The 57,671-nt window shown below is 40.9% G+C and carries 57 protein-coding genes and 1 pseudogene (1 of these 58 only partly in view); 16 read left to right on the forward strand and 42 right to left on the reverse strand.

Going from position 1 to position 57,671, the window contains the following annotated elements; genetic code table 11:
- Positions 1 to 336: 336 nt before the first annotated feature.
- The 7 genes and pseudogenes from F975_RS08145 to F975_RS08175 form a co-directional block, all read right to left on the reverse strand.
- Entirely contained in the window at positions 337 to 1,353 is a 1,017-nt protein-coding gene (locus tag F975_RS08145) for a 3-deoxy-7-phosphoheptulonate synthase (protein ID WP_004752149.1), read from the reverse strand.
- Positions 1,354 to 1,751: 398 nt separating this feature from the next.
- Entirely contained in the window at positions 1,752 to 2,216 is a 465-nt protein-coding gene (locus F975_RS08150; RefSeq protein ID WP_034425889.1) for a hypothetical protein, read from the reverse strand.
- A 77-nt stretch (positions 2,217 to 2,293) separates the two neighbouring features.
- Positions 2,294 to 3,475: an MFS transporter gene (locus F975_RS08155; protein ID WP_004752154.1), complete on the reverse strand. Its 1,182-nt coding sequence runs from the start codon at positions 3,473 to 3,475 to the stop codon at positions 2,294 to 2,296.
- A 431-nt stretch (positions 3,476 to 3,906) separates the two neighbouring features.
- A pseudogene (locus F975_RS08160) lies at positions 3,907 to 4,419 on the reverse strand (hypothetical protein); the annotation flags it as partial.
- A gap of 97 nt (positions 4,420 to 4,516) precedes the next feature.
- Positions 4,517 to 5,749, reverse strand: coding sequence for a defense against restriction DarA-related protein (locus F975_RS08165; protein WP_004752159.1), 1,233 nt, complete (start codon positions 5,747 to 5,749; stop codon positions 4,517 to 4,519).
- A gap of 89 nt (positions 5,750 to 5,838) precedes the next feature.
- On the reverse strand, positions 5,839 to 6,810 hold the full coding sequence (locus F975_RS08170) for a threo-3-hydroxy-L-aspartate ammonia-lyase (RefSeq protein WP_004752162.1): 972 nt from the start codon (positions 6,808 to 6,810) through the stop codon (positions 5,839 to 5,841).
- Positions 6,811 to 6,844: 34 nt separating this feature from the next.
- A complete protein-coding gene (locus tag F975_RS08175) occupies positions 6,845 to 7,228 on the reverse strand; it encodes a RidA family protein (RefSeq protein WP_004752163.1) in 384 nt (127 codons plus the stop codon).
- A 228-nt stretch (positions 7,229 to 7,456) separates the two neighbouring features.
- Between F975_RS08175 and F975_RS08180 the strand changes: the two genes are divergently transcribed.
- Positions 7,457 to 8,083, forward strand: coding sequence for a helix-turn-helix transcriptional regulator (locus tag F975_RS08180; RefSeq protein WP_004752165.1), 627 nt, complete (start codon positions 7,457 to 7,459; stop codon positions 8,081 to 8,083).
- Positions 8,084 to 8,110: 27 nt separating this feature from the next.
- Here the strand turns inward: F975_RS08180 and F975_RS15275 are convergent, their stop codons facing one another.
- Complete coding sequence (locus F975_RS15275) at positions 8,111 to 8,365, reverse strand: hypothetical protein (protein WP_004752166.1); 255 nt, start codon at positions 8,363 to 8,365, stop codon at positions 8,111 to 8,113.
- 635 nt (positions 8,366 to 9,000) lie between these two features.
- Here F975_RS15275 and F975_RS08190 point away from each other — a divergent pair.
- Positions 9,001 to 9,633: a CatB-related O-acetyltransferase gene (locus F975_RS08190; protein WP_004752168.1), complete on the forward strand. Its 633-nt coding sequence runs from the start codon at positions 9,001 to 9,003 to the stop codon at positions 9,631 to 9,633.
- Between the two features lie 156 nt (positions 9,634 to 9,789).
- Here the strand turns inward: F975_RS08190 and F975_RS16085 are convergent, their stop codons facing one another.
- The 6 genes from F975_RS16085 to F975_RS08210 form a co-directional block, all read right to left on the reverse strand.
- Positions 9,790 to 9,924 (reverse strand): hypothetical protein, encoded by a 135-nt coding sequence (locus tag F975_RS16085; protein ID WP_265596616.1) that lies wholly within the window; start codon positions 9,922 to 9,924, stop codon positions 9,790 to 9,792.
- Between the two features lie 11 nt (positions 9,925 to 9,935).
- Entirely contained in the window at positions 9,936 to 10,823 is an 888-nt protein-coding gene (gene yddG, locus F975_RS08195; RefSeq protein WP_004752173.1) for an aromatic amino acid DMT transporter YddG, read from the reverse strand.
- Positions 10,824 to 11,140: 317 nt separating this feature from the next.
- Complete coding sequence (locus tag F975_RS08200; RefSeq protein WP_004752176.1) at positions 11,141 to 12,568, reverse strand: aminotransferase-like domain-containing protein; 1,428 nt, start codon at positions 12,566 to 12,568, stop codon at positions 11,141 to 11,143.
- 107 nt (positions 12,569 to 12,675) lie between these two features.
- Positions 12,676 to 12,807 carry a hypothetical protein gene (locus F975_RS16090; RefSeq protein WP_004752179.1) on the reverse strand — a complete coding sequence of 44 codons (132 nt, stop codon included), beginning with the start codon at positions 12,805 to 12,807 and terminating at the stop codon, positions 12,676 to 12,678.
- Positions 12,800 to 13,360, reverse strand: coding sequence for a cytochrome d ubiquinol oxidase subunit II (locus F975_RS08205; protein ID WP_004752180.1), 561 nt, complete (start codon positions 13,358 to 13,360; stop codon positions 12,800 to 12,802). Before F975_RS08205 ends, F975_RS16090 begins: the two co-directional genes overlap by 8 nt.
- Entirely contained in the window at positions 13,357 to 14,787 is a 1,431-nt protein-coding gene (locus F975_RS08210) for a cytochrome ubiquinol oxidase subunit I (RefSeq protein WP_004752182.1), read from the reverse strand. Before F975_RS08210 ends, F975_RS08205 begins: the two co-directional genes overlap by 4 nt.
- Positions 14,788 to 15,111: 324 nt before the next feature.
- Here F975_RS08210 and F975_RS15820 point away from each other — a divergent pair, with 324 nt between their 5' ends.
- The gene (locus F975_RS15820) at positions 15,112 to 15,267 is read left to right on the forward strand and encodes a hypothetical protein (protein WP_004752184.1); all 156 of its coding nucleotides are present in this window, start codon (positions 15,112 to 15,114) and stop codon (positions 15,265 to 15,267) included.
- Positions 15,268 to 15,293: 26 nt separating this feature from the next.
- The gene (locus tag F975_RS08215; protein WP_004752186.1) at positions 15,294 to 16,097 is read left to right on the forward strand and encodes a hypothetical protein; all 804 of its coding nucleotides are present in this window, start codon (positions 15,294 to 15,296) and stop codon (positions 16,095 to 16,097) included.
- A 9-nt stretch (positions 16,098 to 16,106) separates the two neighbouring features.
- Here the strand turns inward: F975_RS08215 and F975_RS08220 are convergent, their stop codons facing one another.
- Positions 16,107 to 17,153 (reverse strand): DNA-binding protein, encoded by a 1,047-nt coding sequence (locus F975_RS08220; RefSeq protein ID WP_004752188.1) that lies wholly within the window; start codon positions 17,151 to 17,153, stop codon positions 16,107 to 16,109.
- 194 nt (positions 17,154 to 17,347) lie between these two features.
- On the opposite strand from F975_RS08220, the gene F975_RS08225 reads away from it, so the two are divergent.
- Positions 17,348 to 18,295 carry a site-specific integrase gene (locus tag F975_RS08225; protein WP_004752189.1) on the forward strand — a complete coding sequence of 316 codons (948 nt, stop codon included), beginning with the start codon at positions 17,348 to 17,350 and terminating at the stop codon, positions 18,293 to 18,295.
- A gap of 1 nt (position 18,296) precedes the next feature.
- Here the strand turns inward: F975_RS08225 and F975_RS08230 are convergent, their stop codons facing one another.
- The gene (locus tag F975_RS08230) at positions 18,297 to 19,103 is read right to left on the reverse strand and encodes a thioesterase family protein (protein WP_004752191.1); all 807 of its coding nucleotides are present in this window, start codon (positions 19,101 to 19,103) and stop codon (positions 18,297 to 18,299) included.
- Between the two features lie 225 nt (positions 19,104 to 19,328).
- On the opposite strand from F975_RS08230, the gene F975_RS08235 reads away from it, so the two are divergent.
- Positions 19,329 to 20,540, forward strand: a complete 1,212-nt coding sequence (locus F975_RS08235; RefSeq protein ID WP_004752193.1) for a DUF1615 family protein — start codon at positions 19,329 to 19,331, stop codon at positions 20,538 to 20,540.
- Positions 20,504 to 21,169: an HAD-IB family hydrolase gene (locus tag F975_RS08240; RefSeq protein ID WP_004752195.1), complete on the forward strand. Its 666-nt coding sequence runs from the start codon at positions 20,504 to 20,506 to the stop codon at positions 21,167 to 21,169. The genes F975_RS08235 and F975_RS08240 overlap by 37 nt, the downstream gene beginning before the upstream one ends.
- A 43-nt stretch (positions 21,170 to 21,212) precedes the next feature.
- Here the strand turns inward: F975_RS08240 and F975_RS08245 are convergent, their stop codons facing one another.
- From F975_RS08245 to F975_RS08325, 17 genes are all read right to left on the reverse strand, one after another.
- Complete coding sequence (locus tag F975_RS08245) at positions 21,213 to 21,560, reverse strand: hypothetical protein (RefSeq protein WP_004752199.1); 348 nt, start codon at positions 21,558 to 21,560, stop codon at positions 21,213 to 21,215.
- 361 nt (positions 21,561 to 21,921) lie between these two features.
- Positions 21,922 to 23,049, reverse strand: coding sequence for an NAD(P)-dependent alcohol dehydrogenase (locus F975_RS08250; RefSeq protein ID WP_004752201.1), 1,128 nt, complete (start codon positions 23,047 to 23,049; stop codon positions 21,922 to 21,924).
- A 48-nt stretch (positions 23,050 to 23,097) separates the two neighbouring features.
- A complete protein-coding gene (locus F975_RS08255) occupies positions 23,098 to 24,552 on the reverse strand; it encodes a benzaldehyde dehydrogenase (RefSeq protein ID WP_004752203.1) in 1,455 nt (484 codons plus the stop codon).
- Positions 24,553 to 24,588: 36 nt separating this feature from the next.
- The gene (locus tag F975_RS08260; RefSeq protein ID WP_004752204.1) at positions 24,589 to 25,473 is read right to left on the reverse strand and encodes a transporter; all 885 of its coding nucleotides are present in this window, start codon (positions 25,471 to 25,473) and stop codon (positions 24,589 to 24,591) included.
- A gap of 245 nt (positions 25,474 to 25,718) precedes the next feature.
- Positions 25,719 to 27,500, reverse strand: a complete 1,782-nt coding sequence (locus F975_RS08265) for a sigma-54-dependent Fis family transcriptional regulator (protein WP_004752206.1) — start codon at positions 27,498 to 27,500, stop codon at positions 25,719 to 25,721.
- 83 nt (positions 27,501 to 27,583) lie between these two features.
- Positions 27,584 to 28,363: a 3-oxoadipate enol-lactonase gene (pcaD, locus tag F975_RS08270; protein ID WP_004752209.1), complete on the reverse strand. Its 780-nt coding sequence runs from the start codon at positions 28,361 to 28,363 to the stop codon at positions 27,584 to 27,586.
- A 4-nt stretch (positions 28,364 to 28,367) separates the two neighbouring features.
- A complete protein-coding gene (pcaF, locus tag F975_RS08275; protein WP_004752212.1) occupies positions 28,368 to 29,576 on the reverse strand; it encodes a 3-oxoadipyl-CoA thiolase in 1,209 nt (402 codons plus the stop codon).
- A gap of 66 nt (positions 29,577 to 29,642) precedes the next feature.
- Positions 29,643 to 30,296: a 3-oxoacid CoA-transferase subunit B gene (locus F975_RS08280; protein ID WP_004750828.1), complete on the reverse strand. Its 654-nt coding sequence runs from the start codon at positions 30,294 to 30,296 to the stop codon at positions 29,643 to 29,645.
- 10 nt (positions 30,297 to 30,306) lie between these two features.
- On the reverse strand, positions 30,307 to 30,993 hold the full coding sequence (locus F975_RS08285; RefSeq protein ID WP_004752213.1) for a 3-oxoacid CoA-transferase subunit A: 687 nt from the start codon (positions 30,991 to 30,993) through the stop codon (positions 30,307 to 30,309).
- 12 nt (positions 30,994 to 31,005) lie between these two features.
- On the reverse strand, positions 31,006 to 32,217 hold the full coding sequence (locus F975_RS08290) for a benzoate/H(+) symporter BenE family transporter (RefSeq protein ID WP_004752216.1): 1,212 nt from the start codon (positions 32,215 to 32,217) through the stop codon (positions 31,006 to 31,008).
- A 38-nt stretch (positions 32,218 to 32,255) separates the two neighbouring features.
- Positions 32,256 to 33,038, reverse strand: a complete 783-nt coding sequence (locus F975_RS08295; RefSeq protein WP_004752217.1) for a 1,6-dihydroxycyclohexa-2,4-diene-1-carboxylate dehydrogenase — start codon at positions 33,036 to 33,038, stop codon at positions 32,256 to 32,258.
- Positions 33,039 to 33,078: 40 nt separating this feature from the next.
- The gene (gene benC, locus F975_RS08300; RefSeq protein ID WP_004752219.1) at positions 33,079 to 34,095 is read right to left on the reverse strand and encodes a benzoate 1,2-dioxygenase electron transfer component BenC; all 1,017 of its coding nucleotides are present in this window, start codon (positions 34,093 to 34,095) and stop codon (positions 33,079 to 33,081) included.
- 90 nt (positions 34,096 to 34,185) lie between these two features.
- Positions 34,186 to 34,677 (reverse strand): benzoate 1,2-dioxygenase small subunit, encoded by a 492-nt coding sequence (gene benB / locus F975_RS08305; RefSeq protein ID WP_004752221.1) that lies wholly within the window; start codon positions 34,675 to 34,677, stop codon positions 34,186 to 34,188.
- Entirely contained in the window at positions 34,674 to 36,059 is a 1,386-nt protein-coding gene (gene benA / locus F975_RS08310; protein WP_004752223.1) for a benzoate 1,2-dioxygenase large subunit, read from the reverse strand. Before benA ends, benB begins: the two co-directional genes overlap by 4 nt.
- A gap of 90 nt (positions 36,060 to 36,149) precedes the next feature.
- A complete protein-coding gene (catA, locus tag F975_RS08315; protein ID WP_004752225.1) occupies positions 36,150 to 37,070 on the reverse strand; it encodes a catechol 1,2-dioxygenase in 921 nt (306 codons plus the stop codon).
- Positions 37,071 to 37,189: 119 nt separating this feature from the next.
- On the reverse strand, positions 37,190 to 37,480 hold the full coding sequence (catC, locus tag F975_RS08320) for a muconolactone Delta-isomerase (RefSeq protein ID WP_004752227.1): 291 nt from the start codon (positions 37,478 to 37,480) through the stop codon (positions 37,190 to 37,192).
- A gap of 20 nt (positions 37,481 to 37,500) precedes the next feature.
- Positions 37,501 to 38,610, reverse strand: coding sequence for a muconate/chloromuconate family cycloisomerase (locus F975_RS08325; RefSeq protein ID WP_004752229.1), 1,110 nt, complete (start codon positions 38,608 to 38,610; stop codon positions 37,501 to 37,503).
- 111 nt (positions 38,611 to 38,721) lie between these two features.
- On the opposite strand from F975_RS08325, the gene F975_RS08330 reads away from it, so the two are divergent.
- A complete protein-coding gene (locus F975_RS08330) occupies positions 38,722 to 39,651 on the forward strand; it encodes a LysR family transcriptional regulator (protein WP_004752231.1) in 930 nt (309 codons plus the stop codon).
- 309 nt (positions 39,652 to 39,960) lie between these two features.
- Here F975_RS08330 and F975_RS08335 read toward each other — a convergent pair whose 3' ends face one another.
- The 7 genes from F975_RS08335 to rpiA all read right to left on the reverse strand — a co-directional run bounded on the left by F975_RS08335 (position 39,961) and on the right by rpiA (position 46,390).
- Positions 39,961 to 40,320: a YnfA family protein gene (locus F975_RS08335; RefSeq protein ID WP_004752233.1), complete on the reverse strand. Its 360-nt coding sequence runs from the start codon at positions 40,318 to 40,320 to the stop codon at positions 39,961 to 39,963.
- A gap of 6 nt (positions 40,321 to 40,326) precedes the next feature.
- Positions 40,327 to 42,600, reverse strand: a complete 2,274-nt coding sequence (gene clpA / locus F975_RS08340) for an ATP-dependent Clp protease ATP-binding subunit ClpA (protein WP_004752235.1) — start codon at positions 42,598 to 42,600, stop codon at positions 40,327 to 40,329.
- Positions 42,601 to 42,613: 13 nt separating this feature from the next.
- Positions 42,614 to 43,018: an ATP-dependent Clp protease adapter ClpS gene (gene clpS / locus F975_RS08345; protein WP_155757307.1), complete on the reverse strand. Its 405-nt coding sequence runs from the start codon at positions 43,016 to 43,018 to the stop codon at positions 42,614 to 42,616.
- A gap of 26 nt (positions 43,019 to 43,044) precedes the next feature.
- Positions 43,045 to 43,800, reverse strand: a complete 756-nt coding sequence (locus F975_RS08350) for a DUF6776 family protein (protein ID WP_004752239.1) — start codon at positions 43,798 to 43,800, stop codon at positions 43,045 to 43,047.
- 63 nt (positions 43,801 to 43,863) lie between these two features.
- Positions 43,864 to 44,913 (reverse strand): N-acetyl-gamma-glutamyl-phosphate reductase, encoded by a 1,050-nt coding sequence (gene argC / locus F975_RS08355; protein ID WP_004752241.1) that lies wholly within the window; start codon positions 44,911 to 44,913, stop codon positions 43,864 to 43,866.
- 120 nt (positions 44,914 to 45,033) lie between these two features.
- The gene (locus tag F975_RS08360) at positions 45,034 to 45,702 is read right to left on the reverse strand and encodes a M48 family metallopeptidase (RefSeq protein WP_004752243.1); all 669 of its coding nucleotides are present in this window, start codon (positions 45,700 to 45,702) and stop codon (positions 45,034 to 45,036) included.
- 1 nt (position 45,703) lies between these two features.
- Complete coding sequence (gene rpiA / locus F975_RS08365; protein WP_004752245.1) at positions 45,704 to 46,390, reverse strand: ribose-5-phosphate isomerase RpiA; 687 nt, start codon at positions 46,388 to 46,390, stop codon at positions 45,704 to 45,706.
- A gap of 110 nt (positions 46,391 to 46,500) precedes the next feature.
- Between rpiA and ilvA the strand changes: the two genes are divergently transcribed.
- Positions 46,501 to 48,045 carry a threonine ammonia-lyase, biosynthetic gene (gene ilvA, locus F975_RS08370; protein ID WP_171063146.1) on the forward strand — a complete coding sequence of 515 codons (1,545 nt, stop codon included), beginning with the start codon at positions 46,501 to 46,503 and terminating at the stop codon, positions 48,043 to 48,045.
- A 433-nt stretch (positions 48,046 to 48,478) separates the two neighbouring features.
- Here ilvA and F975_RS08375 read toward each other — a convergent pair whose 3' ends face one another.
- Positions 48,479 to 49,675 carry a phospholipase A gene (locus F975_RS08375; RefSeq protein ID WP_004752249.1) on the reverse strand — a complete coding sequence of 399 codons (1,197 nt, stop codon included), beginning with the start codon at positions 49,673 to 49,675 and terminating at the stop codon, positions 48,479 to 48,481.
- Positions 49,676 to 49,694: 19 nt separating this feature from the next.
- Positions 49,695 to 52,637, reverse strand: a complete 2,943-nt coding sequence (locus F975_RS08380) for an insulinase family protein (RefSeq protein WP_004752251.1) — start codon at positions 52,635 to 52,637, stop codon at positions 49,695 to 49,697.
- 298 nt (positions 52,638 to 52,935) lie between these two features.
- Here F975_RS08380 and F975_RS08385 point away from each other — a divergent pair, with 298 nt between their 5' ends.
- The 7 genes from F975_RS08385 to F975_RS08415 all read left to right on the forward strand — a co-directional run.
- Positions 52,936 to 53,298, forward strand: a complete 363-nt coding sequence (locus F975_RS08385) for a hypothetical protein (RefSeq protein ID WP_004752253.1) — start codon at positions 52,936 to 52,938, stop codon at positions 53,296 to 53,298.
- A 522-nt stretch (positions 53,299 to 53,820) separates the two neighbouring features.
- Positions 53,821 to 54,825: an adenosine kinase gene (locus F975_RS08390; protein WP_004752254.1), complete on the forward strand. Its 1,005-nt coding sequence runs from the start codon at positions 53,821 to 53,823 to the stop codon at positions 54,823 to 54,825.
- A 17-nt stretch (positions 54,826 to 54,842) separates the two neighbouring features.
- Entirely contained in the window at positions 54,843 to 55,148 is a 306-nt protein-coding gene (locus F975_RS08395; protein ID WP_171063172.1) for a Rieske (2Fe-2S) protein, read from the forward strand.
- A gap of 7 nt (positions 55,149 to 55,155) precedes the next feature.
- Positions 55,156 to 55,791: an OB-fold-containig protein gene (locus tag F975_RS08400; protein WP_034426237.1), complete on the forward strand. Its 636-nt coding sequence runs from the start codon at positions 55,156 to 55,158 to the stop codon at positions 55,789 to 55,791.
- Positions 55,792 to 55,900: 109 nt separating this feature from the next.
- Positions 55,901 to 56,464 carry a 1-acyl-sn-glycerol-3-phosphate acyltransferase gene (locus F975_RS08405; RefSeq protein WP_004752259.1) on the forward strand — a complete coding sequence of 188 codons (564 nt, stop codon included), beginning with the start codon at positions 55,901 to 55,903 and terminating at the stop codon, positions 56,462 to 56,464.
- Between the two features lie 108 nt (positions 56,465 to 56,572).
- A complete protein-coding gene (locus F975_RS08410; RefSeq protein WP_004752261.1) occupies positions 56,573 to 57,322 on the forward strand; it encodes a YebC/PmpR family DNA-binding transcriptional regulator in 750 nt (249 codons plus the stop codon).
- A gap of 204 nt (positions 57,323 to 57,526) precedes the next feature.
- Positions 57,527 to 57,671, forward strand: partial view of a COG4705 family protein gene (locus F975_RS08415; RefSeq protein WP_004752263.1) — the 5' end (the start) only. The gene runs 590 nt beyond the window's last position; 145 of the gene's 735 nt are visible here — the first part of the coding sequence; it begins with the start codon at positions 57,527 to 57,529; the stop codon falls past the right edge of the window.

The following is a 57,671-nucleotide window of genomic DNA, read 5'->3' on the forward strand; positions in this document are numbered from 1 at the left end:
ATGATTCCAATGATTCCAATGATTCCAATGATTCCAATGATTCCAATGATTCCAATGATTCCAATGAAAAATATTTATAAATAAATATAAAACAAATACTTATATTTTTATTTTTTAAAATATTGAAATTATTTAGGAAAATTCTGAACAAAAAACTTGTGATGTATAGTGCTATGCCACGAAAAATAAAACTGTACGATATTTAATCTAAACAGAAATATGATTAAATATTAACCACTTACGTAAAATAGGCGAGACCTTGATCAAAAAATGTCTTGTTAAATTAAAGGGTTAACAGAAGATAAGTATTCCCCTTATCTTCTGTTTTTTGTTCAATTAAGCGACAATTTTGTTGAGATTTTTATGGTTAAGCTGCTCTGCAATTTCTAGCAATACAGCTTCAGTTTTATCCCATCCTAAACAGCCATCCGTGACAGATTGACCATATGTCATACATGCAGAAATTTTTTGTTGTCCATCTACCAAGTGACTTTCTAACATCACGCCACGAACTTGAGTTAAATCTCGTTCTTGTACAACCTGTTGTAAAATCTCAGGCTGGCGTAGCGGATCTTTACCACTGTTGCCATGGCTGCAATCCACAATCATTGCTGTCGGCTGTTTCAAGGTTTTTTGGATTGCCTGAATTGATGCTGCATCATAATTGGTAGAAGTATTTGAACCACGTAAAATAATATGTGGTAAAGGGTTTCCTGAGCTTGCGAGTAGTACTGGTGCGCCAGTTTGTCCCATTGCAAAAAACTGATGAGAATGCTGTGATGACAAAATTGCATCTGTCGCAATTTGTACGGAACCATCTGTACCATTCTTAAAGCCTACTGGATATGGCAAGCTGCTGGCAATTTCACGGTGAATTTGTGATTCTGATGTACGTGCACCAATCGCACCCCATGCTAAAAGATCATCAAAATAACCCGTCACCATTGGGTTTAAAATCTCACTTGCCAGTGGCAAGCCCAATTGTAAAATTTGTAAGTACAATGCACGAGACTGCTGTAAACCTTCATTTAGGTCGGCTTGACCATTTAAATGTGGATCATACAAAAAACCTTTCCAACCTATTGTAGTACGCGGCTTTTCAATATAAGCACGCATCACAAAATAAATCTGTTTATCGACTTGAATTTGTAATTGTTTGAGTTTTTCTGCGTATTCAAGCACGGCTTGAGGGTCGTGAATAGAACAAGGCCCTGTAATGACCAATAATCGCTTGTCCTGCCCTTTTAAAATTCTTTCAATGATTTGTCGCTGTTGTTGTACCTGTAGAGCAAGTTCTTGTGTGAGTGGTTGTTGCTGCTTCAGTTGTTGCGGAGTTTTCAAAATGCTGTTCATAAAATTTCCTTGGCGTTTAATCCATCAATAAGGGTGTATGTTTTGCTGTTTGGTTATCTGCAACATAAAACCAGAATCGAGGTTGAAAATAAGCCACCAAATAAGTTGTAAACATCATCATTATTCTCCAAATTTAAGATATAAAAAAACCTGATTGGTGTTGCCAATCAGGTATAAATTTTTTTGATGGGCAACCTATCTTTTCCGTGCCCAAACGTATTCGGGCGACTATCTAAAGTGCCAGAAATACGCATAATAAGTCATAGAGATAGGTTGCTGTAACATCAAAGTCATCACGAATAAACTATTAATTATTAAAATACGCCTGTTTATTTTATTAAACAAGTATTTTTATAAAATAAATAAGTTTTTCTATGAAAATACTTTATTTTCATAAACTAAGGTAGAACACGGCGTAAAGTGACGACGCATTTATCTTGTTTTTCCGATGTACAAAACTGGATGGTATTGGCATTGCGCCACTGAACAAAATACTGTGACACCTCTCCTGCCTGATCTTGCTGATGCCCTAAGCAATCTTTCTGATTGTTATCATATTTCACCTGCAAAGCTAAAGCACCAATTTTGGAGTTTTCAGGCGATGGCTGATATTCATAAATTCCTGTTGACCATTCAGCAGCGCTTTTAATAATGACTTGATTGTTGCTTTTAAAGTTATAATATTCCACACATTTTTTGTTATTTGGAATTTCCATTCCCCACAGACCTACAATTTGTGTTCGTACAACAATATTAATTGAATTGTCATTTTGAGGGTTTGCTACTGACTGGGCAGACTGAGGTGCCGCCATTGCAAATGTTGAGCATATACAAAAAACACTGGAGATGAATAATTGCTTCATAAGTTGTTCTATACCTCTAAGTGATAAGAATAACTTAGCATATCTACTTGAAGAATTTGTATTAATAACTTGTTTATTTAACCTTTTGTTGCCATAGCATCGTCATGTTGACTATGCCGTGGCAACCAGTATGTCAATGGTAAAGCCAGCAATACCAACATCGCTGCATACACAAAAATATGCTGTCCTGATAACAGCTTCCAGTAATGCCCAGCTAAAATGCTGCCAACAGCAACACCAATACCCCACATGGTGCTATACAATGCCTGACCACGACCTTGTTGCTCGGCACTAAAATTCTGAAAAATAACCTTCATCGCAATGAGATGAAATAAACCAAAACTAAAAGCGTGAATCGTTTGCGCCAGTAGCTGCACTGAAAAATAGGCAGACCCAACACCCACGATATACCAACGGATTGAGGTGAGAATTAAACACAGGATCACCAGTTTTTGCCAGGAAAATCGCTGTAGAAAGATGCGCTGTGCATAAGCAAACATTACAATCTCAGCAATGACACCTGTTGCCCATAACGCTCCGATTTGAGCGGTGCTGTAGTGCTGTTCATGCAAATAATTGCTGTAAAAACTATAAAATGGCGCAAATGAAAATAGCAGAATAAATTCGATGGAAAAAAATGCCAAAACTGTAGGATGGCGAATATTTTCCCAGATAGGTTGTAATTTTTTTTGTGCCTTCGGCGCATTGCTTGGCTCTTGAATGGTAAATGCCCAAATAAATGCAAGAAATGCAATGCTTAACAGGATAATAGGAAGCCAGCGAATAGAAATGAGGTCAAGCAGTTCACCGATCAAAAATACGGCAACAATAAATCCAACAGATCCCCATTTTCTAACTCTCCCATACAATTTTGCCTTTTCATCACCTAACCAAAATAACGTTACACCTTCAAATTGGGCTAAAATCGCATTTTGGAAAAAGCTAAAAATAAGCATTAAGACTGCTATTGACTGAAAATTGTTCGGAATAATAAAAATTAAAAACCAGATACATGTCTCAATCCAAGTGGCAATACGAACTAAAAGCATCCGTTTACCAGATTTATCTGCAATCCAGCCCCAAATGAACGGCGCAAAAAACCGGGTTAAAATTGCTATAGAGGATAGCCAGCCAATTTGCTGAAAACTAAAGCCCTGATCTTGAAGATACAAATTCCAATATGGCATAAACGTGCCAACAATCGCATAGTAGAAAAAGTAAAAAACACCGAGTTTGCTGCGGATTGGGATACTTAACATCTAGTTGTATTCCATTTTATTTTCAATAACTTAATATTTTTAAAGGTTGTATTGGCTTGCATTCAATTACCCTTGATTGTATTTCAACAGTCTACAAATCAGTCTACAAATCACGAAAAAATATTTTTTTGATTTTTTGTAGACTGGTGTGGTTTTCAACTAAGAACCATATATTAAAGCCTTTAATACATAGATAATTATAAATTTTTCTCTAAATAAAAAAGCCATCAAAATGATGGCTTACAAGGACTACAACGTACGGATAAAAATTACAGTAAAGTTACGGAATAATCAATTATTCATAACACGTTCAAAATACTTATGGCACCCCTGCATAAATTCGTTACTGGTTTTAAATTCGGAAAATGCTGGATCCTTGGCATATTCACATTGATCTTTTAACGCCAACTGGTTGTACTTAGCAAACATATAGCTTCTATCGCAAACTGTGCACGATCAATTGGCGTGGTGCGAATACGTACCCACATTGGCTTTGTGATAGCTTGCACCTGTGCCTGGCTAACTCCAAAATACTCCGCCTCACTTTCTAACCACTCTTTGTATTCATCTGCAATACCACGTTCATATGCTAGTTTGAGTGCCATGGTTCGACCATTTCCAGATTCCACCACTAGATCATCACCCACAATCGGTGCACCAGTATCTGCACGACCAGACATACCTAAGCTGTCAGGATCAATATCATTTGCCGTTTTTTGTACCCATGCTTGAGATGAATCACGACTACGGTCGCGCGGCTGTAATTCTTGAGGGTATTGTGGATTTTCTGCACCAGCAGCGGTATGTGATGCAATAATCCGATCAATATCTATCAGAGCAAATACTGTATTAAGTTTTGTCCCCTTAGCTGTCTTGATAGTTTTTGCTCGGCCTTCGAAAAATCCATTTTTCGCGGTGTTTTCTAAACGGAATTCAATTTGCATGTTCGACTGTATTCATGATTTACACCTTATGCACTTGCCTGATCGATTGCTTCATTGATAATTTGCATTGCTTGTAGCAACAATGAATCTTCTTCATCTAACTCAGCCAGATAAACAATCTTGTCCATATCCGCATCCAAAGGTGCAATTTCCCCATCGAGGATACGGTTAAGGTAATCATATCATCCTGACTAAATTTTGGTTCAGGTTTATTGTTTTGATCTTCTGGGTTCGATGCAACCACTTCATCTAATTGCAATTTTAAGGCTTCAATTTCTGTGTCTAGAGCTTTTAATGTGCTTTGTTTATCAGTTAAACGTCCTTGAGCATCCGTCAATCCTTGCTGTGCTTCAGCTTTCTTTGCTTGCGTACGCTGGAAGCGAGCACTGTTTTTGTTGACCAGTTGCATAATGCGGCCCGCCAAAATAGGTAAGGCAATACCTTCGCCCTGGTTTGGTTGAATGGCACCTGTCACATCACGGTTATTCAGCATGATTTTCCATGAAATCAGCGTGTCTGTAGCTGCAAGTTTTGATGGGGTACTGTCTGGGTTGTGATAAACGATCGTGACATTCTGCCCATCCGCAATGTTATAGGTTACGGCGACATTGACCACATTCTTGCGTTTGAATGGTTTTGACATTTCCATACTGGTAATCGCAACACCACCTTTTGCTGCAAGATCCATTGCCTTACTGAGCATATTGCTGAATTTTTCGAGGTGTTGGTAATCAATAATGATCGAATCAAATTCTTGATGCTCAGCATCCAAGGCTTCAAGTAAAGCAGGTAAACCATCGAATTGATTCAATAAGCCATTATGGTCATCATGGAATTGCATATCTGACAGTAAGTGTGCCAGTGAACCACTATGTGACTTTAATTGCAGTCCATCCCACATCGGCTGCTCACCAGCAATAACATCCTGAAATTTTTCCAATTGCCAGGGCTGAATTGCCGTATCTTTTGTTCGGTGAAAATAGGCATTATCAAGATGGCGCTTTAAGCCTTCTTCATTGGATAGCATCACATCTGTTACCACACCATCAAACATCCGACCAAAATAAAGGTGGGCAATATTTTTTGCTTCATCTCCATCCGAAACGCCTAACACGGCGCATGAATCAAAACCTTGCTGTGATTTAAAATTCACGACATGCCATAGGTCATCTTCTGTAGCTGACTCAGTGACAATTGCGGATAGTTTACGATGTGTACCTTGAATGCAGCCAATAGAGCATGATCCAGTATTTAATGCGGCGTCAAAACCCGCAACCACATAGCCCATATGTGGTGCGTATTGTTGAATAAAGTTTTTTGTATTCTTCACAAAAATAGCCTCTAGAAAATTCTTGAGGCTATTTTGATGATTCGTGTATTCTTGTTTTTTGGAAAGTACCAAATAAAATAAGCTGAAACTTAAATTCCAGTTAGTAATTGACTATAACGAGTCATATCAATATTACCGCCACTGATAATGACTCCAATTCTTTTGCCCTTTAACTCTTTTTTGAGCATTCTCGCTGCTGTAAAACCAAGACACCCTGTTGGTTCCACAATCATTTTCATACGTTCTGCAAAGAAACGCATTGAGTTAATCAGCTCTTCATCTGATACCGTTAAAATATCATCAACTTTTTCTTTGATAATGGAAAAAGTATATTGACCTAAATGTTGGATTTGTGCGCCATCAGCAATTGTTTGTGGGGTATCTATATGTACAATTTCACCTTTTTGAAAAGATAGTTGACCATCATTACCTGCGTCCGGTTCAACCCCGTATATTTTACAATTTGGCGATAAATGCCTTGCAGACAAGGCTGAACCTGCTAATAACCCACCACCACCAAGGCAGACAAATAAAGCATCTAACTCACCAACCTCTTCAAATAGTTCCTTAGCTACAGTCCCCTGACCTGCGATCACATGCGGATGATCATAAGGTGGAATTAAAGTCAGGCCTTTTTCTTTCGCTAATGCTTGCCCTATTTCTTCTCGGTCCTCCGTATAACGGTTATATTCAATTACATTTCCACCATAGCCTTTGGTTGCTGCTTTTTTTGCAGCAGGAGCATCATGAGGCATAATAATTGTTGCAGGAATTCCCAAAATTTTAGCTGATAAAGCAACACCTTGAGCATGATTTCCAGAAGAATACGCAACAATACCAGCAGCTCTTTGTACATCATTCAGTTGAGCCAAAGCATTCATTGCACCACGGAACTTAAATGCACCTATGCGTTGGAAATTTTCACATTTGAAAAATATTTGGGCATCAAAGTCTGCATCTGCCGTTCTAGAGGTTAATACAGGTGTTTTATTTATATGATTATTGATACGTTGAGCTGCAGCAATGACATCATCAAATGTTGGAAGTGTTTGTTTTTGCATGTAAAAAAACCTATAAAAAATAATTAATTAAGAACTAAATAGTTGCAACAGCTTCAATTTCTATAGAACAACCATAATGAAGTTCTGAGACAGCAGCCACAGCTCTAGCGGGTCGATGCTCACCAAGCCATTTTGAATACAAATCATTAAAAATAGACCATTGATTGATATTGGTCACATAGACTCTTACATGTACAAGCATTTCTCGTGTCGTACCAGCTCCAATCAATGATTCATCTAAATTGAGTAAAACCTGCTTGGTTTGCTCTTCAAATGAAGCATTATTCAACTTCAGACCTTCTTTAGTTACCGGTAATTGACCTGAAATAAAAATTAAATGACCCGCTGTACAACTATGGGAATAATGCCCTCCTGGTGGAGGACAATTCTTAGTATTATTGAGAATTAAGTTTGTCATCATATGACTCCATCTGAAAGTGTATTTGCACACCCATGTTAGATAAAATATACAATATTAGATATTGTGTCTAATTTATTTTATGTGTTTTAAGCCGATAAATTCTAAGAAATTGATTTTAAATAATTTTATTTTTAGACAAAAAATCTAAAAATGAAGTGAATTTGTCTATAAAAAATATAAAATGGGTTAATGCGTCTTTTATAAGATATTTAATTTGGAGTGAAAATGTCAGGCATAGATGAAAAGCACCTATTAAAACAATTAGATATGATTGCTCAAGGGTTAAGTGAAACACTTGCTCCATTTTGTGAAGTTGTAGTTCATGACCTCACTAATCCTGAACATTCAATACTTGCAATACATAACAATCTATCTGGCAGAAATATTGGTGATCCTGCTACAGAGTTAGGACTTGCAAGAATTATGTCGCCAGAATTTCCTAGTTTAATTGCAAATTACGCAAATCAATTTGCAGATGGTCGTCCCGCAAAAAGTACATCTATCGGAATTAAAGATACAAATGGGCAATATATAGCAGCATTATGTATGAATATCGATTTAACTTTATTTCGAGGAATGCAAAGTGCATTAGAGCGTTTTACGCATATTGATACAAATAGTATTGTTGAACATTTAGAACCTAGTGGTAGTGAAGCAATTAGAAGATATATTGATCAATATGCATCTAAACATGCAAAAACTCCACAGATGCTGAAACTCAACGAAAGAAAAGAGCTCATGGCTGAATTAAAACAAAATGGCCTCTTAGATATTAAAAAGGCAATAGAGACAGTCGCTCAACACCTAGGAATATCAAGAGCAAGTGCTTATCTATATTTTAAGGACCTTTAGACAAAAGCTGCCTATTATGTCGAGTATTCAATGTTTAAAACAGGTTTGAATTAACTCAGATAAAATTTGAATTGCCTGTTCTAATTGATCTAAATCAAAGTCACCTAGCCCTAGAATCAAGCCAGACCGGTTACCTGCCTGAGAAACAGGAATAATAACCACACCATTCCGATTATTTGCATCAAATGGAACACTAGCTGATTGTAATGCCACAACATACTCTTGGCTAAATGCTCTTAATGAATACTTCATACGATAAAATGCAGAAATTTCAAGCTTCATTAAATAATCAGCAGGTGGTCTCTGAGTGCCATCATCTGATGAAAATGTTATTGCCTAAATAGATTTCAATGATCTTGCTATTGCCCCACTTTTCACTTTTAAAAAAGAAATTGGGATCTCAAGTGAAGCATTACCTGTAATACTTATTATGTCATTATTTGTCTCATTTAGTGTATTTGCACATAAAAATCCTAATATCAAAGGACATTGTTTAATTATCAATGGAAAAATAAATCTGTGCCTTGCACTATTAACTCTAGTGGTGGTGCTGAAGGTATATATACAGCCTTTACAGTGAATAAAAATGCTTATCTTATTGAAGATCGGTCATGAAGGTAAAGCTTCAATGGGACTATCTTCAGCAGACAAATTAGAAGATGCTATTTCTTACTCATGAGACTACAAGACAAAGAAAATTACCAAACAAATTTATGATCTTTATCACTTTCATTATCTACTTGTTTTGCAATCTTTCCTCTCCATACCCTTAATCCATCCCAGTTATCTGGCACAGTAATACCTAACTTCCTCATTTCATTAACATGTGTCCTTAATAACGTCAATCATAGATGAAGTGTCAACAACCATTAATAATAGGTAAAATAAAAAACCTGTTTTATTGGCTTACCTTACATATGGCACAAGATTTCGCAATCAATTCCCCAGTTAAACATTGGTGTGAATTTGAATTTATCTCAAAAACGGTGAAAAACCCCAATATCCATATTCGGGGTAACTATAGCTATTACAGCGCTTTTTGGGATAGCGGGTTTGAAAGATGTGTCGTTAGATATTTACACAATAAACCTTCAACATCTGCAAATCAGATCGATCAGCTTTATATTGGTAACTTTGTGTGCTTTGGTGCAGAATGTGTGATTATGATGGGTGGTAATCAGTTACATCGGACAGACTGGATTTCAGCATTTCCATTCGATACCCGCAGTTTTGTACCTGCTGGAGATACAATCATTGGGGATGGTTGCTGGATTGGTAGTCGTGCCATGATCATGCAGGGTGTCAAACTTGGTGAAGGTGCTATTGTGGCAACAGGCGCAGTTGTGACCAAAGATGTGCCACCGTATGCTGTGGTTGCTGGTATTCCTGCTCAGATTGTGAAGTATCGCTTTTCACCTGATGCCATACAGAAATTGCTGTCTGCCAAGATTTATGATTTAGATGAAAAAGTCTTGTTAAAAATCAGAGAAAATTTGCAATCTGATAATGTCAATGCCTTGATTGAGTTTTTACAAAATCGTACTGCTTAGCAAGCCTTTACAGCATTAGGTTCTTCTATTGTTTACAAATTATATCCATAATCAAACGGCGTTTTGTTGAACAAGATCAAATCTTCTGGACTCAAATCTTGAGGATATTCAAAATAAAAAAGGCTCATCAAAGAGCCTTTTCTCAAGGATATTTACTTATAAATAACGCGCCCACTGAACAGTTGCTGTAGAACTGCTTGAACCAGAGCCTGAACTTGAGGTTCCACTACCTGTTGAAAAATCAGGGGGATCTTTTAAGGTTGAGAGATCAATAGTTGAGGCTAAGTTCATACTATGATTTTTTAGGATTTTTGCCGTGTAGCAAACCAGCATAAAACAGATCCAGCACATACCATCGCAGCACCTTGCCAAAATGCAAGTGATAACGGTGTATGCAAGACTACTGCTGCAAGTGCAGAAGAAAGCACAGGAATAAAATACGATGCGCCTGCAAGAACTGTGACATTGCCATGCAAGATTCCAACATTCCATGCAGCATAGCCAAACCCCATTGCTGCGGCTGCCAAAACTAAATAGAAAATGGCATATGCACTAAAATGCATTGGTTCAGCCGCCAAAATAAAGTATTTCGCCCACAAAATACTGGCAGTGAGCATAAAAAATAAGGTTACACCATTTTTACCATTCGCGATCCGCGCGGTTACGGTACAGTAACCCGACCAAATCAATGCCCCAATAAATGCCAAGCCATAACTTAATGGATTATCTTGTATATTGTGCAGCATGCTCGGCAAGTCCAAGCCTTGATCACTACCCAATACCCAGCAAATACCACTGATTGCAATCATAAATCCTGGAATAATCAATAGATTGTATTTTTGATGATTAAATAGAATAGCAGCGACCATGGTGAGTGTAGGCCACAGATAATTAACAATCCCCACTTCTATGGCCTGTCTGTGAGTATTGGCATATCCAATCGATAATGCCAGACACACCTCGTAAGACACAAACAGGACACTACCCAAAATCAGATAACGCTTGGGAAATTCACGAATTTTTGGAAAACCAATACTCAGCAGCAAAAATACTGAGGCAACGCTATAAATCATGGCTGCGCCTCCAGTAGCGCCCAGAGAATCGCTAACACTACGAATCAGCCCGACAATCGAACTCCATAGAAAAACTGCAATCAAGCCAATCAGCGTTGCATTTCTTTTGCTTATCATGATTTAAGCCACTTATAAGATTTTTTGATAAATATGAGAAGAAAATAAACCCATAAAATTTGATCATGCATGTGTACAAAACTTACATGCTATCAAAAATGGGGAGTAAATCTTTATATATTGAGAACTTATCTCAGGTCAATTCTAATCCTTTCAAATCAGGCAATTATTTTTAAGCATAAAAAAACCACATAGTCGCGAAACTATGTGGTTAAAACTAAGAAACTACAGCGTAAGTATTCTTTCGAAGAAAAAGTATATAATAAATACACCTTTAATGTCAAACATAAATCTCTCGGTAGCCTATCAAAGTGTGATTAATGACTGTCAGGCCGATGATTTATAGCTTGCTGGATACAACTGATCAATTGCTCCAATGCCTGTTGTATCCGTTCACTCAGATTAAATGAACAATTAATCCGGATAAAATTCTGTGTCAATGTATTCAAACGAAATAAACTACTTGGTGCAATGGCAATTTTATATTCAAGCAATTGCAGATACAGTGACATACTATCTACATGTTCAGGCAATTTCACCCACAAAAAATAACTACTGGAATAATAATAAATCTCACATTGCATCGACAAATGTGCTTTTAGAAACTGGTAAAATACCTGTTTATTGTGTTCAAGCTGTAACCGTAGTTGCCGTAAATGTTTTTCATAATGATGGTTAGGTAAAAAATCCACTAGAGCATGTTGCACCAGGGTACTGGCAGATAGCGTACTCATCATCTGTAAATGTTGAATGGCATTGGAAAATTTACCGACATGAACCCACCCGATTCGAGTCCCCATGCCTATCGTTTTGGAAAATGAAGAACAGTGCAACACATAGTTATGCTGATCAAAATACTTCATCGGCAGCGGTTTTTGTGCGCCGTAATAGAGTTCCTGATAGACATCATCTTCAATCAAATACACCTGATGTTCATGCAACAATTTGGCAATTTGAAATTTAATGTCATTACTGACAGTAAAGCCAATCGGATTATGTGAATTAAGCATGAGCCAGCAGACTTTAATCGGGTATTTATTCAATGCAGCTTCAAATGAAACCAAATCAAAGCCATGTTGCGGATGCTCAGGAATGGTAATCACCTTTAAACCTAGCCGTTCTGCCGCTTGCCATGCGCCGTAGAAAATATTTTGCTGAAGTAAAATAAAATCGCCTGCTTGGGTCAGGGCTTGTAAGGAAAGATTAAGCGCCTCTAATGCGCCAGAAGTAATCACAATATCGTTGGCATCGGTTGGAATGCCTTGCAGACTATAGCGACTCGCAATTATTTTACGTAATTCCAGATTACCTGGCGGCATACTGTCTGAATTTAAATAACTACGTTTACGCTTGGCATGTTGAGCAATAATTTGCATCAACTTGGCATTATAGAGCAAGTCCGAACAAGGAAATGCCGAACCGAGCGGTACAATTTCTTCATCCTGCGTGGCTTTTAAATAATTAAAAACCTGAGAGTTAATTTCAATATGGGCGTTGAGATTGGTTTCAGGGTGATGCGCCAGTTCCTGTGTTGCCAAATTCCCAGCAACAAAATAACCCGATTTTTCTTTGGAATAGACCAGACCTTGCGCTTCAAGCTCCTGATAGGCATTCAGCACGGTCATTAAGCTAAAGCCTGAACGCTGCACCTGTTCACGCAAGGACGGAAGTTTGCTGTGGGCTTGCCATGAACCATTTTCAATAAGTGCCCGTATGCTACGCGCCAGTTGTTCTGATTTATACATAAGCTATCAAGACGAACCCAATGTTGAAAAAATGATCATCGACTTCTTTCATCATGCTTTACGCTTTTTAGGTAAAACACATCGACAAAAGAAGCCACGCTATTGTTTTAATGTAGACTGGCTTTGGCAAGTAGCAGTAAACTACGGAACAGTCCCCCAACCACAGCCAAGCTCAAAAAGCCACATAACCATAATACAATAAACCATTGCCACTGTTTGAGTTGCAGTCGTTTAATCATGATAACCCTCATCACCTACCCGCACTTTGTCTTTAAACACCCAATAGGCTAAGCCTGTATACACCAAGATAATCGGCAGCAAAATACACGCGCCAATCAATGCAAACAGTTGACTGCTATATGGCGCTGCTGCTTGCCAAATCGTGACCGATGGCGGAATGATATTCGGCCACAGACTAATCAGGAAACCGACATAGGAGAGCGTAACCAACACCAACATATAGATAAATGGCTGTTTTTCCTGTTGATGCTGACAAGCGCGGTGCAGTTGATAACTGACCCAAAGCACCAACACAGGCACCACACTCAAATAATACAGGTTAGGCAAGCTAAACCGTGGAAACGCGGCAAATAGCCCTGCACCACCCAAAACCATCCATGTTTCATTACCATCCCACACAGGCGCAACGGTATTCATCATCACATCGCGTTGCTGCTTGTCAGCAACCACAGGAAATAAAATCCCGATGCCCAAATCAAATCCATCCAGAACCACATAGATCCAAACCCCAAGACCAATAATCCCGACCCAGATTAATGACAAATCGATCATGATTTTTTCTCCTCATCGAGATCTTCAGCATCGAGCATACTCATAGGGCGCATAGGGGTTTTAAAATGCCCAACACCCGCAACTTCCTGATGTTCTAGAGTTTGATGCTGCGGCCCTTTACGAATCAGTTTGAACAGGTAATAAAAACCACTACCAAATACCACGCTATACACCAGCACAAAAAGCGTCAGACTCAGCCCAACCTGTGGTGCAGACACCTGATGTGATAAACCATCGATGGTTTTCAGCAAGCCATACACCACCCACGGCTGACGTCCAACCTCTGTAGTGACCCATCCCGCCAGTAAGGCAATATAGCCACTTGCACCCATCAACATGGCAAAGCGTAGAAAGCCACGGCTGTCATATAAACGCTGACGATATCGCAGCCACAGTGCCAGTACAGACATCAAGACCATCAACATGCCCATTGACACCATGACACGGAAGCTCCAGAACACCAGTAATGCATTGGGACGTTCATCACGCGGAAAATCTTTGAGACCTGTCACAGCGCCGTTCATTTCATGGGTTAAAATTAGGCTGCCCAAATACGGCACACCCAGTTCAAAATGGTTTTTTTCTTGCTGCATGTCAGGAATAGCAAACAGTAACAAGGGCATTGGCTCTTGGTGATTGGTTTTCCAATGCCCTTCAATCGCTGCCAGTTTGGTAGGTTGATGGTGCAAGGTGTTTAAACCATGTTGATCGCCAACAAGAACTTGTAGGCTGGAAGTCAGTAACACCATCCACAGCCCCATTGAAAATGAGGTTTTCACCAAAGCATCGCGCCGTCCTTTGAGCAAATGCCATGCCGATGCACCTGTCACCAGTAAACCTGAGACTAAAAATGCAGCGATGCCCATATGTGCAAAGCGATAAGGAAAACTTGGATTAAAGACGATCGCCCACCAGTCTTTAGGCACCAAAATGCCATGCTCTAAAGCGATGCCTTGCGGGGTTTGCATCCAACTGTTAGAGGACAAAATCCAGAACATGGAAATACATGTACCAATGGCGACCATGAGGGTAGCAAAGAAATGCGCTTTTTCACCCACTCGCCCCCAGCCAAACATCATAATCCCCAAAAAGCCTGCTTCGAGGAAAAAAGCACTCAGCACTTCATAAGTTAGCAGTGGCCCCGTCACACTGCCTGCAATTCGGGAAAACTCACTCCAGTTGGTACCAAACTGATACGCCATGACAATGCCAGATACCACCCCCATGGCAAATGCCACCGCAAAAATTTTCAGCCAGTATTTAAACAAGTCCTGATACAACGGGTTGCGGCTACGCAGCCATTTCCATTCCAGAACCGCAAGGAAACAGGCTAAACCAATCGAAGTTGCAGGAAAAATAATATGAAAAGAAACAGTAAAGGCAAACTGCATTCTTGCCAAAGCAAAAGCACTCAGACCAAAATCCATAATCACCCTCTACTTCACGAAGGTATTTAATACATTGCAAAAATTCATAACAGATGCTCTGTAAATGATGACTTTGTTATGATGCAGAGCGCCCTGTTTAATTGTTAGATACAAAATAAGATAGAAAAACCATAACAGTTTTAAAAGAAATTCAGAAGAATAGTGGTTAAAAAGCTTCAGTAAATCATTGATTAACTCATTTAAAGCACATCTGGTTTAAAATAAAGACTCATCTGTTATAGTTTTTTAGAACAGATTTGTATCTACTCAAAAAGTAATATATTTCTCAAAATAGACTCAAAAGTTCTATTGAGGAATCAGCACATGAACAACGATGATGAAAACAAAAAACCAGTACAAAAGTACGCCGACAGCAGCATTTCAGACAAAGCCTTTAAAAACTTACTGTTCTGGTTTGCGCTATATACTGTTCTGTTTTGTGTTGGTGTGGTCTTCGCCGTTGGTGCGGACATGAAATAATGAACCAGTGCACACGAGAACCGCTCATGTTCATCACGCCTGAATTACAGCATTTGCCACGAATTTTTAATTTAGAGCATCTTTCAGAACCTGTTCAGCATCGCCTGAGTATGGAATACATGAATCTGGAGGGTGCGATTTTACGGGCAAAAGTCGTTCGGGCATTTGGACGGCAAAATCTGCATTACCTGATTCAGGATGCAGTACAGGAACAGGACGTCAATCTGGGATATGTATTTAGCCCATTTATCTTTGCCAATCTGAACAAGCCTTGTATCTACAGCACACCCAACACGGCCATGATTGAAAATATTTTGGGGCGTTTTGGGCAAGTCGACTATAAGATCAAGGCAGACTATGCACTTGATGCCATGCACATGTATTTAGATATTAGAGAATCTACTTGCTCTGATACAGAAATGTTGCAGTTAGGCTTGCTGCGCGCCTTGTGTCGCCCTGACCTCAAGCATGTGTTTCTCATTACCGATACCACACAGTTAAATACGCAGGCAATTACGGAAATTGAGCAGTTTCTCAAAATCCATATCCACCCGATTCACAAGCAGCGACAATCGGAATGGGTCGTTCCTGTGGCAACCGAAATTAAACTAAAAAAACTGTTGTTTAAACATAAAGATGAGCAATATATGGCGTTATGCGAACATTTTTCTCAGCAAAATGCCGAATTACTCAAACGCTGTGACAGTTTGAAGCTAGAACAAAATGCCCGCTTAATTGAAGATATGTTCTATAGCGAACACATCTTCGAAAAAATGTCGGTCTATAGTGAGTATATTCAAACCCTGTCACAAAATGCACTGCATGGCTGAGTATTTTGCTCAGTCATTCGTATGTTTCTGCTGCGCAATTGTATCTGGTGTTTTGACTGCAAACTGTTGTAGCAAGTGCTGTAACTGCTCAGAAAACTGCTGTTGCAAATAAAGTTCTGACTGCGTTTGTTTAAGCTTTCCTTGGGTTTGCTCAAGCTGCTGCTGTAATGACTGGTGTATATGTTCGGCTTGCTCTAACGTATCTTGCTGCTGTTGAAATTGCTGCTTCAGCATTGAAAATGTTTGTGTCTGTTGTACATATTCTTGTTTTAAATCAGTCAATTCATCTTGCTGTTGTTGATTCTGTTGCTGCAATTGCTGAACTTGACTGTACTGCTGTTCTAGATATACAGCCTGTTTGGTGTGTTCCGTGTGCAACACAGAAAGTTCATTGTTTTTGATCACAATGGTTTGCTGTAACTGCTGAATCTCAGTCTGTAGTTGCTGTACTGCCTGATCATGGCGCCGTAGATCCTGCTGACGCTGTTCCTTGACTGACTCTCGGTAATGCTCCAATGCTTGTTGGGCATGCTGAAACTTATCTTCTAACGCCAAACGGTGCTGTTCATTTTGTTCAAGTAAGGTATTTAAATCTGTGGTTTGCTGTTCTAAACGATTGCGCAAGATGGTTTCTTGTTGCAGGTTTTCTTTCAGCTGTTGCTGAGTCTGTATCAGCTCATCTATACGGATATTTTTCTGCTCTAGTTCTGCCTGAGTGTCTGCCAATTGTGCATTTAAATTCTGAATCTGCTGCTGTTGCTCTGCTTCACGTTGCTGCATTTGCTCCTGAATAAGATTAATTTTCTCTTGTGCCTCCTGATGCAGCTGCTCAGAAAGTCGCTGTACCAAGTTTTGCAGCGTTTCACTAATCGAGGGTTGTGCAATCACATCCTCATCTTCTTCCTCAAGCTCTTTTAAGTACTTGTGAATCGTACTTTTTGAGCCTGTATTCCCGAGTTCAATCCGTACAGCATCGACAGATGGATATTTTTCTTGTGCTAACAACGTATCACGGGCTTTCTTGACTTGCTGCTTGCTAAGACCTGTACGGGACATACTGCACCTTAATATCATAATGTATTATGTAATACATAATAACATAATAAAAACAAACAAAATGATTTTATTTAATTGAGAAATTAAAAGCAGGATAATTAAGGATTATCCTGTGTTATATTGATTTTGGCAAAATGAGGTAAATCTGGCATTACACCTTGGTACGCAAGCGATATTGGAGCTAAAAACGCAAAATGAACCGTCTGGATCAGTATTTACAGGCTGCGACACGGGAAAATACCCGAAAAAGTTACGCTTCTGCGCTTAGACACTATGAAGTGGAATGGCAAGGTTTATTGCCTGCGACTTCGGACAATATTGCTCAGTATCTGGCAGATCATGCTAAAATCTTATCAATTAATACATTAAAACAACGACTTGCTGCACTTTCACAGTGGCATGTTGAACAAGGTTTCCCTGACCCGACCAAAGCCCCATTGGTGAAACAGGTCTTTCGCGGCATCAAAGCGGTACACCCAGCTCAGGAAAAACAGGCAAAACCCTTACAACTTCTAGAACTTGAACAGGTGGTGAATTATCTGGATCAAGACATTGCTATACAGCAAGCACAGGGAAATTTTGCTCAGGAAATGCGCTTAAAACGCGATAAATCTTTATTATTAATGGGTTTTTGGCGTGGTTTTCGTGGTGATGAACTGACCCGTTTGGAAGTGGAAAATATTCAGGTTTCCCCACAAGAAGGTATGCAATGTTTCTTGCCGTATAGCAAAACCGATCGACAGTTTCAGGGGAAAACATTCCAAGTGCCTGCTTTAGCACGACTTTGCCCTGTACAAGCCTATACCGACTGGATCGAGATCAGTGGTTTAACTGAAGGCTTTGTATATCGCGGGATTCATCGTTATGGCAAGTTGTCTGATCAGGGCTTGCATATTGACAGTTTATTACCCTTAATCCGTAAGATCTTTACACAAGCGCAAATTGCAACACCCGAAAGTTATAGCACCCACTCATTACGCCGTGGTTTTGCCAACTGGGCAAGCCAAAGTGGCTGGGATGTCAAAACGCTGATGCAATATGTAGGCTGGAAAAATGTTAACTCGGCATTACGTTACGTGGAAGCAGCCAATCCTTTTCAGGGCTTTTCCAAGAATTGGCTGGAAAATAAAAATGATGGTTAGTTTAAGCCAGCGGTCTTAAGGTCAGGATTTGTTCACTGCGCCCGAAAGGCCCTTGTTCATCATGTAAAATCGAACTGGTCAGCCCAATCCCATCTTCGCCGTATTGCTGCACGGTTTCCAGTCCTAGCCAACGCCCATGAGGCATACGGTGTAAATGGATTTGTAAGTCCAGATTGGCAAATGACCAAGAAAATTGCTCTTTTTGCCGAGGCACAATCCCGTTTGCAGTATCGACCAATCCCATTAAATGCACAAAATCACTGGTTTCATGACCTTCCACCATATCGATATGCGTATTGAGCCAAACAATTCCTTTACCAGCGCGGGTCAGTGAAGCATGGGTTCTGACTTCTACACTTTGAATAAATCCACCCGGCCACTGTTTTAACCGTTCTTCAGGCAAGCTATGTTCAGGCTGTGAAATACTGTCATCTTCCAGGCCTGCAATTGCACGCGAATCCAGAGTCTGCATGCGCCATGCTCGCGCCACAACGCAGGTTTTACCTTGTGCCTGCATTTGTGCTTCAATCAGCTCAATGGTTTTTCCTGCACGAATCACTTGTGTCTGAATTACAAATTCGCCAGCAGCAATTAAACCAAAAATATCGAGGCTAATCCTGCCAATACGCATATGTTCACGCGGAAAAAACTGTTCTAGCTCAGCACATAAAATCCCTGTTGCAGGTGCCATATGCTGTTCATGGCTATTCCATGCGCCCTGTGCATGAATCGTTGAACGGTAATATGCAGTCGTCACTTGCTTCTGTGTATCTTGATGGCGCTGTAACAGTTGATAATATGCAGTCATAAAAAATCCCTATTTTTGTTTATTATTCTCATGAATTGTATGTTGCTACGCGACAAAAACCAAGTCACTGAAATGGTCAGTCAGTTCATCATTTAAGTTATAAGGTTGCTCAAATCACACCGAAGAAATGCCGATCTGCCAATATATACATTAGATATAAAACTCTCTACAATCAGCATAATAAACCGCCAAATTGGCTTAGTATGTAATGAGTGTCTGGCTCACATGAATAAATCTTCTTATTTACAACCGATTTGTCGGGTTTTCACAGTCTTAGCAATTTCTACAGGTTTGGTCGCTTGTGGTGACAACTCGCTTTTTTCTAAAGATGATGAAAAAATCCTTCAGGAAAAACAGATCAAACGTCTGATTCCCCCTCATGCGAGTAATCGTGAGTCTTGGGCGAAAGATATGAGCGACATTATGGATGAACTCAAGATTGAGAAATCCAAACAGAATGTTTGTACGATCGTCGCCATTATCGATCAAGAATCTAATTTTGTTGCGAACCCCCGTGTACCAGGACTCGGTAAAAAAGCGGTAGCTGAAGTGAATACGCGCCTGCAAGAAAAATTTACTGACAAACTGGGTGAAACGCTGGGAACGCCTATTGCGGGTTATTTTGAAAAAGTCTTAAAAACCCAACCCACACCTGAAAACAGCTATTTAAAACAGCTTGGAAAGGTTAAAACTGAACAGGATGTTGATGTTCTGTATCGTCAGATTTTTGACTATATGTCGAAACATTATCATGTCAGCGCATTAACAGGCGCCGCTAAACTGGTTGGTCAAGATATTGGCGAACGTATGAACCCGGTTACCACTTTGGGTTCTATGCAAGTCTTGGTGCGTTATGCACAAGATCATCAACGTGACCGTATGAATGTCAACGAACTCCGCGATTATTTATATACACAATATGGCGGCATGTACTACGGTATTCACCGTTTAATGATGTACAAAGCTGACTATGACAAACCGATTTATCGTTTTGCAGACTATAACTCAGGTATGTATTCAAGCCGTAATGCCTCTGTCCAGAAGGCATTAAATACGTTAACTGAATCTGATTTGTCTTTAGATGGTGACTTATTACTGTATGATAAAAATGAAAATGTGCAATCTGCTCAAAGTTCAACCGAATTAGCAATTAGCAAGCTGTTTGCACAAAATGGTGTGATTATTACCGCGCGTCAGCTACGTAGTGATTTAAAGGAAGAAAAAACTCAGAATTTTGAAAAAACCCAAACTTATTTAACGATTGCCAAGCTCTATCAACAAAAGACCGAAAAAGAAATGCCGTATGCCATTATGCCGCAAGTGGTGATTTCTGGACCAAAACTGAGCCGTGATTACAATACCAACTGGTATGCTAGCCGTGTGAATGGACGCTACGAAACATGCATGCATCGCGCCAAACGTCTGAAAGAATCTTGATCGCGCAGGGAAAAACCCTCGCCCTATTCGATTTTGATGGCACGCTTTGCCTGAGCGATAGCTTCACGCAATTTATTTTCTATACCTTGTCGAAAAGGCATATTATTCGGCAAGGTATTAAAATTTTGCCGTGGATTCAGGGATATTATCTGAACTTGTACCCTGCGCATGCGATGCGTACCAAGCTTTATAGCCAAATGTTTAGCCAGCAAAACCTACAAGAAATCGAAAGCTTGGCATCGGAATATAGTCGTGAACTGTTAGACCATTTAAACCCTGTTATTTTGGCGCAGCTTAAGCAACATCAGGATTTGGGTCATGAGGTGGCAATTGTTTCTGCATCTTTAGATTTATATTTACAACACATTGCGCAATATTTAAATGTGAGACTGATTTGTACTGAAACGGAAAAACAGCAGAATATTTTGACGGGGCAATATGCAAGCCCTGATTGTAGTGGTGAGCAAAAAAAAATAAGAATTTTAGATTCTTACAATCTTGAAAATTATGATCAGATCTACGCGTATGGCAATAGCCATGAAGACAAACAAATGTTGAGCCTAGCGCATTATCCTTTTATGGTCGGCAAAGACCGACTTCTGCCTAGCATTCCTTGCAAATCACACTAAGCATAGCAGGCACTCCACTGGGGCGCCTGCTCATGTGATCAAGTTAAGCAACTTTTGGGAAAAACATACTTTCACCACAAATCACGCTTTGCATCGCATGTGGATGAAAGCTGATCGTTAAAATATGCTGATCAATCTGAATATGATAATCATGAATCAAGGTCGAAATACCATGTTGACTATCAATTAAATACTCATCAACAATATTTAGAATGCCTTCCAGATTAATTGTACTTGACGCACGGTCTTGAGCAAATAAATCATAAATGGTTTGTAGATGGAAAGTGACTTTCTGTTCTGTTGGATGCTGTTTGATGTATTTTTCCAAAAACAACACCATTTTGTGTGCAAAGAAAAAATAATCGGGTTTGTGTAGATATTCCATGTTCATCTTCTTCTCCTTAAACCTTTTTCAGACCATTTTGATCAAGTTTCCTTATGGTTTCAAGGTAAGAATATCACCTTAAAAAAATCTTAAAATATCTATTTTGTTTACATTTATTATCATTATATGAAAAAACATTAATTTTTATGAATTTACGATATTCATGGATCACAGCAATGCAAGCTATTGAATCCACACAGCAATAATTTTCAGAAAAATGTGAATTTCTGACATTCTTCCTATGTTGTATTAAAAAATAATAATCCTAAACAGCAGTTAAAATATGTAAAAAACTGCTACTTTTTTACATGTTGATCTAAATAAAAAGCCATCGCACAAGGCAATGGCTTTATTGCAGATAGCTGGTTTAACCCTGAATTTTAATAATTGGTTTGAGCGTAATCCCTTTTTGGCTGTCGAGAGCCGCCTGATTGATTTGTTCAAAGTCGTAAAACTTGACCAATTTATCAAATGGGAATAATCCTTGCTGATAAAGCTTGACCAATTCGGGAATAAACTTTTTCGGTGCGCCGCTGCCTTCAACCACACCCATAATCATTTTTCCACCGAGCAGCAAATCGTTGACATCAAACTGTGCATTTGTTCCTAGAGGCGGCGCGCCAACCACTGCAATTTTGCCCAAAGTTCCCAAAGCATCAATACCTTGCTTTAAGATCTCAGGGCGACCAGTTGATTCCAGTGCAAAGTTAACCCCACCACCTGTAATGTCTTTGATGGCTTGTACAGGGTCTTGTTCCTTGCTGTTAATCACATGGGTTGCACCTAACTCTTTAGCTAGTTCCAAACGAGATGGGACAACATCTACAGCAATGATGGTGGTTGCCCCACAAATCTTGGCGGCAAGTAATGCACTTAAACCCACTGCACCTGCGCCAAGTGCAACAAAACTACTTGCAGGTGTAACCTTGAGAACATTGATAGCGGCCCCTGCACCTGTCTGAATACCACAGCCCAGCGGCCCAAGTAGCTCCAGTGGTGCATCTTCAGGTACTTTAATCGCATTGTTTTCTCGGCTTAAAGCAAGGCTCGCAAAGGAAGACTGTGCAAAGAAATGGTCATGCACAGCATCGTGCTGATGGTTGCATAACGCCGTATGACCTTCCAAGTCAGCGCCACCAAAGTTACGCCCGAAAAATTCGCTACAATACGCAGGATTACCTGTATTGCATTGGGTACATTTGCCACAGTAACCGTAGGTCAGTACCACATGATCACCGACTTTCAGGTCTTTAACGTCTGGGCCAATGGCTTGAATCACACCAGAACCTTCATGCCCAAGCACCGCAGGTAATGGCACAGGATAATACTGGTCACGCACAATCAGGTCGGTGTGGCACATGCCTGTCGCGACAATTTTCACCAAGACTTCATCTCGCTGTGGTTGGCGAATTTTTAACGGCTGCAACTCAAAATTTGCGCCTTTACATGCAGTCACGGCTGCGGTGATATCTAATAGTTCCTGTTGAATCGTCATGGTTTCTTTCCTTGTGTTGTTGTCATTCAAATCAATTAAAACAGATGGTTAGAATGGATAGTTAGGCGCTTGAGTTTGAATGGTCATCCATTGCCACTGCGTAAACTCATCCAGATTTGCCAAACCACCAATCCGTGTGCCATTGCCCGATGCGCCAAAGCCACCAAATGGATTCACGGTTTCATCATTTACAGTCTGATCATTAATATGCAGCAAGCCCACTTTGAGCTGCGCACCTATTTGCATGGCATGTGCCACATTGCTGCTGATAATCCCTGCCGATAAGCCATAATCGGCCATATTGGCCAGTTCTACCGCTTCAGCATCATTTGAAAATGGAATGAGTACCGCAACAGGGCCAAAAATTTCTTCAGTAAAAATCGGATTATCAGCGCTAACGCCTGACAAAACTGTTGGCTGGAAAAATACGCCGTCTGCTTTACCACCGATTTCAAGAGTAGCGCCGTGTGTGACTGCATCATTCACCAGTTGCTGTACTCTCTGACTCTGTTTGGCATTGATCAAAGGCCCAAGATTGACATTTGGGTCGGTTGGGTTGCCTATCACAAAGTTTTTGACTTTCTCAATCAGGCGTTGCTTCAGTGGTTCATACAAACTTTCATGCACCAGAATTTTTCCTGATGTCATGCAGATTTGACCTGAGTGTAAAAATGCACCCCACGCCACATTTTGCGCAGCAAGTTCAAGGTCGGCATCAGGCAAAATGATCAGTGAGTTTTTGCCACCGAGTTCCAAAGAAACTTTTTTCAGGGTTTTACCTGCATTTGCCCCGATGATTCGCCCGACCTGTGTTGAACCTGTAAATTGGATACTGGCAATATTAGGATCTAGTGTCAGTGCTTCACCAACGTCTGCTCCCCCAGGTACAACATGCAATAAACCTTTAGGCAAACCTGCAAGTTCAAAAATCCGCGCAATGGCAAACCCACTACAGACTGCCGTACGTTCATCGGGTTTTAGCACCACGGCATTTCCAAGTGCTAATGCAGGTGCAACTGCACGCAGCGCCAAATATAACGGGAAGTTAAACGGTGAAATCACCCCAATCACCCCCAAAGGCACACGTTTTGCCAGACTGATTTTTCCTGTTTGTGTCGGTAAGATGCTACCTTGCTCACTGGCAGGCAATGCACTGCAATGCTTGAGAATTTGCAGGGAAATATGGGTTTCAAAACCTGCTTTAAGCTGAATCGAACCACTTTCACGCACCAGCCAGTCGATAATTTCAGGTTGATGTTCTGTTAAAAGCTGAGCTGCGCGTTCAAATACGGCTGCACGTTCCTGATAGGGCAATACCGCCCACGCTTGTTGTGCCTGCTTGGCGCTGATGGCCGCCTGAGCAACATCGTGCGCCGTTGCACAGCCCAGTTGCCCAAGTACTTCACCTGTTGCTACTTCTGTAACAGGCAGGCTTTGTGTTGCAGCAAGCCATTCACCGTGAAATAAACGCTGATTCCAGATGTCTGCATCTAATAACGACATAATACAACTCCTTGATTAATCTTATTATCCTGTCAATTAAAACAAATACAGCAAACGGAAATTTGCACCGAGCTGCTTTTTAAAGCCACTTTCCACTTTGGTGTCCGAAATCAACTGTGCACTCAACTGGGTTTTGGCATTCAGCATATGTTGATATTCAAAGCGGGCTTGCTGGGTTTTGGTTTGGGTATTTTGATCAACCCCGTCCAGTTCCTGTTTACCACCATAGGTTGCCGAGTAACCCAGTGCGACACGTTGTTTAGGATTGAAGTCATAACGCAAATTGGCTTGCGTTTGGTAACTGGTATGTTGTTTTAAAGTCTGGCTACCATTGCCTGCCTGATCATTATTGCCATAAAACACGACATCCTGATAAAACTCGGCTGACCAGTTTTTATAAAGTGGTTCAACCCAGCCCAATTGCAGGTCATATTTAAAGCGGTTTTCACCCAAATTGACGCTTTCGTGTTTGTTATATTGACCTACAGGCAAATAAATCAGTGGGGTCAGACCCACATAACGTCCTGAAATGCCTGCCTGTGGTTGATTGATTAACCAAAAGGTTGCGCCAATAATCGGATCGGCAATACCGCTGGCATCATTTAAATGCTGCCCACCAACACGGGTGTTATACACTGTTCCAAATGGCAGTAAAATTTGCGGATCGATAGTGATATTGCCAATTTTGGTAAAATGAATCAGACGCAAAATCCCGATATCCGAATGAGATTTGGCATCAATTTTATCGCCATTAACATAATAACCGTCGGATTCGCCGTGTTGATAATATAACGCTGCAACATCGGTTCCTGCGGGCAACGCACTATAATCGCCTGCGTTGACATCGACTGCATACGCACTGTGAATTGCTGTGAAGCTGGCTGAGAATGCAGCAATTTTTTTAAAATGTGTAAAAAACATTCGTCAAATCCCCTGACTGAAATATTGTCCTTGACTGCGTGTGAACCTTAAACGCGAGTCGCAAGTAGCGATATCGTCCTGATCAATAGCTACCTGTGATACTTATGTTATTTGCAGCAACTGTGCCAATCTTATAATTAGTTATATTTCAGTGATTTATATTTTTAAATTTCAACTTTATGTCCAGATACTGGACAAATTCAAGTGAACACTGTCCAAATACTGGACAGTGTATCCTGCTGATTTTAATGTAAATATTTATAGACTGTGGTTCTGGAAATATTTAGGCGTTTCGCTGTTTTAGACACATTGCCTTGTTCCTGTTGCAGTACTTGCTGAATCAGTTGACGGGTTTGCTGTTCTAAATCAGCTGGGCTTGTAGACACTTGTTCAGCAATTGCAGATGCAGACTGTTCAGGTAAATATAAATGTTCCAGTATCGGCTGTTCGGATAATGCCACCGAAAGTTTTAAGACATGAATCAGCTCACGAATATTGCCATGCCAGTCATATTGCTCAAGTTGCTGCTCGACCTGTACAGACCATTGTTGTACACCTAACTCTTGCAAAATGTGCTGCATTAGAATCAGTTTGTCATTACGTTGTCGTAATGGTAGTAACTGCACTTCATAACCGCGAATACGGTAGTACAAATCACTACGGAATTGCTGCTGTTTGACTTGAGTTGGTAAGTCCTGATTGGTCGCACAAATCAGCTTAAACTTTGATTGAATCGGCTGTCGTCCACCCACCCGATAAAACTGCTGATCTTGCAAAACCCGCAGTACTTTGACCTGTAGATGCATCGGCAAATCACCAATTTCATCGAGAAATAAAAAGCCCTGATCCGCGAGCTCAACCAGCCCTTTTTCGCCTTTGTGCTTAGCTCCTGTAAATGCGCCACCTTCGTAGCCAAACAGTTCTGATTCCAGTAGATTTTCAGGAATCGCACCACAGTTGATTGAAATAAAAGGTAGATTTTCAGGGAATTGCTGGCGAATCTGCTGGGCAAAATGATCTTTACCTGTACCTGTTTCCCCTGTAATCAAAATCGGAATATTGGCACGAATTGCTTTAACTGCTTGTTGTAATTGCTGTTGTTGAAAAATGACTGATTTTCTAATAGCTTGGCGTGGTATGGTTTGAATTTGTGGGCGATGCTGCCGTGCATAAAACAAGGCATGGTCGCAACTTTGAATCAGAAAATCACCCGATTGTTGTATCGTCGGCATCAGGAAAAAATGTTGTAAAGGCTGCCCAAGTACGTCATGAATATCTCGATTGAGCAGCTTAAGCGCCATTTGATTGGCTTTACGAATGATTTGCCGATCATCATATTCCAGCATCGCGCTATAAGCATTGCCAAGCAAATCGGGTGAATGCTGAAAAACCAGTAAATGCTGTTCAGACTGTTGAATCAGGAGCTGATTTTCCAGTTTATAGGTTTGATAGAGTAAATGTCTGAGCCAGTTACTGGCGAGCAGACCTTGTCGGGACGTAATGTCGAGCGCACCTAAAACGCCGCCTTGACCATCAAAAATCGGAACCGAGGCACAGGAATAATCGCTAAATTCATCGAGGTAATGTTGATGACCGACCATAATCAACGGTTGCTGGCAGGACAAACTACAGGTCGGGGCAATCGCGCCAAACACCGCTTCATCGACAATTCGCCCAGTCTGTAAAAAACTATAGCTTTGATGGGCAAAGTCATTGTGCTGCTCGGCAATAATTTTACGTTGCTGATTGATCAGAAAGACACTGATGTCCTGTTGTCCAAAAATTTTCCATGTATCTTGCAAAATCGGCTGTGCCAGTTCTGCCAAGTATTGGTCGCTGTCTGTGAGCGCTGCATGTGGAAAATCATGCAGACTAGACACTTTGGTCAACGGACTTAAACCTGCCTGTCGGGATTTTTGCCAGCCCTGAATAATGGGGGAATCTGCCAAAACGGGATTGGGCAAACTGCCCGTTTCAAAAAAACGATGTTTAATATCCTTCCATGGATAATTTGCGTGTCCGTGCATGTCCTCATCCTATTTAAAAATAAAATAACCCAATCATTCACAGGAACAATTGGGTTCGGCACAGCATGTTATTCCTGTTTGTTCTATACAATAAAACCTTTTAGGCACTGATTAAAGTGTTCAGGCTGCTCAATATTGGAAATATGCGAGGCTGCAATCTCAGCGAGTGTTGCGCCGTGAATTTGCTGTTGCATAAATTGCCCATCGGCAACGGTGGTCACAGGGTCAGCAGAACCCGCAATAATCAGCACTGGAACCTGAATTTTGGCAATTTCATCACGTAAATTGGTATGAGCCAAAGCTTCACAGCACTGTGCATAACCTTCAGCGCTACCTGCGGCCAAATCATTACTTAACTTTTGAATTAAGTCGGGGTTATTTTGTACAAAACCTTCAGTAAACCAGCGAGTTGCAGCCGTTGCAGCAATCGGTTGCAGGCCTTGTATACGTACCAATGCCGCACGCTCTTGCCAAGCTTGCGCTTGTCCGATTTTTGCTGCGGTATTGCACACCACCACTTTTTTAAAGCGTTCTGGAAAATAGCGCGCCAACCACTGACCTGTCAGACCACCCATCGAAATACCACAAAAATACGCAGTCTGAATGTTGAGGTGATCTAGTAAATCAATCACGTCTTGTGCCAGTTCCGCACAGCCAAAAGACTGTGTCGCCGTTGAAGATGCGCCGTGTCCACGCGTATCATAAGCAATAACAAAAAAATCTTTCTGAAAAAATTCAATTTGTGCTTGCCACATGCTGAGATTAGTTCCCAGCGAATTAGAAAATACTAAGGCAGGATTTTTAGCATCACCAAAGGTTTGATAGTTCAGCGTAATCTGCTGTGGAGTCACAAAATTTGGCATTGTTTTATCCTTCTACTCGCTCAATAATCAAAGCAATCCCCTGACCGACACCGATACACATTGAACATAAGGCGTACTTGCCGCCAGTCTGTTCAAGCTGGTTCAAGGCTGTAGTGACTAGACGTGCGCCTGAAGCACCGAGTGGATGACCCAGTGCAATCGCACCACCGTTTGGATTGACTCGGGCATCATCGTCCGCCAGACCTAGGTCACGCGTACATGCTAATGCCTGTGCAGCAAAAGCTTCGTTCAATTCAATCACGTCCATCTGTGCCAAAGTCAGGTTGGCCTGTTTCAGTAATTTCTTGATCGCTGGTGCTGGGGCAAAGCCCATGATGCGCGGTTCAACACCCACCGTTGTAGCTGCAATAATCTTGGCGCGTGCTTTCAGTTCGTATTTTGTGATGGCTTCATCTGACGCAATCAGTAGTGCTGCTGCACCGTCGTTAATACCTGAAGCATTGCCCGCAGTCACCGTCCCTTCAGCTTTCACTACAGGTTTCAGTTTGGTTAAGGTTTCCAATGTGGTTGCACGTGGATGTTCATCGGTATCAACCACGATCGGATCGCCTTTGCGCTGTGGAATCGTCACAGGTACGATTTCGTTGGCAAAGTAGCCTTTGGCTTGTGCAGCGGCAGTACGTTGCTGGCTGGTTAAAGCAAACTTGTCCTGATCTTCACGGCTAATGTGGAACTGTGCTGCCACGTTTTCCGCGGTTTGTGGCATGGTGTCCACGCCATACATTTCTTTGAGTTTCGGATTGATAAAACGCCAGCCCATGGTGGTGTCTTCAATCTTCTGGGTGCGACTGTAAGCCGTTTCGGCTTTGCCCATGACAAATGGTGCACGGCTCATGCTCTCTACACCACCCGCGATAATCAGGTCTGCTTCACCCGCTTTAATGGTGCGTGCCGCCATGGCAATCGCATCTAGCGATGAACCACACAGACGGTTAATGGTCGTTGCTGGCACTTGGTATGGTAAGCCTGCAAGTAAAGATGACATGCGTCCGACATTACGGTTGTCTTCACCCGCTTGGTTGGCACAGCCATAGATCACGTCATCGACCTGTTGCCAGTCCACGCTTGGGTTACGCTGCATCAGGGCTTTGATCGGTAAGGCACCGAGGTCATCGGCACGAACTGAAGCTAGACCACCAGCATAACGGCCAAACGGAGTACGGATGGCATCGACAATATAAGCATTTTTCATTCTTTAATCCTGTCCTGTTACTTCACCTTTTCCCTCTCCTTTCAGGAGAGGGTTAGGGAGAGGTTTTTATCCTTGAGTCGCATCAATCAGTGTTGCACCAGTCATTGCCTGCAGCTCGTCAAAGCTTAAGCCTTCGACTTTCTCCAGCACTTTCAAACCTTCAGGTGTGACATCAATCACACATAAGTCAGTATAGATACGGTCTACACATTTCAGACCTGTCGCAGGATAAGTCAGTTCTGCCACAATCTTTGGTTCACCCTGTTTGGTGACATGATCCGTGGTGATAAAGACTTTCTTGGCACCAACAGCCAAGTCCATTGCACCGCCGACAGCAGGAATGGCATTCGGTGCACCAGTATGCCAGTTGGCCAAATCACCATTGGCTGCAATCTGGAATGCACCAAGAACTGCGATATCAAGGTGACCACCGCGCATCATGGCAAACGAGTCTCCATGATGGAAAAACGCGCCGCCTTTCAACATCGTTACGAATTCTTTACCGGCATTGATTAGTTCAGGATCTTCTTCACCCTCTGCTGGTGGTGGGCCAAATGCCAACAGGCCATTTTCAGAATGAAGGAAAACGTCTTTATCCGCAGGCAGGTAGCTGGCGATCTTGGTTGGTAAGCCAATGCCAAGATTCACATAAGCACCATCAGGAATGTCTTGAGCGACACGTTCAGCGATTTGGTCACGGGTTAGTTTTTTATAGCTCATGTCAGTCTCCTTATGCGGTTGCCAATGGTGAAGCAGGTTCAACCTGAACCACATGCTGCACAAAGATACCTGGGGTAATGATGTGTTCAGGATCTAACTCACCCAGTTCAACCACTTCAGAAACTTGTGCGATGGTGACTTTCGCTGCCATGGCCATGATTGGGCCAAAGTTACGTGCGGATTTGCGGTAAACCAGATTGCCCCAGCGGTCGCCCTGCTGTGCCTTGATCAAGGCGAAATCGGCATGAATCGGGTATTCCAAGACATAGTCCTTGCCATCGATATGACGGGTTTCTTTTCCTTCAGCCAGTAAAGTGCCATAGCCTGTAGGCGTAAACACTGCACCCAAGCCCATACCCGCAGCCTGAATACGGCAAGCGAGGTTGCCTTGTGGCACCAGTTCCAGCTCGATTTTGCCTGCGCGGTACAGTTCGTCAAATACCCAAGAATCCGACTGACGCGGGAAAGAACAGATGACTTTTTTCACAGCGCCTGCTTTGAGCAATTTCGCCAGACCATAGTCACCATTACCCGCATTGTTGCTGACAATAGTCAGGTCTTTGATGCCCAAATCCAGCAAGCCATCAATGAGTTCGGCAGGTTGTCCTGCGGTGCCAAAGCCACCAATCATGATGGTCGAACCATCTTTAATTTGCGACAGCACTTCTGTTATAGAAGCTGAGCTTTTGTCAATCATAATATTTCCTAATCAAACCTTACTGTGCTTGAACTTTAAAGAACGCGTTGTTTTGAAGCTCAAAATGAAATGGGCAAGCATTCCGATACAAATGCCCCAAAACACCGAACTTAAACCAAGAAAATGCATACCTGAAACACTGGCTAAAAATGTGATCACGGCAGATTCACGTTGCTGTTCGTCACGCAGTGCAATGGTTAAGTTGTTGGTAATGGCACTGAGCAATGCCAAACCTGCTAAAGCTGCAATTAACTCTTTGGGAAATAAGCTAAATAACAACACAATACTACTGGCAAACAATCCACCAAGCAGATAGAACAGCCCATTGGCAATACCTGCAATATAGCGGCGCTGCGGCTGTTCATGACAATGTTCACTCATGCAGAGTGATGCAGTAATTGATGCCAAAACAATACTAATGCCACCCGTACATGCAACCAGTAATGAGGCCAGACTGGTCGTGCCAATCACGGTACGCCCAGACACCTCATAATCATGCAGTTTAAACAGCGCCATGCCTGGTAAAAATTGTCCTGTAATACTTACCAAGATAAGGGGTAAAGCAAAATTGAGCGTCGATGCCCATGTCCAGTGTGGGCTAATCCATTCGGGAACAGTCAGTGACAATTGCAAAGCAACTGGATGTAATTTCCCGAGAAATAGACTAAGGAGAATGCCCGTACACAAGACCCATAACATGCTATAACGCGGGTTGTAACGTTTGGCACACAGATACACCACGAGCATGGTAAATACGATGGTTGGCATATGATTGGTGGCTTGAAATACACCTAAACCAAATTGAAATAAAATACCTGCCATCATACCTGCGGCAATACCCGATGGAATCCAGCGCAACATACGATCAAATGAACCACTGACACCAATCAGCAGCATGACGACTGCTGCAGTTATATATGCAGCAACGACTTCATTTAAACTAATATGTGGAAATAACGTCACCAAGAGCGCTGTGCCTGGTGCTGACCATGCTGTAATTACAGGCACTTTGTAACGAATCGACAGGTAAATTCCTGAAATGGCAGCGCCAATCGAAATGCCCCAAATCCATGAACTGAGCATATGTGAATCGATCTGCGCTTGTTGAGCCGCCTGAAAAAATATAACCAGTGGCCCAGAATAAGAAATCAATACAGCCAGAAAACCTGCAATGGTGGCTGAAATTGACCAATCTTGTTTGAGGGACTGGATCAGATTAGACATCGTATGCCTCCATGCTCACGATATTATTCATTCTGAATTTAACCGAGGTCACCACCGCCGACAGGTACAACACTACCTGTAATATATGAAGCTTCATCAGACGCAAGGAAAGTAATCACGTTGACTTGTTCATCAATTGTGCCATAGCGTTTAAGGAACGTACGATCCACAGTTTGATCTACAACTTCTTGCATCCACGCTTTGTCCTGTTCAGACATTGGAGCGCTATTACGTGGTACTTTACGTGGCGGGGCTTCTGTTCCACCTGTTGCCACAGCATTCACGCGAATGCCATCATGAGCATGTTCAAATGCCAAAGATGCAGTTAAACCGTTTACACCACCCTTTGCTGCAGAGTAAGGAATACGGTTAATACCACGCGTTGCTACAGAAGATACGTTTACAATGGCACCAGACTGCTGAGCGATCATGCTCGGCAATACGGCATGGCAACACCATAAGGTTGGAAATAGTGAGCGGCGAATCTCCTTCTCTACTTCTTCAGGTTTGAACTCCTGAAAAGGTTTCATCCAGATTGCGCCACCCACGATATTGAGGAGTACATCCACACGGCCATATTTTTCCAAGGCAGCATGAACAACTTTCTCTGCACCTTCGAACTGTTCCAGATCTGCACGTACCGTGATAGCTTCACCGCCAGCATCAATGACTTCTTTAAGAACGTCTTCGACATACTCGGAAAAATCTGCCATGACAACTTTTCCGCCTTCACTGGCAACGCGTAGAGCTACACCACGACCAATACCTTGTGCCGCACCTGTGACAATAACCACTTTATTGCTGAAACGTTGTTGACTCATCTTTACTTCCTTATCTTGCATGAATGAACCATGTTAAAATTTAGTTCGCAGAGAATTTCTCAAACAAGAAGTTAGCAGGTTTCACCCCTTCTTTATCTAACCAGCCACGCACTGCTTCAACCATTAGCACTGGGCCACAAAGGTAGATATCAACATCACCGCCATTGAGCCATTCATGGTCGACATGTCCAGTCACATAACCTTTACGTTCATGTGCAGATTCTGGGCTAGCAACGACTGTACGGTATTCAAACCATGGGAATTTCGCTTGCATTTCATTCAGGCGCTCGATTGCAACCAAGTCAAAGTCATGGGTTACACCAAACACAAGACGTACAGGTTGTTCAGAACCTTTTTCTTCCAGTACTGAAAGCATAGATAAAAACGGTGCAATCCCTGTACCGCCAGCCAGCATAAGAACTGGACGAGTCACGCTACGCAAATAGAAGCTACCAAATGGACCAGTGAAGGTCATTTTGTCGCCTACTTTTGCAGTTTGGCTAAGGAAACTACTCATTTTGCCATTTGGTACGTTACGAACAACGAAACCTGTTTGACGATCGCCTGGTTTAGAACTGAATGAATAAGAACGAGTTTCAGTTGTGCCAGGGATACCAACATTGACATATTGACCCGCAAGGAAGTTGATGTCTGGTTCTGCTGCATCAAGTTCAATGCCAAAGGTAATCGTAGAGTCAGACAGGTTTTCAACCGAAGTTAGTGTACCTTGATATGTATGAATTTCAGTTTTACATACATCTGAAGTTGCGTGAATCTGGAAAACTGCATCTGATGTAGGGCGGCATTGACAAGCCAGAATATAGCCTTCTGCGGCTTCTTCAGGCGTTAATGCATCTTCAATATAAGTGTCTTCAGGCATGTCATATGAACCTGATTCACAAAACGCTCGGCAGGTCCCGCAAGCACCGTCACGGCAGTCTAGCGGAATATTGATCTTTTGACGGTAAGCAGCATCAGATAGTGTTTCACCATCTGTAACACTGATAAAACGTGTAACGCCATCTTCAAATTGAAGTGCAACATTGTGGTTTGACATGGCTGAATATCCTATATAAAGCTTTAAAACTAGACCTTTCAATCAACTTTCCATTTGATTGAAAGGTTTTTCCTTGCTGTATGAACAGCTTTAGAGATGGTAAATATCGATAACCTGATTAATGTAATCGTTTTTCAACACAACATATTTGTTGACGATTTTTGGTTCATTACCAGAAAAATCAATTACATAACGAGACATACCAAAATAGCTATAGCTAGTTTTGTAACGGAAACTTAAAGTATTCCAGTTAAAACGGACTGTAACTAAATCACCATCTTGTTCCACAATTTCAATATTGCTAATGTTGTGGCTAGTACGCGTATCTGGCATGGTTGCAGATGAGCGTTCTGTTTTGATACGGAACACACGGTCTTCTAAACCTTGACGGTCTGGATAGAAAATCAATGAGATTTCAGACTGTGGGTCTTGGGTTAGCTTGTCATCATCATCCCAAGCTGGCATCCAGAATTGTGCAGTTGGTGCATAACATTGCAACCAGTTATCCCATTGTTCGTCATCTAAAAAACGTGCTTCGCGATAGAGGAACTGAGCAATATTTTCTAGCGTAATCGTGCTCATGCGTTTTCTCCTTCAGTTACAGCCATTTCTTTTTCAGTCGCAATTGCTTTTTTCATGAGTTTTAACCAGTATTCATGTTGAGCAAGGTACAAACCTTCATCTTCAGTTTTGATACCAGAAAGTTTTGGTTTTAGACCAATTTCATTCGCAGCATCATCTGGTCCTTGAACCCAGTGTTTTGCACCACGGCTCATGTCGTTCCATTCAAGGGCGATTCCTGCATAACCTGCTTGGCATGCACGGAATTCTTCCAAGTCATCTGGAGTTGCCATGCCTGACGCATTAAAGAAGTCTTCGTACTGGCGAATGCGGCGTGCACGTGCTTCAGGTGCTTCACCCTTAGGCGCGATACAGTAAATGGTGACTTCAGTCTTATCTACAGACAATGGACGAAGAACACGGATTTGTGAACCGAACTGATCCATGAAGTAAACGTTTGGATACAAGCAAAGGTTACGAGAACGCTCGATCATCCATTTTGCCATTGCAGCGCCATAACGCTCAGTGTATTCGTCTTTTTTCGGGAAGTTTGGACGGTCTTCAGGGTTTGCCCATTGTGTCCAAAGCAACATGTGGCCATTTTCAAAACCGTAAGAGCCACCGCCTTGTTTACCCCAGGCACCAGCGCTCATAGCACGAATGTTATCGCCACCTTGTTTTTCTTTACGTTGCTGTGTAGTTGCAGCATAGTTCCAGTGTACAGCAGACACGTGGTAACCATCGGCACCGTTTTCAGCCGTGAGTTTCCAGTTACCTTCATAGGTATACGTAGACGCACCACGAAGAACTTCAAGACCGTCTTCAGATTGACCGACGATCATGTCAATGATTTTAGTTGCTTCACCCAAGTATTCTTCAAGAGAAGGAACATCAGGGTTCAAGCTACCAAACAAAAAGCCTTTATAACTTTCAAAACGAGCAACTTTTTTCAAGTCATGTGAACCGTCTTGATTAAAGCAGTCTGAATAACCCGCATCGCTTGGGTCTTTAACCTTAAGCAATTTTCCTGAGTTATTGAATGTCCATCCATGAAATGGACAGGTATAAGTGGCTTTATTACCACGTTTATTACGGCAAAGTTGTGCACCACGGTGCGAACAAGCGTTAATCATTGCATTAAGTTCACCATTACGGTTGCGTGCAATAATGATCGGCTGGCGTCCGATATAAGTGGTGTAGAAATCGTTATTATTTGGAATTTGGCTTTCGTGTGCCAAGTATACCCAGTTACCCTCAAAAATATATTTCATTTCAAGGTCAAAAATGTCCTGATCGGTGAAAACAGAACGATGGAGTTTAAATTCACCTGTTTCATAATTTTCAACAAGTAATTCATCGATACGATCTAGGTGACTGGTATTGATTACAGGAATACGTGGCATGTCCGTTCTCCGACTTTCCAAAAGTTAGGAAGTCACCAAAACGCTTGAGTGTAAAAAATTAAGCGTTTTGGTTCCTTAAGATATGGTGAGTTAAGCGCTTGCGCGACGACGTTCAACTTCAGTAGAAGGAGCGCCAGTTTTGTCTTTTTGCAGCACAACATTGAACTGGATGTGTTTGAAAGAACCTTTCAAACCGCGACGTGCAATTTCAGCTTCGTCAGTTACATCAACAGCAGTTGCAACTAGACCTTCACGAGTACCGAATGCAAAGTCATCCCAAAGGTATTTGTCACCTTCGATGTTGAACTGAGTTGTCAATTTACGGTGACCTGGTGCAGAGATGAAATAATGCACGTGTGCAGGACGTTGGCCGTGACGAGAAATCTGGTTCAACACACCTTGTAGTGGGCCTTCAGGGTTCAAGCCATAACCTACTGGCATAGTTGTTTGCGCAGTGTAGTTACCGTTTGCATCAGATAAGATTGTACGACGCAAGTTGAAGTGAGACTGTGACTTGTCGAAGAACGAGTAGTTACCATGGCTGTTTGCATGCCACATTTCAACTTTCGCACCAGGAATGATGTCACCATCAGTATCTGTTACTGTACCGTCGATGATCAAAGTTGCGATTTTACCTTCTTCAGAACCGTCGTCCATACGTGCAAAACCAGTAGATTCAGGTGCACCAGCAACGTATAAAGGGCCTTCAATCGTACGTGGTGTACCACCTGTCAAGCCAGCTTTAGCATCAGCTTCATCTGCACGAAGGTCAAGGAAGTGTTCAAGACCTACCGCAGAACCCATAAGTGCGAGTTCATCAGCTTTAGCGATATCGATCATAGTTTCGATACCTTTCCAAACTTCAGACTGGCTGAGGTCAAGATCTTCGATTGCTTGGAACAAATCAGTAACCAAACGTACAAGAACTTGCTGTACACGTGGATTTACTGGACCTTCAGAAGTGTCCACGTTACATGTTTTAACTATATTTTCAATTGTTTGGCGATCCATATAAATTCTCCTTGAATATGAATACTGGCTAATATTGTGGCAAGCTATTCCTAAAAGCTGGCAAATGTTGCTAACCACATCCTTGTTTAAAAACTAAATTCTGTTCGTGCCTGTATCGACTAGCGATCATCTTCACGAATAGATGACGGGTGACGATTAAGTGCCATCACTTCAACATTCATGTATGGGTACAATGGCAACCCTTGTAAAATCTGGTGCAATTCTTCATTGCTCTCGACATCAAAAATACTGATGTTGGAATACTGCCCTGTAATACGCCAAATATGGCGCCATTTACCTTGACGTTGCAATTCCTGTGAGTAGGCTTTTTCAACAGCTTTGATTTCAGCTGCTTTCTCTACTGGCATATCTAATGGAATATTGACATCCATGCGTACCTGAAAAAGCATATGCGCGACTCCTTTAAACCTTACTTACGACGTAATTGATCAATTTTATCTTCATCCACTTCAATCCCAAGCCCAGGACCTGTTGGAACCTTAAGCTCAAAGTTTTCATATTGCAGTGGAGTTTTGAGAATATCCTGAGTCAGTAGCAATGGCCCAAATAACTCAGTGCCATAGGCAAGCGATTCAAATGTTGAAAAAGCATGTGCTGAAGCAATTGTGCCAATAGGACCTTCCAGCATCGTACCGCCATATAGATCAATACCTGCCAGTTTGGCAATTTTGGCAACCTCACATGCCTCGATCAGACCTGCAGACTGATTAATTTTGACTGCAAAAACATCTGCGCCATGCTGTTTAGCAAGACGGTATGCACTATCTGGTCCAGTTAATGCTTCATCCGCCATAATCGCAACATCGAAACGCTGGGTTAAACGAGCAAGTGCATTCGTGTTTTCAATTGCACAAGGCTGTTCGATTAAATCAATGCCGCCATCTTGTAACTGTTGAATTCCTTTAATGCATTCAATTTCAGACCAAGCACGATTGACGTCTACACGAATACTAATGCTATCACCAAGCGCTTTTTTAATCGCAATAACGTGATCAACATCTTGTTGTAATTTGTTTGCACCAATTTTTAGCTTGAATGCATTGTGACGTTTAATCTCAATGAGTTGCTGCGCTTCAGCAATATCTTTCGCAGTATCACCAGAAGCTAAAGTCCAAAGCACAGGTAAGGCATCACGTAAACGACCACCAAGTAATTCGCTGACTGGAACACCTAAGCGCTTACCCTGAATATCAAGCAAAGCTGTTTGAATCGCACATTTCGCAAAACGGTTACCATTAATGCTCTTACGAATCATTTTTAATGTTTGAGCAATATTCAAACCTTTAACTGATTTCAATAAAGGTGCGAAATAAGTTTCAACATTTGTTTTTACACTTTCTGGGCTTTCTTCACCATAATTCAAACCGCCAATAGTGGTTGCCTCACCCCAGCCAATAAAACCATCGTCTGTTGTAATTTTTACCAATACCAATGTTTGTGTACTCATCGTTGCAACAGAGAGCTTATGTGCACGAATTGTTGGTATATCAATCAGAATTGTTTCAATGGATTTATACATGGTCTTTAGTGTCCAAAACATTCTTGCTTGTGTATACTTTAAATGAATGATTAATTTATGTGAAAGACTGTTTTTGCATTTTTATATATCTTTTAGGTATGGAGTAAGGGTATGGAATTACGTCATCTGCGCTATTTTGTGGCGGTGGTAGAGGAACAAAGCTTCACAAAAGCAGCTGAACGATTGTTCATTGCTCAACCTCCCCTTAGTCGGCAAATTCAGAATTTAGAGCAAGAGCTTGGAATTCAGTTATTTGAACGGGGAAGCCGCCCTTTAAAAACAACACCCGCAGGGCAATTCTTTTATCAGCATGCCATTAAACTTTTGTCGAATGCAGAACAAATGGTATCGATGACTCAGCGCATTAATGCTGTACAGACCACCATTCGTATTGGTTTTGTCAGCTCATTATTATTTGGTTTATTACCTAGAATTATTTATTTATATCGACAAAAGCATCCTGAGTTAAAAATCGAGCTGATTGAAATGGGTACGCAAACACAAATTGAGGCATTAAAAGATGGGCGAATCGATGTTGGTTTTGGGCGCCTTAAAATTAGTGATCCTGCAATTAAACGTGTTTTATTACGCAATGAAAAACTGACTGTCGCAGTACACGCCAGTCACCCACTCAACCAGCATAAAGATAAAGGGGTTCATTTAGCGGATTTAGTGGATGAAAATATTTTACTTTACCCGTCTACTGCCAAACCAAATTTTTCAACACATGTGCTTTCTATTTTTTCAGAGCATGGTTTAGAGCCGCAAAAATTAACAGAAGCTCGTGAAATTCAACTGGCTTTAGGGTTAGTGGCTGCAGGTGAAGGCGTTTGTATTGTGCCTGAGAGCACAGATAGTATTCAGTTGGCTCAGTTGAATTACTTACCATTAATTGATCCAAATGCTTTAAGTCCTATATTTTTAGCTATTCGTAATATGGAAGATAGTAATTATATTTATACTTTGTTTGAAACAATTCGGCGTATTTATGATTATGAAGGGTTTCTCTATGATGATTATATTGATTTTAAGAATTTTTAATTTGCTTAGGCTATTTTAATCAAAAAATATTTTATGATTGCTAATTTTTAAAAGATCGTAGCACAGAGGCTTCTTATAATATGCTCTTTTATAAGAGCTTTTGTGCTGCTCCATTAAGTTGTTAGCTACATGATATAAAATGAGTTTTCATAGTAAATAGACTTTTTCCATAATTGTTTATGTTCTTTTTTATATTGAGAGATAAAGTAAATTTATAAAAATATTGAATGCATATTTATAATTTTTTAGCTGGAATATTTAAAATTAGGTGCTTTATTTTTTATCAGCCTACTTAGGCTATTTTAATGATTAACGTAATAAACCTTGTGGTTGTAATATGATGATTGCAGCGCCGACAAGTACAATGATCCCACCCAAAACATCCCAACGGGTTAAGGCCACTTGATCAACAAACCATAACCAGAGCAAGGCCGTAAAAATATAAACCCCACCATATGCTGCATAAATTTTACCTGAAGCGGCAGGATGCAATGTCAGTAACCAAACAAATAACATCAGGCTGATTGCCGTTGGCAGCCAGAGCCATGCACTCCTCCCCTGATTCAAAATTAAATAAGGGAAATAACATCCAAGTAGTTCAGCAATTGCTGTAATAAGAAATAACCCAAATACACGAAGTATTTGGGTTATAGGTAAAATTTCATTCATAAATAATTATGCAGGTTCTGCAGTTTGGTCTTCAAATACAGTAAGTTGTAGACCAACATCCTTCCCATTCTCTTTTTTAACAGTCACAGCAACATTGCCACCATATTCGGCTAATTCACCAAATAAAATCATTTCTGCCAATGGTTTTTTCAAGTGTTCTTGGATAAGACGCTGCATTGGACGAGCCCCCATGAGGCGATCATAACCATTGACTGCCAACCAATCACGTGCGCTTTGATCCACTTCAAGCACCACTCTTTTATCATCAAGCTGTGCTTGCAATTCAGTTAAGAATTTATCAACCACAGATTCGATTACCACTGGAGGCAAGGCTTTAAATTGAATCACACTGTCTAAACGGTTACGGAACTCAGGTGAGAATGCTCGTTTCATTGCTTCCTGATTGTCATTACTGTTGTCTTGTTCTGTAAAACCAATGCTGCTTCTAGATATACTCTCTGCACCAATATTGGTAGTAAGAACTAAAATAACATTACGGAAATCAGATCTACGACCGTTATTATCGGTTAATGAACCATGATCCATAATTTGCAACAACAAGTTATAAACGTCAGGATGTGCTTTCTCAATTTCATCAAGCAGTAACACACAGTGCGGATTTTTATGAATTGCGTCTGTGAGCAATCCACCTTGATCAAAACCGACATAACCAGGAGGCGCACCAATTAAACGAGAGACTGCATGACGCTCCATGTACTCAGACATATCAAAACGTACTAGCTCTACACCTAAGATTTTTGCCAATTGTTTGGTGACTTCGGTTTTACCCACCCCTGTTGGACCTGCAAATACAAAACTTCCCACAGGTTTATCTGGTGATTTCAAACCAGCGCGTGACAGTTTAATCGCAGAAGCCAAGGCAGTAATTGCTTCATCCTGACCAAAAACTACACGTTTCAAATCACGTTCAAGATTTTCCAGAACAGTTTTATCGTCTTTTGATACTGTTTTTGGTGGAATACGAGCAATTTTAGCAACAACATCTTCAATGTTTTCAACCGTAATCAGATTGTTATCTTCTTTTGGTTTTAAACGACGCTGTGCCCCTGCCTCATCGATGACATCAATGGCTTTATCTGGCAAGAAACGGTCTGTAATGAATTTCGCTGCGAGTTCAACGGCTGAAACAAGCGCTTTATCATCATATTCCACATGATGAAATTCTTCGAATTTACTTTTCAACCCACGAAGAATATCAATGGTTTCTGAAATACTTGGTTCATTGACATCAACTTTTTGAAAACGACGAGATAAAGCATGATCTTTTTCAAATACCTGACGGTATTCTTGGAATGTGGTTGAACCAATGCAACGCAATGTACCATTTGCTAATGCAGGCTTAATCAAATTTGATGCATCCATCGTGCTGCCCATGCTTGAGCCAGCACCAATAATCATATGAATTTCATCAATAAATAAAATTGCATTTGGATTTTTTTTCAACGCAGTCAATAATTGTTTCAAGCGTTTTTCAAAATCACCACGATACTTGGTTCCTGCAACCAATGCACCAATATCCAGACTATAAACTTCAGCTTTACTCAGTGGTTGTGGTGCTTTTCCATTCACAATCAGCCAAGCCAATCCTTCGGCAATTGAGGTTTTACCTACGCCTGGATCACCCACAAGAAGCGGGTTGTTTTTGCGGCGGCGGCAAAGAATCTGTGCAGTACGTTCAATTTCTTTTTCACGACCAATGAGCGGGTCAGTTTTACCTTTGGCAGCTTCAACATTTAAATTGGTTGTGTATTGTTCTAGTGGACCTGCTGCTGTGTTGGTGGTTTCACCTTCAAGATCATCAGATTCTTCTTCAACCTGAATTTCTTCTTTACGTGAACCATGAGAAAGATATTGAGTCAAAGTTAAACGATTAATTTGATGACGTTTTAATAAATAAACAGCAAAAGTATCTCGTTCAGAATACATGGCAACAAGGACATCTGCACCCTCTACAGTACGGTCTCCGCCGCTAGATTGCACATGGAAAATCGCACGTTGCAAAATACGATCAAAACTTTCAGTTGGATGTGGTGCTTGCTCGCTATTTTCGCCAAGTTTTGGCGTATGCTGTTCAACATATTCTTCTAACTCTTTGCGCAACGTAACAACATCTGCACCACATGCTTTTAAGGCATTGACCGCAGAATCATTGTCGAGCAATGCAAGGAGTAAATGTTCAACCGTCAAAAACTCATGTCTCTTTTGCCGAGCCATGCTTACAGCTAAACGCAATGATACTTCTAATTGGCGACTGAGCATGTTGACCCCCTTATTATGATTTTGGCTCAATCTGGCAAAGTAATGGATGACCTTGTGACCGAGCGTAATTATTTACCTGATTTGCTTTTGTCTCAGCAATATCTCGAGGATAGGTGCCAGCGACACCTTTCCCCTCATAATGTACAGTTAGCATTACTTGAGTGGCTTGGTCAAGATTCATTGCAAAGAATTCTTGTAAAATTTCAATAACAAAGTCCATAGGTGTGTAATCATCATTCAACAACACCACAGCATACAATGGAGGACGCTTTAGTTCGGGCGGAGCCGTTTTGACAGCGAGGTCAGAATCAGGGTGTTCTTCAGACTGATCATGCAAAGACGGGTTGAAATGCCAATCAACATATCCTGATTGCTGAAAGGTCATTTTGACATCATTTAAACAAATTTTTCGTTTCATATTTGCTGTAATATCTAATTTCATGGTTATTCTGCTCGAGCTTCGGCTTGTGGGACTTCGGAAACGAAAGCTGATGCATTTTTCACTTCTTCTCCGCGTAACCAGCTAAAGCGTTTAATTTCCGACACCGCACCATTTAAATGAATTTCAATATATTGTGGCACAAAGTCTTTTGGCATCGTCCAACGCCCTGTAAGGCGTTCAAAGTCCATAAAGTTGAATTGGCTGTCTTCCATAGGTACAGTCAACACCTCAGTACCACGAATCAGACGAATTTCAACTGAGCCAACTGCACGGCTGTTATTTGGACTGACTTGTGCCAAATCAAGCTGATATTCATAGGCATTTTCAGGCAATGGCTTAATACTTAAATTTTGGATGCTTAAACTTAAACCGCCACGTTGACGTAAAACATCGCGATAAATTTTACTTTGTGATTGTGCAATCGATAAATCATCTCTGGTCTTTTTCAAAACTGCCGTCAAGTCATTGGTATTGCTCACAGCAATATCACGTTCCTGAACCGCCATGTTATAACTTTTATTGAGATTACTCAGATTGTCTTTTTGCTTTTGTACGATCCTGACCAACTCCTGAGCGTCAGCATCGTAACCAACCACTGACAAACCTTGTCGATGCCCTACAGAATACCCCAGTATTGTTCCGCCACATAGCAGCACAATACCAGCCAATATCAAAAATTTATTGGATTGTAGAAAAGGAGTTTTTGGCTCAGAGTATGAATCTAAAGGATTATTCGATTTTGTAGTTTGATCTGTCATCTCGAACGCTCAATTTTTTACTGTGCCATCACAATAATGGCACTTCTTTTTGCTTTAAAAAAATTATGGTAATAAACCAATACCTGCCAAGCCTTCATCTTCTGCAAAACCGAACATAATGTTCATATTTTGCACGGCTTGCCCTGCTGCACCTTTCACCAAGTTATCTTGCGCAGACAGCACGATCAGCTTGTTTGGATGAGGTTTATGCAAAGCAATACGCAACTGGTTTGCACCACGCACACTACGCGTTTCTGGTGAACTACCTGCTGGCATCACATCCACAAATGGCTCGTTGGCATAAAACTGCTCGTACAAGGCTTGTAAATCCGTCTGAGCGCCTGCTTCAGTCAAGTCCACATAAATGGTGCTTAACATGCCGCGAATCATTGGCACTAAGTGCGGAATAAAAATCACTTGTTCAAATACGCCAGTTTTACCCGAAATATTTTCAAGTGCTTCAACAATTTCAGGATGATGGCGATGCCCTGCAACCCCATACGCCTTGAAGTTATCGGCATTTTCTGAGTAGATCATGCCAAGGCTGGCTTTACGACCTGCACCTGAAACACCCGATTTAGCATCAATGATAATACTTTCAGGTTTAATGAGGTTTTGTGCTGCTTTTAACACAGGCGCCAAACCCAACTGTACAGTTGTTGGATAACAACCTGGGTTACCAATCACGTTGGCTTGTTTGATTTTGTCGCGATTTAACTCAGATAAACCATAAACCGAGTCTTTTAATAACTCAGGGCAAGCATGCTGCATGCCATACCATTTCTCAAATTGTTCAAGGTTTTGTAAGCGGAAATCAGCGGCCAAATCAATCACTTTGGTATTTGCTTCAGTCAGTGCTTGAGCATGTTGCATGGCAACCCCATGCGGTGTCGCAAAAAACACCACATCACACTGTTTCAGCACATTAATATCTAAATCAGAAAATTCTAGATCGGTATGCCCGCGTAAATTCGGAAACATATCGGCAACACGTTTACCAGCTTCAGTCCGTGAAGTGAGAACTTGCACTTGAGCTTGCGTATGTCGAAGTAAAATACGCAAAAGTTCAACACCTGTATAACCCGTGCCACCCACAATACCCACTGAAATCACTTTGTGTTACCTCATGCTGTACTTTAAAAAAATAGGTCTAGTATGACAGGAAGATTGGCTTTTCTAAACCTATTTCATAATCAACTGGATAGATTTTTCAAGCCTTGAATCAAAATCGCTTTAACTAAGCCACCAATTTGACCACTGAAATTTTTTCAATATCTGCCGATGTTGCTGAAAATTGGCATCGTGTCGAGCAACTTCCTGCCAAAATTCAGCACTATGGTTAAAATGGCGTGTATGCGCAAGCTCATGCACACAGACATAGCGAATAATTTCTTTGGGTAATAAAACTAGCGCAGCATTCAGCATAATTTTGTGCTGAGTACTACAACTTCCCCAACGCGACTTGGCAAAACGTATCTGATAAGACTGGTAAGGCAAGCCAATCTGCTGGCTTACATCTTCAAGAAATTCTGGTAACGTATTTTTGGCATGGGCGATCACAAAACTCTTCAAAGCTTTAGCAGACTGTTGCTGATGTAAATAAACACAGCTATTTTCAGGCTCAAAGACAAAGTTTTGTTGCTGTAAGCGAGGTACAATTGCCAGTTGAGGAAAGTTAAACAAATCTAAATATTCAGGAAAATCACTAATTTTTTGTTGTTGGATTTTTTGCCAAGTGTCTTCTAGCCAAAGCTGTGAATCTTCTAAGAATTGTTGAACCTGTTTTTGTTTGCAACACAATGGAACTGTTAAGCGAATCTCATGCGTGTAGACACGCAAGCGCAACTGAGTTGCTCTTGCGTGACGTACAATTTTAATTTCAGGCAGTGCAACCTGCGACATATTAAACTGCGAAACGCTCTTCAATGCCATTGTTAGTAGCAACAATCGCAATATCAGCTTTGTTTAGCGCAAAAATACCGTTGGTCACGACACCTGGAATGTTATTGATGGTTTTTTCAAGTTCTAGTGCATCTAGAATATTTAAGTTATAAACATCCAGAATCACGTTGCCATTGTCTGTAATGACTGCTTTTTCCTGATCATCTACACGAAATACAGGATCCCCCCCCAAAGCCACCAGTTTACGTGCAACAGCTGAACGCGCCATAGGAATCACTTCTACAGGAAGCGGGAACTCACGGCCTAGTTGTTCAACCCATTTTGAGTCATCAACGATACATACAAATTTACGTGCAATTGATGCCACGATTTTTTCACGAGTTAACGCTGCGCCACCACCTTTGATCATATGCAAATGACGGTCAATTTCATCTGCCCCATCAACGTAGGCATCGAGACTTCCCACCTGATTCATATCAACAACTTCAATCCCTAGCTTTGTTAAACGCTCAGCAGTTGCTTTTGAACTTGCCACAGCAGCTTCAAGTTGTAGTTCTGGTAACAAGTCAATTAAAAAGTTAACTGTACTGCCTGTACCAACACCTAAAATGCCGCCTTTAGGCAAATGTTTCAATGCGGCTTGTGCTGCAGCTTGTTTTTTCGCATCTTGGGTTGCATATAGACTCATAATGGTTTTAACTCAATATCTCAAATGATGAAAGATTTAGCGTAATTTAGCCGCCCAAAAGACAAGCGGTTTGTTACAATGTAAATCTATTTTAAACTGTTAAATGGAAGATGAACATGTTGTTTCGCTTGGTAAGACAAATTTTACAAGCAACAGTCTATGACGTTGCAATTGAATCTCCTCTCGAAGCGGCACCACGAATTAGTCAAAAACTCAATAATAATATTCGTCTGAAGCGTGAAGATTTACAACCTGTTTTTTCTTTCAAGCTGCGTGGTGCTTATAACCGTATCAGCCAACTTCCTAAAGAGCAGTTAGAACGTGGTGTGATTACGGCTTCGGCAGGCAACCATGCACAAGGCGTGGCATTGTCTGGCGCAAAACTCGGTATTCCAGCAATTATTGTCATGCCGCAAACCACACCAGATATTAAAGTTCAAGCGGTAAAACGCCTTGGCGGTCAAGTGGTTTTACATGGCGATGCTTTTGATGCAGCCAACAAATACGCGCAGCAGCGCGCTCAGGAAGAACGTCTCACCTTTATTCCTCCGTATGACGACGAACTGGTGATTGCGGGTCAAGGTACAATTGCAAACGAAATTCACCGTCAATGGCGCGAAGTCGACTATATTTTTGTTGCTGTTGGTGGTGGCGGTCTCATTTCAGGTATCGCAGCTTACTTTGGTGAAGTTGCACCTCATGTCAAAGTTGTCGGCGTTGAATACGATGAATCTGCCTGTTTAAAAGCAGCATTAGCAGCCAATGAGCGTGTAGTTCTACCACAAGTGGGTCTATTTGCCGATGGTACAGCTGTTGCACAAATTGGCGCGCTGCCATTTGATATTTTGCGTATGGAAAAATCAGATGGTTCAGGGAAAATCATTGAGCCTGAAGTCATTACTGTAAACACCGATGAAATCTGTGCGGCAATCAAAGACACTTATGATGAAACCCGTAGTATTGTCGAGCCATCGGGTGCCATGGCACTTGCTGCGATCAAAAAATTTGTGGCTGAAACCAATATTCAGGGCAAAAACATGGTGTCTATCGTGTGCGGCGCCAACATGAACTTTGACCGTTTACGCTACATTGCAGAACGTACCGAGCTTGGTGAACATCGTGAAGCAATTTATGCAGTGACTATTCCTGAAGAAAAAGGTTCATTCCTGAACTTCTGCCGTGCCTTGCAAGGTCGCAACATTACCGAATTTAACTACCGTTGCAATGATGAACACTCAGCACAAGTCTTTGTTGGCATTAGCTTAAAAGGTGGTCAGGCAGAACGTAAAGAAATTTTTGAATCGCTCAAAGCCAGTTACGATGTAGATGATTTATCTGACGATGAAGTTGCAAAATTACACATTCGCTATTTGATTGGCGGACATGCCAACATCAACAATGAGCGTTTGTTCCGTGTCGAGTTCCCTGAGCGTCCAGGTGCATTACTTACTTTCCTCGAACGTTTAGGGCCAAACCATAACATTACCTTATTCCACTACCGTAACCACGGTGCGGCTGAAGGTCGTGTACTTGTTGGTTTACAAGCGACTGATGCAGATGAACAACCAGATGTGCTGATTGAAACATTAGAAAAGATTACTTATCCGTATGAAGAAATTAGCCAAAACTTAGGCTACAAACGCTTCTTAAAATAAGTTGCTTGAAACAAAAAACCGATGCCTCATGCATCGGTTTTTGTTTTTGGCGAAAACTTATTGCTTATAACCTGTATTTAAACTAAAGCTCTGGCTATAGCCTCATTACCTATCTACTGATTTTTGTGGTTTGTGTATTTTAAACTTAGTAAAAATCTTTAGATTGGCTGTTTGTTTTCAGCCATACCTAAGGTATGCATAGAAGGATTTACCAATAGAGTTAAATTGGTTACGTAACATATTTAGTTGTTTATTTGGCTTATTTAATTGCAGCATCGAAGATAAGTTCTTTGAATTATTTTATGACTCGAATTCAAATTAATTCATGGTTTAATTTTAGTTTTTGAGTAAATTTGAGTTCTAAAACTTACTTAGGCTATTTAAAACCTGTTTATAAAAAACCATGCTAAGCATGGTTTTTATGTGGAAAAATTTAGAACCAATCCATCAAGGAAACCCCCACCCCGATATAATTGGCACGATGGTTATAGTCAATCAAACTTTCACCATAACCACTAAAGTACTGAATTTGACCACGTAATTTACCTTTAATCGGAAATGTCCAGTCAAACTGTACTGCGCCATGCGATGCATCACCTGTGCGTAAGGAGTGGCGTAACATTAAAGAAAAGTCATTGTCATTTACGCGGTAAAATGCCGTAATATCACCTCGCCCCATATAATTTTCAATATCAGGGTTGTTATCATCCCGTGTTGTTTCAGGAATTCGATACCACGGACGAATCATAATGGCAAAATTGTCACGTTCAAAACCAAGATTTAACATGACACGATTCCAACTACGCGAAAATGGATCAGCTCGTCCATTGGACTGATGGTTAAAACTTATACCCAACAAGCGACCATCTAACCCCATCAGATTATAGTTGGTGCGAAAAATCAAGCTTGCTTCAGGTTCATAGTTTGTTTCACGAAATGGACGTGAATTCTGAGCGTTATAAACTTGCCACCGTGACGACTGAGTATAACCAATCCATAAATCACCATTGTCACCAAAGATGTTTTCCCATGCTTTGGTTTTTAAAGACAACTGGAATTTGGATTCTGTGAAATCCAGATCTTGCCGCTCGGTCACAGTATTCAGCGGATTTGGGCTGCTCGGGTATACATTACGATTGCTTGTCCAAAAAATTGGTAACGCATAAATCGGCTTATACCCCCGAATATTCCATGTGCCCAATTTACTTTTTTCAGACAATTCCCAACGACTGTCGAACAAAGAGGTTTGGGTATTCAAAGGTTGCCGCGCATCATTTGAATAAATATAGTGCAAAGAGCGGGCTAACTTTTCTTTTAGGCTAGCTTCTTCTGTGCCTTTCGCGATGGTTGTAGCAGGCACAGACATGAGTTGACTTGGTTGAGTAACTGTCTCGGTCAAAGCATTTAAAGGCGCATTATCTTGTAACTGCTTCGGTTTAAAATAGCTGTCATAACAGGCAAGGCGGTCAGAATCACCGATTATCCCTGCACAGGCCTGTCCACTGGTAGGATGGAAATTTTCTGATGCTTTTTCTTCAGCAAAACTCATAGAACAACACAATAAGCCGCCACCAAGCACTGGAATAAATCGCAGTGCTTGATAAGTACGTTCAATCGCTTTGAACGGCATATGCTGAATCTCCAACAGATTAATTGACTTGTTGAATCTCAAAACCTAGTTGTTCCAGTTGTTCTCGCTTGGTAAATGGTGCGACAACCGCTTTTACTGCTTTATGGTTGAGCAAATACTGCTCTACAACACGTTTTAAATCATCTAATGTGACTGCCAATATTTGTGCACGTAACTGGGTTCTAAATGCAGGTGAACGTTTGTGCAACAAAGCATAACATGCACTAATTGCTTCACCTGCTGGAGAACCTGGTTTATCCATACCAGCAATCAAGCCCAAAATCGCCTCTTCAAGCTGATGCGGTAACTGCGGTGCTGTCATCAACCAATTCAAGCTTGCTTCAAAATCCTGAAAAGTTTCAGTGAGACGCGGGTCGCGGTAGCTATAGAATCGGAATGAACACGCATTACCATCGTAGCTCGCTCCACCACCATATGCACCACCCTTTTCACGAATGGCACTGTGCAAGAAACCATTACGCAAATAACCTGCCAAGACCATAAATACCGCAGCGTCAGGGTGTGATACTTCTACAGCCTGATAAGCAGCCGAACAGAATTGTACATTGGTCTGAATGAGCCATGCCTGATCTTGCTTAGAATCCTCACGGCGTACTGTGCTTAATTCGATTGGCTCACGAGAAAATTCAACTTTATCCCAAACATCCTGCACATGTTCTACCAATGCTTGACTGTGCATGTCTTCACAAACCAGTAAAAATTGTTTTGGTGCTTGCAATAACAACTGATGAATATTTTTTAATTCCTGAATAAAATCAGTATAAGCCTGCTCATCTTTCTGAATTTTTTCAATCAGTTCTGCTAGCCAGTTCAAAGCACCTAGACCCGTATTGAAATAATCACGTTCTGCCAAAGCACTCATGTGGCGTGAAGCAATTTGCATGGCATAACTGTGTCCTGAACCAGACAAACGTGACTGCCAGCGTGTCTTACGTTGTTGCAGCAATTCCAAAATACGGTCTTTTTCATCGAAACGTAGCTTTTCAAATGTCATTTTCAACAAGCTAATCGCATCAAAACGATCTGCTAAAGACTTCGTGGTTAAAGTTAAAAATGCACTGATCTGATTTTTATCGTTCAAACCGCTACGTAACGATGCCCCCATGCCCAAACCGCCACTCACAGCAGTTTGTACATGTTGAAGTGCCAAGTAGTCATACTCACCAGCACCAACTTCGCCAACTAAAATTGACAGTAAATTGAAATATGGCGATTGCACCACAGCGTCTGGAATTTCAACAATCACTTGTTGATAGTACAAGCCATTGGTTCCTGCATGGTACAAATGCAACGGCATATCGTGGTTATTGCTAATAATTTCGCGCAATTCACCTTGTACAATCTGGATTTCTGCAGGGATGTCTTCTAAACCGACTTTAGGTAACAGTTCAAGGTTATCTGGAGTTTCCTGACGCAGTTTTAGCGCTTGTGTATTTTCAAGAATCGCAACACGATCAGCTTCCGTTAAACTTGCTTCAATCTGGTCTAAACGTGCCTGTTCCTGTTGCTGTTCCTGCACTGATTTATTGGCGTCTGGCACTAAAGTAAGCTGTACACGATGTGTATTATCGAGCAAATAAGTTTGTATGAGGTTAGACAACCACATTGGGTCTTTTAGCTCTTCTTTCACAGCTTCCATAGCAGCATCAACATCCCATACATGTATAGGATCACTGTGATGAATCGCACTACTTAAACCATTTAAAATCAGACTTAAACCATACGGCGTACCATCTCCACCGACTTCGCGCTGATGTAATTCAATCTGATGTAAAATTGAATCAACCATCTTGGAATCAACAGGTTTAGAGGCAGCTTCTTGCAGTACTTTTAATACGCCCTCTTTAAAAGTTTGAGCATGTTCAGGGTCTGAACCCTGTAGCGCACAGTAGAAGGTCATTTCAAAGTTGCTGTCGTCAACTCCCATAAATGGACCTGTAGAATCGGCATAACCACACGTTTCCAAATAATGACGCAGTGGCGATGCAGAATTTTCCAGTAAAATCCCTTCAACCAGACGCATACCTAAACGCAGTTTAATATCACTGGCTTCGGGTAATAACCATGCAAGTACATGATACGTTTTGCCTTTGAGGTCTTCTGCATCGACCGCATATGTTTCAGCGACTTCAATCGGTGCGGCCAGGCGCTGCTCTGGAGTTGAGTGTAAAGTTCGCCCTGCTTGGAATTTGTGCAATACCTGAGTTTCGATCTGCTCTTGTAACTCATATGCAGTTTGATCACCAAAGGTCATAAACACGGCGTTACTTGGGTGATAATGCGTTTGATAAAATTCAAGCAGTTCGCCATAGGTCAAATCTGGAATATCTTTTGGATCACCACCAGAGTTGTAATGATAGGTCGTGGTTGGGAATAAATGATGCGACAGTTGGTGGTAAAGCTGGTCTGAAGGCGAACTCATTGCGCCTTTCATTTCATTAAAGACCACACCTTTAAATACAGGCTTGCCTTGCTCATCTAGCTCGACCCGAATCCCTTCTTGGGCAAAGTCTAAAGGATTGAGATTTGCAGCAAATGCTGCGTCCAAATAAACTGCAAGCAAATTCTGAAAGTCTTTTTTGTTTTGTGTTGCAAATGGATATGCCGTCCAGTCTGCTGAAGTGAACGCGTTCATAAACGTATTTAATGAACGGCGAATCATTAAAAAGAACGGATCACGCACAGGAAAACGCTCTGAACCACAAAGCGCTGTATGTTCTAAAATATGGGCTGCACCCTTTGAGTCCATCGGTTGGGTACGGAACGCGACTAAAAATACATTTTCATCATTTTCACTGGCTAAATGATAATGTACAGCACCAGTCACTTTGTGTTTATATTCATAAACATCGATGTCTAAAGCCTCAACATGATGCTGACGTAACAGCTGAAACTCGGGATGAATCGTTTGAGTAATGGTTTCAGTGACATCTACAGTCATGTGCTCTCCTAAATAAAAATCATCATCAATCATATTTTTGTATTATGCGACAGATGCTCTAGATTTTCATGTAAAAACTTGAGTATTTTGGTTTTATATCGTGCTATCTTCAGCAAACAATAAAAATAGTGTAGATTCAAAAATGTAAGTTGAGTCACTTGAAGATTCACTCAAAGATTTGATAAGAACTTAAAAATACATCATCATCAATGATCTGTTTTTAACAGAAAAACCGATGCATAGATTCAAATAAAATAAAATCTTAACTTTTACAACAAAACCCAAAGTGTAGACGATAATGACAAAACCTCTTTTATTAACAGCTTTCTGCCTATTTAGCAGTAGCTTGTATGCTAGCCCCAATTGTGACCGTCTCGCCAAAATTGCCGATGACAATGGTGCAATCTATGGCACTAAATACAGCTATACAGTCAAAGGACCTCAAGGTTATCGCAGCTATTTTCATACTGCACCTTCTGAACAATGCAAAATCAAAAATGTGTTTATCATTCCAAAAGATTCAGTGATTGCATATCAAGAATTTAAAAATGAAAATGAGCTATGGCTATATGTCATGTATATCGGTAAAAATGGTGTCGATACCGAAGGTTGGGTGAAAGCTAAAGACTTCAAAGTATCTGGGCGAATCAGTCCAGATTAATTGTATAAACCTTGATCCAAATAATTTCAGAAAAAATTTGAATGTAAAATTGAAAATGCTATCCAACATAGAATAAAGCTCAAATCATTTATCTATACTTGCATTAAACACGGCTTCTGCGACTTCAACGGTTATGATTTTTAAAGTAGCGAAATCATAACTATGATCGGACACGAAAAATTAAACTGTTTTGAATTAGATCTCTTTCATAGCCCCTTTTATTTCTTTCTATATGAGAAAAATGAAGAGAGTAAATCGTTATGTAAGAGATTTATTATTTTTGATCACTTTAGACATAATTGATTCTAAATTATTAATGCTTAGGCTATTTCAGAGACTAAATCTAACCCTAGAAATGATCAGTACAATGAGAAATCTAGCCATTATTAACTGCTTAATTCATTATTTTTGAATAAAAATCCATTTTTACAGTCAAAACCTGAATTTTATTCATCTTAACTACTGTATTGTTTTAGCTTAGTGTAAAATGTTGAGCCTTAAAAACTTGCAATGAGCCCACACATGTCAAAAATTGCCCTTTTTGCACTTGGTAATGCCCTGATTGACCAAGAATTTCAGGTTTCCGATGACTTTTTAGCAACACACAATTTGCAAAAAGGTACCATGCAACTGGCTGATGGTGAGGCTCAGACACGTCTTTATACAAATTTACAAACCTCTCAAACCTATAAAGGTCAAGCAAGTGGTGGTTCCGCTGCCAATACAACTGTAGCATTCAGTGCTTTAGGTGGTCGTGCCTTTTATGGTTGCCGCGTAGGTCATGATGAACTCGGTCAAATTTACCTTGATGGTTTAAATGAAGCAGGTATTTTCACAGCGCAACAATCTATTAGCGAAGGTATAACAGGAACCTGTATGGTTCTGATTACTCCAGATACTGAACGCACCATGCATACCTATTTGGGGATTACCGCAGAGCTGTCTGTCGATCAAATCGATTTTCAACCCTTAGAACAAGCGCAGTGGCTATATATTGAAGGTTATTTATCTACCAGTGATACGGCTCGTCAAGCGGTTGCCAAAGCACGTGAAATTGCAAAAGCCAATGATGTCAAAATTGCATTGTCTTTGTCTGATCCAGCCATGGTGCAATATGCCCGTGCAGGTTTAACCGAGTTATTGGATGAAGGTGTTGATCTATTGTTCTGTAACGAACAAGAAGCACTCATGTTTACCAAAACCACTGAACTTGATGCAGCTTTACAGGTTTTATTACAAAACAATCAAAATGTTGTGATTACCTTAGGTGCAAAAGGTGCATTGGTTGCGAGCCAAAACGAGAAAATTCATGTAGAAGGTCGCAAAGTCAAAGCTGTTGATACCAACGGCGCTGGCGATGCTTTTGCAGGTGCATTCTTATATGCCATTCACCAAGGTTCAAACCTAGAGCAAGCAGCTGAACTTGCAATTTTAATTTCAAGCGAAGTTGTGGCTCAGTTTGGCCCACGTCTCGCAATTGAAAAATATGCTAGACTACAACAAAGTATCGAACTGGATCTTGCATAATGACTCACAAAATTTGTATGACTGAAGATATTCCTGAACGCGAAGCACGCACCTTTGAAAATGATAAAGGTGAAACTATTTTTGTGACTCAACGCGATGGAATGTTTTACGCATATAAAAACCTGTGTCCACATTTGCAAGTTGAACTTGAATTTCTAGAAAATCAATTTCTGGATCAAGATCAGGAGTTTATCCAATGCTCTACTCATGGCGCGTTATTTAATGTAGAAACAGGTGAATGTATTTCTGGACCATGTCTGGGCGAATCCCTACAAAAAATAGAGCTTCGGATACATTCAGATGGTGGTATTTACTCGTCTTGAGTTGCTCATGATCAGTTTACATGCATTTCTGACCAGTTATGAATTGATGCCATTTCACGCCAGTGTGATGGCATTGGTGCTTTTGAGTCTGGTTGAAACAGTCGGGTTTTATTTAGGTGGACGCCCTTTCGCCTCGTTAAAACATCTGTTTCCACATATCACCAAAACGCCACTGTTAGACATCAAATTTTCAAAAATCCTGATTGTGGTCTTTTTTCTGATTAACTTCAGCTTTGCCGGTTATTTTTTGCAATTGTTCTTTTTTGCATATCAAAACCATTTTGCTCCTGTTGTTTATCTGCTTTTACCCGCACTGGTCATTGCCCTATTCTTTACTGTGTTTATGATTCACTGCTTAGATCAGGTGATTCGACCAAAATTTGAAAGCAAACAAAAAAATCTGATTGGTCGACTTGCGACGATTTGTAATGGCAATGCTCGCCCTGAAAGTACAGCTCAAGCTCGTGTACGCGATGAATATGGTCAATTGCATTATGTACAGGTTCGTTCAGAGTTTGGAGAAATTGAACTCAACTCGCAAATTATTTTAATTCGTAGACGCGAGTCTTATTACATTGCTAAAAAAATTGTCGAATCTAATCATTTATTTGACGATGATATGTTTAGCCCTCACGATGCCTAAGCACAACCACAATTTAACTTGTCGAAACCCGATTTGAGTCATACAATCCAGCATCTTTTTTGGCGTTTACCGCCATTTGTCATTAAAATACAAGCTGTAAGGTTATCTCATGAAAAAACAACTTGGAAAGCTCGCCTTTAAACTTTCAGGTTGGACATATCATCTTCAAGACAACATTCTTGAGGACAAACAAGTAATTATTGGTTTTGAACATACATCCATGCTTGATGGTGTCTTATCTATATCACTCTTTCAAATTTTGGGTTTACAAACCCATACCTTAATGAAAAAGGAACTATTTAGAGGTCCTATTGCACCATTACTTAAAGCTGTAGGTGCAATTCCAGTTGATCGCAAAGCCAAACAAGATACTGTTTCACAAATGGTGGAACTTTTTCAAAGCAATAATAAATTTAATCTGGTGATTGCACCTGAAGCCACACGTGCCAAAAATGGTGAACCCCGCAAACCAATCCGCACAGGTTTTTGGCATATTGCCAAAGCGGCAAATGTTCCAATTGTTATGATGTATGCCAACCCTACAACAAAACAAGGGGGCATTATTGGAAAAATTTACCCACATGATTTTGATCAGGACATGCAAACGCTGAAAGGCATGTACAAAGAACTTGCAGGACTGGATATTGTTATTCCAGAACCCAAAAACACATAAGCTTTATAGGGATTTACCGAAATCTTCTTGGTGAAATAAAAGTGATTATGCTAAAATCACGCAGTTTTTTGATCTGGTATAGACCAATCTTTTGAGGAGCATATTTACATGGCGGGTCATTCCAAGTGGGCAAACACAAAGCATCGTAAAGCAAAACAAGATGCCAGCCGTGCTAAAGTTTTTACCAAATATATCCGTGAAATTGTAACCGCAGCAAAGTTAGGCGGTGGCGATGCAGCAAGCAACCCTCGTTTACGTGCTGTGGTTGAAAAAGCTTTATCGGTAAATATGACTCGTGAAGCAATTAACCGTGCTATTCAACGTGGTGCTGGTGGTGAAGATAACGACGATTTAAACGAAGTAACGTATGAAGGTTACGGCGTAGGTGGTGTTGCAGTACTGGTTGAAACCATGACTGATAACTTAAACCGTACTGTTCCAGATGTTCGCCATTGTTTTAGTAAAACCAATGGTAACTTGGGGACTAATGGTTCTGTATCTTACCTGTTTACTAAACGTGGTGAAATTACATTTGAAGATGTGTCTTTAGAAGATAAAATCATGGAAGTGGCTTTAGAAGCAGGCGCAGATGATATCGAAATTGATGAAGACGAAATCTTGGTTATTACCTCACCTGAAAGCTTTGGTGACGTACAAGATGCTTTAACTGCAGCTGGTCTAAAATCTGACAATGCTGAAGTAGTCATGAGCCCATCGACTAAAGCTGAAATTACAGACATCGACCAAGCTAAACAAATCATGAAAATGATTGATATGCTTGAAGATCTAGATGATGTTCAAAACGTTTATACTAACGTTGAATTTTCTGATGATGTGCTTGCACAGTTAGATGCTTAATTCGCTCGCTTCAGCTAAAAACGAGATTTAAAATTTTAAATCTCGTTTTTTTATGCTTACACAATCAATATATAAAACTTAAGCAAAATTAAGAATTATAAAAAAATTAGTATTATCAAAAATTTATTAACCAAATTACATTAAGCTGCAGCTCATATCCGATCTTTACACTATTGCCCATTCATAAGAAGTGGGAGTTCACACATGCTGAATAAAGTACCTCAGGTCACTTTAATTTTCTGGATTATAAAAATTGCTGCTACAACACTTGGTGAAACGGCGGGAGATGCCTTCTCAATGTCACTAGATTTGGGGTATATCCGCAGTAGTGCTATTTTTTTCTTGCTCT

Origin of the sequence: Acinetobacter brisouisimilis (assembly GCF_000368265.1) — a bacterium.
In the GTDB taxonomy this organism is placed as follows: domain Bacteria; phylum Pseudomonadota; class Gammaproteobacteria; order Pseudomonadales; family Moraxellaceae; genus Acinetobacter.

Excerpts from the sequence above, each read along its gene's own strand:
- F975_RS08145 (WP_004752149.1), bottom strand. The coding sequence starts at position 1,353 with ATGAACAGCATTTTGAAAACTCCGCAACAACTGAAGCAGCAACAACCA.
- F975_RS08150 (WP_034425889.1), bottom strand. The coding sequence starts at position 2,216 with ATGAAGCAATTATTCATCTCCAGTGTTTTTTGTATATGCTCAACATTT.
- F975_RS08155 (WP_004752154.1), bottom strand. The coding sequence starts at position 3,475 with ATGTTAAGTATCCCAATCCGCAGCAAACTCGGTGTTTTTTACTTTTTC.
- F975_RS08170 (WP_004752162.1), bottom strand. The coding sequence starts at position 6,810 with ATGCAAAAACAAACACTTCCAACATTTGATGATGTCATTGCTGCAGCT.
- F975_RS08175 (WP_004752163.1), bottom strand. The coding sequence starts at position 7,228 with ATGACAAACTTAATTCTCAATAATACTAAGAATTGTCCTCCACCAGGA.
- F975_RS08180 (WP_004752165.1), top strand. The coding sequence starts at position 7,457 with ATGTCAGGCATAGATGAAAAGCACCTATTAAAACAATTAGATATGATT.
- F975_RS15275 (WP_004752166.1), bottom strand. The coding sequence starts at position 8,365 with ATGAAGCTTGAAATTTCTGCATTTTATCGTATGAAGTATTCATTAAGA.
- F975_RS08190 (WP_004752168.1), top strand. The coding sequence starts at position 9,001 with ATGGCACAAGATTTCGCAATCAATTCCCCAGTTAAACATTGGTGTGAA.
- F975_RS16085 (WP_265596616.1), bottom strand. The coding sequence starts at position 9,924 with ATGAACTTAGCCTCAACTATTGATCTCTCAACCTTAAAAGATCCCCCT.
- yddG (WP_004752173.1), bottom strand. The coding sequence starts at position 10,823 with ATGATAAGCAAAAGAAATGCAACGCTGATTGGCTTGATTGCAGTTTTT.
- F975_RS08200 (WP_004752176.1), bottom strand. The coding sequence starts at position 12,568 with ATGTATAAATCAGAACAACTGGCGCGTAGCATACGGGCACTTATTGAA.
- F975_RS16090 (WP_004752179.1), bottom strand. The coding sequence starts at position 12,807 with ATGATTAAACGACTGCAACTCAAACAGTGGCAATGGTTTATTGTATTA.
- F975_RS08205 (WP_004752180.1), bottom strand. The coding sequence starts at position 13,360 with ATGATCGATTTGTCATTAATCTGGGTCGGGATTATTGGTCTTGGGGTT.
- F975_RS08210 (WP_004752182.1), bottom strand. The coding sequence starts at position 14,787 with ATGGATTTTGGTCTGAGTGCTTTTGCTTTGGCAAGAATGCAGTTTGCC.
- F975_RS15820 (WP_004752184.1), top strand. The coding sequence starts at position 15,112 with ATGAACAACGATGATGAAAACAAAAAACCAGTACAAAAGTACGCCGAC.
- F975_RS08215 (WP_004752186.1), top strand. The coding sequence starts at position 15,294 with ATGTTCATCACGCCTGAATTACAGCATTTGCCACGAATTTTTAATTTA.
- F975_RS08220 (WP_004752188.1), bottom strand. The coding sequence starts at position 17,153 with ATGTCCCGTACAGGTCTTAGCAAGCAGCAAGTCAAGAAAGCCCGTGAT.
- F975_RS08225 (WP_004752189.1), top strand. The coding sequence starts at position 17,348 with ATGAACCGTCTGGATCAGTATTTACAGGCTGCGACACGGGAAAATACC.
- F975_RS08230 (WP_004752191.1), bottom strand. The coding sequence starts at position 19,103 with ATGACTGCATATTATCAACTGTTACAGCGCCATCAAGATACACAGAAG.
- F975_RS08235 (WP_004752193.1), top strand. The coding sequence starts at position 19,329 with ATGAATAAATCTTCTTATTTACAACCGATTTGTCGGGTTTTCACAGTC.
- F975_RS08240 (WP_004752195.1), top strand. The coding sequence starts at position 20,504 with ATGCATGCATCGCGCCAAACGTCTGAAAGAATCTTGATCGCGCAGGGA.
- F975_RS08245 (WP_004752199.1), bottom strand. The coding sequence starts at position 21,560 with ATGAACATGGAATATCTACACAAACCCGATTATTTTTTCTTTGCACAC.
- F975_RS08250 (WP_004752201.1), bottom strand. The coding sequence starts at position 23,049 with ATGACGATTCAACAGGAACTATTAGATATCACCGCAGCCGTGACTGCA.
- F975_RS08255 (WP_004752203.1), bottom strand. The coding sequence starts at position 24,552 with ATGTCGTTATTAGATGCAGACATCTGGAATCAGCGTTTATTTCACGGT.
- F975_RS08260 (WP_004752204.1), bottom strand. The coding sequence starts at position 25,473 with ATGTTTTTTACACATTTTAAAAAAATTGCTGCATTCTCAGCCAGCTTC.
- F975_RS08265 (WP_004752206.1), bottom strand. The coding sequence starts at position 27,500 with ATGCACGGACACGCAAATTATCCATGGAAGGATATTAAACATCGTTTT.
- pcaD (WP_004752209.1), bottom strand. The coding sequence starts at position 28,363 with ATGCCAAATTTTGTGACTCCACAGCAGATTACGCTGAACTATCAAACC.
- pcaF (WP_004752212.1), bottom strand. The coding sequence starts at position 29,576 with ATGAAAAATGCTTATATTGTCGATGCCATCCGTACTCCGTTTGGCCGT.
- F975_RS08280 (WP_004750828.1), bottom strand. The coding sequence starts at position 30,296 with ATGAGCTATAAAAAACTAACCCGTGACCAAATCGCTGAACGTGTCGCT.
- F975_RS08285 (WP_004752213.1), bottom strand. The coding sequence starts at position 30,993 with ATGATTGACAAAAGCTCAGCTTCTATAACAGAAGTGCTGTCGCAAATT.
- F975_RS08290 (WP_004752216.1), bottom strand. The coding sequence starts at position 32,217 with ATGTCTAATCTGATCCAGTCCCTCAAACAAGATTGGTCAATTTCAGCC.
- F975_RS08295 (WP_004752217.1), bottom strand. The coding sequence starts at position 33,038 with ATGAGTCAACAACGTTTCAGCAATAAAGTGGTTATTGTCACAGGTGCG.
- benC (WP_004752219.1), bottom strand. The coding sequence starts at position 34,095 with ATGTCAAACCACAATGTTGCACTTCAATTTGAAGATGGCGTTACACGT.
- benB (WP_004752221.1), bottom strand. The coding sequence starts at position 34,677 with ATGAGCACGATTACGCTAGAAAATATTGCTCAGTTCCTCTATCGCGAA.
- benA (WP_004752223.1), bottom strand. The coding sequence starts at position 36,059 with ATGCCACGTATTCCTGTAATCAATACCAGTCACCTAGATCGTATCGAT.
- catA (WP_004752225.1), bottom strand. The coding sequence starts at position 37,070 with ATGGATCGCCAAACAATTGAAAATATAGTTAAAACATGTAACGTGGAC.
- catC (WP_004752227.1), bottom strand. The coding sequence starts at position 37,480 with ATGCTTTTTCAGGTACGCATGGATGTCAATATTCCATTAGATATGCCA.
- F975_RS08325 (WP_004752229.1), bottom strand. The coding sequence starts at position 38,610 with ATGTATAAATCCATTGAAACAATTCTGATTGATATACCAACAATTCGT.
- F975_RS08330 (WP_004752231.1), top strand. The coding sequence starts at position 38,722 with ATGGAATTACGTCATCTGCGCTATTTTGTGGCGGTGGTAGAGGAACAA.
- F975_RS08335 (WP_004752233.1), bottom strand. The coding sequence starts at position 40,320 with ATGAATGAAATTTTACCTATAACCCAAATACTTCGTGTATTTGGGTTA.
- clpA (WP_004752235.1), bottom strand. The coding sequence starts at position 42,600 with ATGCTCAGTCGCCAATTAGAAGTATCATTGCGTTTAGCTGTAAGCATG.
- clpS (WP_155757307.1), bottom strand. The coding sequence starts at position 43,018 with ATGAAACGAAAAATTTGTTTAAATGATGTCAAAATGACCTTTCAGCAA.
- F975_RS08350 (WP_004752239.1), bottom strand. The coding sequence starts at position 43,800 with ATGACAGATCAAACTACAAAATCGAATAATCCTTTAGATTCATACTCT.
- F975_RS08360 (WP_004752243.1), bottom strand. The coding sequence starts at position 45,702 with ATGTCGCAGGTTGCACTGCCTGAAATTAAAATTGTACGTCACGCAAGA.
- rpiA (WP_004752245.1), bottom strand. The coding sequence starts at position 46,390 with ATGAGTCTATATGCAACCCAAGATGCGAAAAAACAAGCTGCAGCACAA.
- ilvA (WP_171063146.1), top strand. The coding sequence starts at position 46,501 with ATGAACATGTTGTTTCGCTTGGTAAGACAAATTTTACAAGCAACAGTC.
- F975_RS08375 (WP_004752249.1), bottom strand. The coding sequence starts at position 49,675 with ATGCCGTTCAAAGCGATTGAACGTACTTATCAAGCACTGCGATTTATT.
- F975_RS08380 (WP_004752251.1), bottom strand. The coding sequence starts at position 52,637 with ATGACTGTAGATGTCACTGAAACCATTACTCAAACGATTCATCCCGAG.
- F975_RS08385 (WP_004752253.1), top strand. The coding sequence starts at position 52,936 with ATGACAAAACCTCTTTTATTAACAGCTTTCTGCCTATTTAGCAGTAGC.
- F975_RS08390 (WP_004752254.1), top strand. The coding sequence starts at position 53,821 with ATGTCAAAAATTGCCCTTTTTGCACTTGGTAATGCCCTGATTGACCAA.
- F975_RS08395 (WP_171063172.1), top strand. The coding sequence starts at position 54,843 with ATGACTGAAGATATTCCTGAACGCGAAGCACGCACCTTTGAAAATGAT.
- F975_RS08400 (WP_034426237.1), top strand. The coding sequence starts at position 55,156 with ATGATCAGTTTACATGCATTTCTGACCAGTTATGAATTGATGCCATTT.
- F975_RS08405 (WP_004752259.1), top strand. The coding sequence starts at position 55,901 with ATGAAAAAACAACTTGGAAAGCTCGCCTTTAAACTTTCAGGTTGGACA.
- F975_RS08410 (WP_004752261.1), top strand. The coding sequence starts at position 56,573 with ATGGCGGGTCATTCCAAGTGGGCAAACACAAAGCATCGTAAAGCAAAA.